The sequence below is a fragment of the Rubrivirga marina genome (assembly GCF_002283365.1).
Lineage (GTDB): Bacteria > Bacteroidota > Rhodothermia > Rhodothermales > Rubricoccaceae > Rubrivirga > Rubrivirga marina.
The window spans coordinates 373,694-430,364 of sequence record NZ_MQWD01000001.1; the positions used below are offsets into that span (position 1 = coordinate 373,694).

Genomic DNA, 56,671 nt, shown 5'->3' on the forward strand with positions numbered 1-56,671 from the left:
CCGGGGCCGGCCGCTCCCGCTCGACCGGCCGCACGTGATGGGCGTCCTCAACGTCACGCCCGACTCGTTCTCCGACGGCGGGCGCTACGCGAGCACCCGCGCCGCCGTCGACCGCGCCCACGCGATGGCCGAGGCCGGCGCGTCGCTCGTCGACGTCGGCGGCGAGTCGACGCGGCCCGGGGCCCGACCGGTCGGCCTCGATGAGGAGTTGGAGCGGGTCGTGCCCGTGGTCGAGGCGATCGCCCGCGAGGTGCCGCACGTGCTCATCTCGGTCGACACGGTCAAGGGGGCCGTCGCGCGCGAGGCGCTGCGCGCCGGCGCGCACGTCGTCAACGACGTGACCGGGCTGCGCGAGGGCGTGGGGACGGCCGCCGCCGCGGCCGAGTACGGCGCCCCGCTCGTCGTCATGCACTCGCTCGCCAGGACCGGCGGCACGGCGCCCGCCGACGCCTACGACGACGTGGTCGGGGACGTGATCGCGTCGCTCCGCCGGTCCGTCGCGCGGGCCGAAGAGGCCGGCGTGGCAGACGTGATCGTGGACCCCGGCTTCGGGTTCGGCAAGACGGTCGAGCAGAACCTCCGCCTGATCGCCGAGGTCGACCGGCTCGTGGCCGAGGGCTGGCCGGTGCTGATCGGCGTGTCGAGGAAGAGCACCGTCGGCGCCGTGCTCGGGACGCCGGGGCGGCCGGCGCCCGTGACGGAGCGGCTCTACGGGTCGCTCGGGCTGGCGGCGCTCGCCGTCGTCCGCGGGGCGCACGTCGTGCGGGCCCACGACGTCCGGGAGACGGTCGAGACCCTCCGGACGATCGGTGCGGCCTTGACGGCGTCGGGCGCGGAGCGGGGCGCGCCGTGAGCCTGGACCTGCCGCTCGCGTTGCTCCTCCAGGAGGGCCTCCAGGTCGGGTTCGTCCCGCTCCGGTGGCTCGACCTCGTCGACGTCGCCATCACGGCCGTCCTCGTATACCAGGGCTACCGCCTGATCCGCGGCACGATCGCCGTCCAGGTGGCCGTGGCACTCCTCGGTCTGTACGCCGTCAACGAGGTCGTCCGGGCCGTCGGCCTCACGACGCTCTCGACCATCTTCGGGGCGGTCGGCGACGTGTTCGTGCTGGCCGTCCTCATCCTGTTCGCGCCGGAGATCCGGCAGGCGCTGTTCCTGCTCGGGCGGAACCCGATCGTCCGGCGCCTCGTGACGCAGCCGCCGCGCCAGAAGATCACCGACGAGGTCATCGGGGCGATCCAGGAGATGAGCCGCGACCGCGTGGGGAGCCTCATCGCGTTCGCCCGGAGCACCGGCCTCCGCAACTACATCGAGTCCGGGACCCAGATCCACGCCGACGTCGAGCGGGACCTCCTCACGGCCATCTTCTTCCCCAACAGCCCGCTCCACGACGGGGCCGTGATCGTGCAGGGCCAGAAGGTCGAGGCGGCCCGGTGCATCCTCCCGGTGAGCGACGCGCGCTCGCTCGACCCGCACCTCGGCCTCCGCCACCGCGCGGCCGTCGGGCTGACGGAGCGGACCGACGCGTTCGTCATCGTGACGAGCGAGGAGACGGGCAAGATCTCGGTCGCCGAGAACGGCCGGCTCGACGTGGGGCTGTCGCTCGCCGAGGTCGAGAACCGCCTGCTCGACGCGTTCTCGCCCGACCGCCGCGAGGCGGCCCCCGGCGGCACGCCCGAGGAGGCCCCGCCCCCCCCTGCCGACGCCACGACCTAGCCCGTGCTCCTCACCGACCGCCAGGCCGCCGCCTTCCGCCGCCGACTCGTGGACGACCTCCGCGAGCGGGGCATCGCCGACGAGCGCGTGCTCGCCGCGATCGGCCGCGTGCCCCGGCACCGGTTCATGCCGGACACCGGCCTCCACCGCCAGGCCTACGACGACGTCGCGCTCCCCATCGGCGAGGGCCAGACGATCTCGCAGCCGTACACCGTCGCCCGGATGACGGAACTCCTGGACATCCGCGAGGGCGAGCGTGTGCTGGAGGTCGGGACCGGGAGCGGGTACCAGGCTGCCGTGCTGGCCGAGCTCGGCGCCCGCGTGTTCTCGATCGAGCGCCACGCCGCGCTCCTCCAGAAGACGCGACCGATCCTAAAGGCCCTCGGCTACGACCCCGTCGTCCGCACGCAGGTCGGCGACGGGACGTACGGGTGGCCCGGCTACGCCCCGTTCGACGCCATCATCGTGACGGCCGGCGGGCCCGAGGTCCCGGCCGAGCTCCGGGACCAGCTCCGCGACCCCGTCGACGGCCAGCCCGACGCGCGGCTCCTCATCCCGGTCGGCCCGCCGAAGCGGCAGGTGCTCCACCGGATCACCAAGACCGGCCCCGACGCGTTCGCCGACGAGCGGTTCGACGGCGTCGTGTTCGTCCCGCTCGTCCGCGGGGCCTGACCCCGCCCGCCTCGGCGCCGAGGTGGACCCGGCCGGAGGAACCTTCGGCCGTTTCCGGCGAACCCCGCCCCTCCCCTCTCCCCCATCCATGCCCCGTTCCGGCCTCCGCCACGCCCCGCTCCACTTTGCCCAGGGCCTCCTGATGGGCGCCGCCGACGTCGTCCCCGGCGTCAGCGGCGGGACGATGGCGCTCATCGTCGGGATCTACGAGCGGCTCATCGAGTCGGTCCGCGAGGGGCTGGCCGCGCCGGCGTTCCTCGTGGCCGGGCGGATCGGCGACGTCAAGCGGTCGCTGGCGGCCGTCGACTGGGGCCTCGTGGTGCCGCTGGGCGTCGGCGTCCTCACGGCGCTCGTGGCCGCCTCGGGCGTGATCCCGGACCTCTTGGAAGCGTACCCGGAGCGGTCGCGCGGCCTGTTCTTCGGACTCATCGTGGCGTCGATCTACATCCCGTGGCAGGCGCTCGACCGGCACTCGTGGCGGGAGGCCGTGACGGCCCTCGTGGCGGCGATCGCGGCGTTCATTCTGGTGGGCCTGCCGGCCCTCGCGCCGGCGACCGACCCGGGCTGGATCCGGATCTTCCTCTCGGCCTCGGTCGCGATCTGCGCCATGATCCTGCCCGGCGTGAGCGGGTCGTTCCTCCTCCTCGCGCTCGGGATGTACGAGGTGACGCTGGAGGCGCTCCACGACCGCGACCTCGGCTACGTCGCCATCTTCGCCCTCGGCGCGCTCGTCGGCCTCGGCCTGTTCTCGCGGCTCCTGACGTGGCTCCTCGCCGAGAAGTCGGACCTCACGATGGCCGCGCTCATCGGGCTGATGGCCGGCTCGCTGCGGGCGCTCTGGCCGTGGCAAACCGAGACCCGCGAGATGCTGGCGCCCACGGGCGACGTGCCCGCCGTCGTCGGGCTGATGGTGCTCGGGCTGGCGATCGTGGCGGTCCTCTTGTGGGTGGCTGCTCGGTTCGTCCAGCCGCCCGAGGTCGCCGAGGCGGCCGAGGAGCAGGCCCGGGACCTCGAAGCGCGCGAGGACGCGCGGCACCCGGACTGAGCCGACCCGGCCCGCGGCCTACCCGAGGTCGACCGTGTCGACGACACCGACGACGGTCGCGTCGCTGGCCGTCAGGTCGTGCGTGGCCTTGAAGGGGAGCGCGGCCTCGGACGACGTGACGTAGAGGACCGTGTCGCCGGGCCCGGCGTCGCACGTGTCGAGCGCCGTCGTCGGGCGGCCCACGTCGGTGCCGTCAGCGCGGAGGGGTTGGACGAGGACCATCCGCCGGGCGTGGAGCGACGCGTCCTTCTGCGTGGCCCAGATCGAGCCGATGACGCGGCCGAGCCTCACGCGAACGGACCCGCGGCCTCGTCGAGCACGCGCTCGTCCACGTCCAGCCGGTCGACGATGGCCATCACGACGGCGTCGACGGCCTTCCCTTTCGTCAGCTCGGTCTGCCGGCCGGACGAGCCCTGCGCCACGAGGACCGTCTCACCCTCGCCCGCGCCTACGGCGTCGGCCGCGACGACGAACGCCGACTGGGGCTCGCCGTCGAGGTCGACCTCGCGGACGATGAGGAACTTCATCCCGACGAGGCCGGGGTCCTTGCGGGTGGCCCAGACGGTGCCGATGACCTTGCCGAGGAGCATGAGAGCGGGGCGGGGGGCCGCAAGGTAGCGTCTCCTGGGGCCCGCCTCGGCGCGCCCGCGGCCGAATACAGAAGCGCCCCGAGGCGAACCCCGACGCCCGCTGCCTGTACTCCCTCCTGCGAGGCGCGTGGCCACACGCCGACGCCCCGCCCCTGGCTCCCCGCGCCCCTCCCCGGCTGCCCCGTCCCCCGCTCATGCTGACTTCGTCGACCTCGCGGTTCCGCCGCTTCTCCCTCGTCATCGCCGCCGCCGCGCTCCTCGCGGCCTGCGACTCGGGCAACGCCGTCGACCCGCCCAGCCCGGCCGACGTGGCCGGTGTCTACTCGGTCGCCGCCTTCCGCTTCCAGCCGGCAGCCCAGGCCCTCGCCCCGGCCGACGTCCTCTCCTCGCTCGACCCGTCCGTGACGTCGGTCGAGATCCTCGACAGCGGCGACGTCGTGTTCCGGTACCGGCTCGACGGCGGGCTCACGCGCGTGGTCCTCGGCGAGGTCGAGGTCCGGAGCGCGCAGGTCCGCCTCACGTTCACGGGCCAGACCGACGCCGGGCGGCTGGCCGCGCTGCTGCCGTCGTCGCTGACGCTGGACCGCGTGGAGGGCGTCTTGGTGGCCTCGACCACGTTCCGAGCCAACCTCGCGGCCTACGACGCCGAGCAGTACGCCGGCTTCACCGACGTGCCCGGCACGCTCACGATCCGCCTCGCCCCACAGACGAGCAGCTAGACCGCCTCGCCCCGCCCGCCTCGGCGCGCTCCTGGACCGGCGCGCCCGCCCCCCGCCTCGTCCGCCCTGATGCCTCGTTCTCTACTCCTCGTCCTCCTCTCGCTCGCGCTCCTGGCCCCGGCCGCCTCGGCCCAGGTCTCGGGCGTCGGGTACCGGCTGTCTCCGTCGGCCACCTACGTCGACTTCGAGGGCGACGCGGGGCTCGACGACGGGCTCCTCTACGGCGGCGGGATTGGCCTCTCGTTCGGCGAGTTCGTCGAGCTCGGCGGCGGGTACCAGTTCGGCGACGGGTTCCAAACCGACTTCACCGGCTTCTCCGGCCTCGACGACGCCCCCGAGCTGGCCGAGGCGCTCGCCGGGCTCGACCCGCGCGAGGTCAAGGTCGAGCGCTACGGCGGGACGCTCCGGCTCAACCTCGGGACGGCCGGCCTCGTCCCGTTCCTGACGGCCGGGACCGGCCTCATTCGGTTCTCGCCCGACGGCCTCGAGGCGACGCGCAACATCTACCTCCTCGGCGGTGCCGGCCTCCAACTCACCGGGGCCGACCGCTACGCGCTCGCCGTCTCGGTCGAGGACCTCGCCTACCGCTACGACCCGGCCTCCACGTTCTTCACCGCCGCCGACCTCTCGACGGTCGGGCTCGACTTCGCCGACTTCAACCAGACGACGGTCAACAACCTGACGGTCCGCGGGACGGTCCAGCTCTACCTCGGCGGCCGGCGGCCCGGCCAGGACACCGAGGTCGACCGGGAACTCCGGCGCCAGTTCTCGGGCGGCCTCTCGGGCCTCAGCCTCTTTATCGAGCCGACGTACGGCCGCGTCCGCTTCGACGAGGCGTTCGACTACCGCGACCAGGCGTTCGTGGGCGGCGAGGTCGGGGTCGACCTCGGCCCGCTCGTCGGGCTCCGCGGGTTCTACATGCGCGGCGTCGAGGACGACAGCCCGACGTCGTTCGAGAGCGTCCGCATGCTCGGCGGCGACCTTCGGCTGCGGCTGTCGGAGGGCGGCCAGTTCGTCCCGTTCGTGAGCGTGGGCGGCGGCTACCTCGACGTGCTCGACGGCTACGCGGCCGACCCGGGCGCCGAGGCGGGCAACGCGCTCGCCGAGGACCGCCCGTTCGCGACCGGCGGCGCGGGCGTCGAGCTCGCCCTGAGCCCGCGCTTCCGGATCATCGGCGAGGCCCGGGCGCTGCTGATGAGCACGCGCGACGAGCAGGACCTGAGCCAGCCCGAGAACGTGTTCGTCAGCCCGTACTACCGGGCCGGCGTCTCGTTCGGCCTCGGCGGCGACGCAGGCGACGGCGTCCAGGCCGTGCGCCGCGAGACGCTGGAGTCGGAGCGGGCGCGGCTGACGGCCGAACGCGAGGCGGTCCGCCGGGAGGCTCTCGACCGGATCGAGGCGCTCGAAGCCGAACTGGCCGCGGCCCGCGCCGAGGGCGACATGGACGCCGTCGAGGTGCTGGAGGCCGAGCGCGAGGTGGCCATCGACCGGGCCGTCAGTCCCGACGCGGACCTCGCAGCGATGCCGGAGCGGACCGCGATCGTCGATCGCGAAGGCAACGACGTCCAGCAGCGGATCCTCCGCGATGGAATCGGCGCACCGCCCTCGAGTGCTGTGACCGAGGAGGTCGTCGTGGACGAGACCGGGCAGCGGACGGTGACGCGGACCGTGCGGGAGGCGCCCGCAGCCGACCGGATGGTGACGATCCCGCTCCCCGAGCAGGGCGAGCTCTACGTCCGCTACGGCCCGCCGGGCGGCGTCCTCATCGGCGACGGAGGCATGGTGCAGGGCGACGCCCTGACGACCGGCGACGCCGCGGTCGCCACGTCGGGCCTCGACGAGGCCGAGGTCCGCACGATCATCCGGGAGTCCCTGCGCGAGTCGCTGGCGGCCCAGGGCGACGCGCCGCTCACGGAGGGCGACCTCGGCGACCTTGAGCGCTCGATCGAGAACCGGATCGCCGACCGCGTCGCCGGCCGGCTCACCGCGCCCTCCGGCGCCTCGGACTCGCGCATCGCCGCGCTCGAGCGGCGCCAGGACGACCTCCTCGACGAGATCCGCGCGCTCCGCGTCGAGCTCGCCACGCAGCCCCAGCAGCCCGTCGTCGTCCGCCAGCCCGCCGCCCCGGGCGATGACGCCGACCAAGACGTGGCCGTGATCACGCCGACGCCGAGGCCGGCAGTCCCACCGACACGCGCCGTCCTCGGCCCGTCGTTCCAGATCTCGCCGACGGCCGGGTTCGGCCTCGGCGCCGGCCCCGACGGCATCCTCGTCGGCGCCCGCGTCGACTACGCGACGGGCCGGTCGTTCCACTACGTCCCCGAGCTGCTCGTCACGATCGGCGGCCGGCGGTCGGTCTCGGCCAACGCCGACGTGGCCTTCGACGTGCCGTCCGGCGGCTTCGCCGACGTAGGCTCCCCGTACGTCCGGACGGGCCTCGGGCTCGTGTCGTACGGGGGCTCCGACGAGATCCCGGCCACGTTCGACGAGGAGGTCGACGACGGCGGGACGACGCTGACGTTCAACCTCGGCCTCGGGGCGGATCTCGAGGCCGGCGGCGGCCGGCTCTTCGTCGACTTCACGACGGGCAACCTCGGCCGGTTCAACCGGCTCACCGCCGGCTACCGCTTCCCCTTCGGCCAGCGGGCCTACTAGGTGCGGACCGCCCTCGCCCTCGCCCTCGCGGCGCTCACGGGCCTCGCCCCCGCCGCCCAGACCGCCGAGGTCGACACGGCCGGGGCGCGACGGACCGTGACGGTGCCAGCGCCCGACGGGCCGGGTGTGATCTACTTCCGCGCCGGGACGCCCGACCCGAACGCCCGCCGCCGCGTCCAGCCGAGCAGCCCCGTGCGCCAGCGCCTCGCGCCGCAGACGGGCGCGGGCCCGGCGGCCCGCACCCGACGTTCCGACAGCGACGCCGTGACGCGGCTCGACCTCGTGCTGCTGGAGCAGTCGCTGCTCCGGGCCCTCGACGAGCGGATCGCGGACCTGATCACGTCGCAGCCCCGGTCCTCGCTGCCGATCTCGCCACGGACGCCCGCCCCGATCCTCGTCCTCCCGCACGACCGCGACGCGCCGGGCGCCGAGCCCACGCCTCAGACGCCCGCCCCGCCGCTGGCTCCGCAGCCGGCCGCGCCGACCCCACCCGCCTCGGACCCGCTGGTCGCCGAGGTCGAGCGGGCCATCCTCGACACGGGCCTCTTCCGGTCCACGCGCGTCAACTTCGAGTTCGGTGAGGCCGGCCTGCTGCCAGTGTCGGAGGCGACGCTCGACGCCGTCGCCGACGTGCTCCGGCGCTATCCGGCCCTCCGCGTCCGCGTCGGTGGGCACACCGACTCCGTCAGCTCGGCGGCGTTCAACCTCCGCCTCTCGCAGCGCCGCGCCGACGCCGTCCGCTACTACCTCGTCGGGAGCGGCGTCGAGGCGGGCCGCGTCGAGGCCGTGGGGTTCGGCGAGGGCCAGCCGGTCGCGTCGAACGAGACCGAGACCGGCCGCGCGCTCAACCGGCGCGTCGAGTTCGTGGCGCTCAACCCCGAAGCTGCTCGCGAGGAGACCCGCACGCTCCGCGAGGCCACGCCGGCCGAGACGCCGGGCCTCCGCGACCTGATCCGGCAAGAGCTGGAACGCCTCCGCGAGGAGGACGGCGGCTGACGGCCCGGCCCGCCTCGGCGCCGTGGCGGACGGAGCCGAGCCTCGCTCAGACGTACCGCGTCGTGATCCGGTCGTCCTTGTTCGGTCCGCGAGCCGTCCACGTGACCACGACCGCGTCGGCCTCGATGGTGAGGCCGACGGAGTACCAATCCGCGCCGCACGCGTGAGGCGCCCGAGCCGCCCAGTGCGCGCCGTCGGCGTCGAGCACGGCCGCGGCGGGGACGCCCTGGCGGACGTGCTCGACGGCGAGGGCCTCGCCGTCGAGGCGCCACCGCGACGCGGCCCGCCAGCGCATCGGGCGCGACCCGTCGGGGCCCCACACGCCGGCCTCCGAGAGGACGAGGCCGTCCCCGTCGCGCTCGACGCGGACGGCGCCCGTGCCCGAGCCGTGCCAGCCGTCGCCGGCCCACACCTCGACGTCGGCGCTCCGCGCCGCCGCCAGCCGGGCCAGGACGTCGGCTGCGCTCATGAGCGGATGGGGACGACGGCGAGCGTGCACCGGCTGACGCACACGAGCCGCCCGTCGTCGTCGCGGATCTCGATGCCCCAGACCTGGCTTGTCCGCCCGACGTGGACCGGCGTGGCCGCCGCTGTGAGCCGGCCGGCCTGCATCGACCGGAGGTGGTTCGCGTTGATCTCCTGCCCGAACGCCGTGTGGCCCTCGGGCGCGGCGAGGTAGGCCCCGACGCTGGCGGCGGTCTCGGCGAGGGCCACGCTCGCGCCGCCGTGGAGGTACCCGAGCGGCTGGTGGTGCCGCGGCTCGACCGGCATCGTGGCGACGACGCGCTCGGCGGACGCCTCGACGACCTCTATGCCGAGCGTGGTGCCCAACGTCTCGCGGTCGGGGAAGTCGGAGAGGGACTTGGGCACGGGCGTAAGAGTCAGGGCGGCACGGGCCTCTAGGGTACCCCTCCGACCGCCCCGATGTTCGACGCCCTGCGCGACTGGTTCCTCGGTCTCGGCGCCGCGTACGGCGTCGACCCACTCGTCTTCGGGGCGATCTACGTCGGCGCGATCCCGCTGTTCTTCGGGTCGCTGGCGTGGCTGGGCAGGAACGTCCGGGCGAAGAGGAGCCCGGTCCTCCCGGTCCTCGCCGCCGGGCTCTGCTTCGTCTCGGCCTACCTCTACCTCCTCGTCGCGGGCGAGAACGTGCCGCTGTGGGTCTACGGTTTCGTGGCGCTCCTCGTCGCGTTCGGCGCCTGGAGCACGGTCCGCTCCATCCGCAAGACGATCGCGGAGGCGAAGGCCCAGGGCCCCGCCCACCTCGGGCCCGAGGCGGGCGGGGCCGGCTAGCGGATCGGGACGTCGAGCCGCAGGGCGACCGTCGCGTCCTGCCCCAGCACCGCGTCGTAGAGCGGGACGCGGACCGCGACTGACGGCCGGACGCCTCCCACCGCGACCGAGGCGCCCAGCACCGCCACAGCGTCAGCGTCGAAGAAGGTGTCGTAGCGGCCGTCCGTGAGGATCTGCCGGCCGAGCACGCCGCCGCTCAGCGTCGCCCGCCCGACGGCCGCGTCCAGGGCCGCGCCGTAGCCGAGGGCGAGGTCGGGGTCCGTCGTGACCACCTGGTCCGTCGTGGGCACGAGCAGCGCCGGCTCGGCCCGGAGCCGGAGGCGGAGCCGCTCGTTGAGGGCCGGCACGTAGGCGACGCCCAGGAGCGCGGCGAACGTGTCGGGGAGGTAGGCCTCGAACCGCTCGGGCGCGGCCCGGAGCCCGCCCTCCCAGCCGTTGACCTCGTTGAGGTCTCGGTTGGGCGCGAGCGGGACTCGGACGCCGAGGTCCAACGACAGGTCGGGCCGGACGCCGGCCTGGACGCCCACGTAGGGATTCCCGAGGGCCACGTCGCTCAAACCGTCCGCGTAGAACCCCGAGACGTCGACGCTCTCGGGGAAGTCGTAGGCGGCGTAGGCCACGGGGAGCTCCGCGACGGCCGTGAGGCGGCGGCCCACCGGGACACGCGCGCCAAGCACGAGCGCCGTCGACACGATGCCGAGCTCACCGTCTTCGATCAGCTGACCGTCGACGTCGGTCGTCGTGATGCCGAGGTCGTCGCCGACCGCGTAGAGGAGGTCCACGGAAACCGACGGACCGGCGGGCGGGGTGGGCCAGCCGCCGGGCTGGGCGGACGCGGCCGAGGCGGCGAGGACGAGGGCGAGGACGGAGAGACGCATCGAGGAGGGAGTGGGCGAAGGCCCGCACCGTGGGGCGGCGTTCGGGCGGCCCTCCAACGCCGACAGCCCTGCGGGTTCCCGGCGCGCGTACGCCGTCGCACCCCGGGTCCGGGGCGCGCTGTGGTCGCACGCCGGACGTCGGCATCAGGAGGCGCCCAGCGGCGATCCGGGGCCGTTCCAGGGGACACCGAAGTACCTGGCCACGTCGGCCGCGTGAGCGGCGAACGTGGGGTGCGTGCCGAGGTCGGCCGCCTCGGTGGCGCCGCGGACGTAGCGGAGGACCGGGACGCGCTCGCGCGTGTGGTCGGAGCCCGGGTACGTCGGGTCGTTGCCGTGGTCGGCCGTGAGCGTGAGGACGGCGCCCTCGGGGAGGGCGGCCTCCAACTCGGGCAGCGCCGCGTCGAAGGCCTCCAGCGCGCGGGCGTAGCCCACGGCGTCGGAGCGGTGGCCGTAGAGCTCGTCGAAATCGACGAGGTTGGTCCAGACGAACGTCGGCTCGCCGGACGCCGCGGCCTCGCGGATGGCGGCGAGCGTCTTCCGGACGCCGTCGTCGTTGCCGGCCGTCTTGACCTCCTCGTCCACGCCCTGCCCGCCGAACAGGGACGCCACCTTCCCCACGCAGACCGTCCGCACGCCCGCGTCCCGGAGCACGTCGAGGAGCGTCGGGCCGGTGGGCAGGAGCGAGAAGTCCCTCCGCTTCGCCGAGATCCGCTCGTAGGTGCCGGCCTCGCCCGCGAACGGCCGCGCGATGACGCGCCCGACGGCGTGCGCCCCCACCATCACCTCGTCCCGCGCGACTCGGCACAGCCGGTACTGTTCCTCCAGGGGAATCGTCCCGACGTGCGCCGCGATCTGAAAGACGCTGTCGGCGGAGGTGTAGACGATGGGCTGGCCCGTCCGCTCGTGCTCCCCTCCTAGCTCCGCGATGATGGCGGTGCCGGAGGCGGGCTTGTTGCCGAGGACGCCGTCGACGCCGGCCCGCTCGCAGAACGCGGCGATCACCTCAGGCGGGAAGCCGTCGGCGTACGTCGGGAACGGCTGCTCCAGGACGAGACCGGCGAGGGCCCAGTGCCCGGTCGTCGAGTCCTTGCCGGCGGCGCGCTCCGTCATCCGTCCCCACGACGCCGCGGGTGCCTCCGCCTCGGGGAGCCCGTCGACGAGGCGGCCGAGGCCCCAGCATGTGAGGTTCGGGAGATCGGGGCGCTGCTGGCGGACGACGTGGCCGAGCGTGTCGGCCCCGGCGTCGCCGTAGGCCGCGGCGTCCGGCGCGTCGCCGACGCCGGCGCCGTCGAGGATGATCGTGACGTAGAGGGACATCGGAGTTCGGAGTTCGGAGTTCGGAGTTCGGAGTTCGGAGTTCGAAAGGTGCCGGCCGGCAAGCGTGGACGCCAACCGGGCGGGCCGAAAGCTGGCGGAACTTTCCCCACGCCGACGCGCCCCTCTCTTACCCTGAGCCGCCCGCCCCGCTCCCTCCGCTCGTGACGCCCCCCGACCTCCCGCCCATCCTCGCCATCGAGACGTCGTGCGATGACACGGCCGCGGCCGTCTGGGCCGACGGGCGGCTGGCGTCGAGTGTCGTCGCCGGGCAGCGGGTGCACGAGGGGTTCGGCGGCGTCGTCCCCGAGCACGCGAGCCGGGCCCACGAGCGGCTGATCGTGCCGACGATCGAGGCCGCGCTGGCGGAGGCCGGCCTCGGCATGGCCGACCTCGGCGCCGTCGCCGTGACGGTCGGGCCCGGGCTGGCCGGGTCGCTGCTCGTCGGCCTCAGCGCTGCTAAGGGCATCGCGCTCGGCCGCGGGCTGCCGCTTCTCGGCGTGAACCACCTCGAAGGGCACGTCTATTCGGTGATGATCGAGGAGCCCCGGCCATCGCTCCCGTTTCTGTGTCTGACGGTCTCGGGTGGGCACACGCTCCTCACGCTCGTCCGCGAGGGCTTTGCCCACGAGGAGCTCGGGCGGACGCGCGACGACGCGGCCGGCGAAGCGTTCGACAAGGTGGCGAAGCTCCTCGGTCTCCCCTACCCCGGCGGCCCCCACATCGACCGGCTCGCGGCCGAGGGCGACGCCGCATTTCTCGACCTCCCGTCGCCGCGCCTCGGGCCGAAGGGTCGCCGCGGGGACGCCCTCTTCGACCTCTCGTTCTCCGGCATCAAGACGGCCGTCCGCTACTGGATCGCCGACCTCCCCGAGGCGGACCGGGTCGGGATCGTCGAGCGCCATCGCGCCGACGTGGCGGCCTCATTCCAGCGCGTCGTGGTCGAGTCGCTGGTCGAGGGCGTTCGCCAGGCCGTCGAGGAGACGGGGGTACGGGCCGTCGCCGTCGTCGGCGGCGTCTCGGCCAACTCCGGCCTCCGTCGGGCCGTCACCGAGGCGGGCGCGGCCGACGGCTTCGACGTGTTCGTCCCAGACCTCCAGCACTCGGTCGACAACGCGGCCATGATCGCTGTGACGGCCGCCTACAAGTGGGCGGCCGGCGAGACGTCCGACCTGTCGGTGGGCGCGACGCCGAGCCTGGCATTGTAGGCGTTGCGCGGAGCGGCTGATTCCCGGCTCCTCAGCACACGTCGGCGGCGCACCGAGCGATCTTGGCGCCGATGCTCGCCGTTCTCCTCGCCCTGCTCTCCGCCCTCGCCGGCGTCTCCCCGAGCGGGATGGCCGACGACTTCGCGGAGGGCGCCGAGGTCGTATCCGTCGCCCACCCCGCCGACGCGTGCTGCGGGGTCGTGGGCGAGAACCCGGAGCACCCGTGCACGCCCGGCGAGCCGTGCACACCGGCCGGCGGGTGCTGCGCGTGCGCCTCGTGCGGCCAGCGGGTACTGAGCACGCCGCCGACGCCGCGGCCCGACGTGGCGGCCTCCGCCACGCGACACGCGGTGCCTTCGGCGGGGCCCACGGGCACCGACGCGGTCGGGGCCGTCTGGCATCCGCCGCGGGGGTAACCGTCGACTCCGACGGCCGGGCGCGTCGCGCCCGGTCCTCCCGCCGTGTTTCTGCCAGACCTCCGCCCCGCGCCGTTCGCGCCCGAGGCGGCCCCCGCCCCATGATGTCCCCCCTCCGGCCCCTCCTCGGGCCCGTTCTCCTGCTGCTGGCCATCGCCAGCGCCCCCGTCGCCGCCCAGCACGCACTCACCGTCCGCGTGACCGACGAGCACTCCGGCGCCCCACTCCCGGGCGCCACCGTCGTCGTCGATGACGCCGCCCCACCGGTGGGCGCCTCCACCGACGCCGACGGGCTCGCGCGCCTGACCGGCCTCCCCGTCGGCGACCTCGCCCTCACCGTCTCGTTCGTCGGCTACCAGCCGGCCCGCCTCCTCGTCACGGTCCCGCACGAAGGGGGCCCTCTCGACGTGGCCCTCGAAGAGGACGAGGAGGCGCTCGGCGACGTCGTCGTGGCCGCGACGCGGACGAGCCGGACCATCGCCGACCTCCCCACGCGCGTCGAGACGATCGCGGGGGAGGAGATCGACGAGAAGATCTCGATGGAGCCCTCCAACATCACGATGCTCCTCAACGAGTCGCCGGGGATCGCCGTCCAGCAGACGTCGGCGGTCTCGGGCAACGCGTCGATCCGCATCCAGGGCCTCGACGGCCGCTACACCCAGTTGCTCAAGGACGGCTTCCCGCTCTACGGCGGCTTCTCGGGCGGCCTCTCGCTCCTCCAGGTCCCGCCGCTCGACCTCCGCCAGGTCGAGATCGTCAAGGGACCGGCCTCGACGCTCTACGGCGGCGGCGCCATCGCGGGGCTCGTCAACCTCGTCACGCGGACGCCGCGGCTCGGCGCGCCGGAGCGGTCGGTGCTGGTCAACGCGACGAGCGCCGGGGGCACCGACGTGGGGGCCTTCCTCTCGGGCCGCAGCGAGCGCCTCGGGTACACGCTCCTCGCGTCAGCCAACCGCCAGGGCGCCTACGACGGCGACGGCGACGCCTTCACCAACCTCCCGCGGACGCGGCGGCTCACCGTCGCCCCGCGCGGCTACGTCTATCCCTCCGACGCGACGACGCTGTGGCTCGGCGTGACGGGGACGGTCGAGGACCGCGAGGGTGGCGACCTCGCGGTGATCGAGGACGGCGCCGACGGCTACGCCGAGCGGAGCGAGAGCCTTCGGATCACGTCGCAGGCCCGTCTCGACCACGCGCTGTCCGACCGCGCGACGATCACGCTCAAGCAGAGCACGAGCCACTTCGACCGGAGCGTCGCGCGGCCGGGCTACCGCTTCGAGGGCACCCAGACGGCGACCTACGCCGAGGCCTCGGCCCTCCTCGGCCTCGACGCCCACGACCTCGTGGTCGGGATCGACCTCCGGACCGACGCCTTCGACCAGCAGAGCGCGGCCGACCCGGCGATCGACGACGCCCAGCTCACGGCGGGCGCCTTCGTGCAGGACACGTGGGACGTGACCGACCGGCTGGCCGTCGAGCTCGGCCTCCGCGGCGACCTCAGCGAGGACCACGGGGCGTTCGTGCTGCCCCGCGCCTCGGCGCTCGTCCGCCTGGCGGAGGGCGTGGCACTGCGCGCGACGGGCGGCCTCGGCTACAAGACGCCAACCGTGTTCCTGGAGCCGTCCGAAGGGCGGGCGTTCGAGGGCGTCCTCCCCCTCGGCGACGACATTGAGGCCGAGACGTCGGCCGGCGGGACCGTGGACCTCAATGTCCGGACGGTGCTCGGCGGGCGCGTCTCGCTGTCGTTCAACCAGGCCGTCTTCCTGACCCGCCTCGCCGACGCCCTCGTCCCCACCGACGCCGGGGCGGGCCTGATCCGCTACCGAAACGCCGATGGCCCCGTCCTCACGCGCGGGACGGAGACGAACGCGCGGTTCGGGCTCGGCGACCTCAAGCTGTTCCTGGGCTACGTCTACCTCGACGCGACGGAGACCGTCCCCGGTGGCGACACGCGGCGGGAGGTCCCGCTCACGCCGGCCCACAAGACGTACTCCGTCCTCGTGTGGGAGCGGCACGGGCGGGGCCGGGTCGGGCTCGAGGCCTACTACACCAGCGCCCAGCGGCTCCCCGACGGCGAGCGGACGGAGGGCTACTGGGTGACGGGGATCATGGGCGAGTGGCGCGTGGGCCCGGCCCGCGTGTTCCTCAACCTGGAGAACCTCCTCGACACCCAGCAGACGAACTACGGCCCGGTCGTCGTCGGCCCCCGCGCGACGCCGACGTTCGCCGACATCTGGGCGCCGACCGACGGGTTCATCGCCAACGGCGGCGTCAAGCTGTCGCTGTAAACAGATGGGGCCGGCTCCCGTCCGTGGGAGCCGGCCCCGGCGTCGGCCCCTCCGCCTCGGTGCCGAGGCAGGCGGGGTCAGTGGCCGCCGGCGAGGGCGAGCGCGTTCGGCTTGTCGTGGATCGCGAGCCGGTCGAGGAGGGACTGGCTCTGCTCGTTGAGCCCGACGACCTCGAACGCGACGCCGCGACGGGCGAACCGGAGCGCGGCCCGGTCGATGGCGTCGACGGCCGAGCCGTCCCAGACGTGGGCCGCCGAGAGGTCGAGGACCACGCGGTCGACATCCTCCGTGAAGTCGAACGTGTTGAGGAAGCCCTGGACGGTCACGAAGAAGAGCGAGCCAGAGACCACGTAGGTGTGCGTCCGGCCGTGCGGCCCGTGGCTCTCCTCGACCTCCATGAACGCGTGGTCGGCCACCTTGCGGGCGAAGAACAGGGCGCTCAGGACGACGCCCGCCAGCACGCCGATCGACAGGTCGTGCGTCATCACGACGGCCCCGACGGTGACCAGCATCACGAACGACTCGCTCTTCGGCGCCTTCGCGATCGCGGGGATCGAGCGCCAGTCGAACGTCCCGATCGACACCATCACCATGACGGCGACGAGCGCGCCCATCGGGATGAGCACGAGCCAGTCGGACAGGACGAGGATGAACACGAGCAGGAACAGGCCGGCCGAGAACGTCGAGAGCCGCCCGCGCCCGCCGCTCGACACGTTGATCACCGACTGGCCGATCATGGCGCAGCCGGCCATCCCGCCGAAGAAGCCCGTGATGACGTTGGCGATGCCCTGCCCGCGCGCCTCGCGGTTCTTGTTGGAGTCCGTGTCCGTCCGCTCGTCGACGATGGCCGCCGTCAGGAGCGACTCGATGAGGCCGACGAGCGCGAGCGCGAACGCGACCGGGAAGATGATCGAGAGCGTCTCCATGTTCAGCGGGACGCTCGGGATCGAGAAGAACGGGAGCTCCGTCGGGAGGGCGCCCATGTCGCCGACGGTGTTCAGCCCAAAGCCGCCGCCGAGCGTCAGGCTCACCGCCGTGAGCGCGACGATCGCGACGAGCGGCGACGGGACGGCCGTCGTGAGCCGCGGCAGGCCGTAGATGATGGCCAGCCCGGCGGCGACGAACGCGTACATCACCCAGCCCTGCCCCACGAACTGCGGGAGCTGCGCCATGAAGATGAGGATCGCGAGCGCGTTGACGAACCCGGTCATCACGGCCTTCGGGACGAACTTCATGGCCTGCCCCAGCCGGAACGCGCCGAACAGGAACTGGATGATGCCCGTCAGGACCGTCGCCGCGAACAGGTACTCCAGCCCGTGGTCGCGGACGAGCGTGATCATCAGGAGCGCCATGGCGCCGGTCGCCGCTGAGATCATGCCCGGCCGGCCGCCGACGAACGACGTCGTCACGGCGATCACGAACGAGGCGTAGAGCCCGACCTTCGGGTCGACGCCCGCGATGATCGAGAAGGCGATGGCCTCGGGGATCAGCGCGAGCGCGACGACGACGCCCGCCAGCAGGTCGGCGCGGACGTTGCCGAACCACTCGTGGCGGAGCGTGGCGGGGTCAAGGGAAGCGGGGAGACGAAGCGTCAAGGCGTCCGGGGGAGCGTCAAACAGAAAGGACCCGCGCCGGGCGCGAGTCCTGTGGCTCCGGCACCAACCGTGCCGGATGCGCGAAAATTACGGCCTCAGCCCTGTTCCTGACGGTCCGAGGCCCGTCTTCTTCGTCCCTCTGCGGCGGAAGCCCTTCCGTCTCCGGCGCCTTCGTCGGCCCTTCGCCGTGGCCGGGTCCGACCGCCCTCCCGATCGGACGGAACACCCGGCCGGCCGGGGCCGCCTCGGCGCCGAGGCGGGCCGGGTCAGGCCGCCTCGGCCTGCGCCTCGAGGGCCTGGGCCCGCTCGTGCCCGAGGTACCGGTCGATCAGCGCGTGCCCGAGATAGACCAGAGGCGTGATGGCGACCGCGATGAGCACCTTGTAGCCGTAGTTGAACAGCGTGATCGCGACGATCTCACCGAGGGCGAGCTGCCCGGCGAACGCGACCGCGAGCACCACGAACGTGTCGATAAACTGCGAGCCGAGCGTCGAGCCCGTGGCCCGGAGCCAGAGGTGGCGGCCTTCGGTCCACCGCCGGAGCCGGTGGACCAGGGCGATGTCGACGAGCTGGCCGATGAGGTAGGCGATGAGGCTCGCGATGATGACCCGCGTCGTGGTCCCGAAGACGGCGGCGAAGGCGGCGTCGGGGACCGGCGAGTTGGGCGCGGTCGGCGTGGCGAGCGCGAGTTGCAGGAGCCCGAACGCGAACACGACCATCGCCAGCCCGACGTACGTCACGAACCGGATGCCGGCCTTGCCGAAGTACTCGTTCATCACGTCGGTCACGATGAACGTGACCGGGAACGCGAGCACGCCGGCCGTCATCACGACGCTGTCGAACTCGACGCCGAGGATGGTCAGCGCGAACGGCAGGTCGAAGGCCGTGAAGAACTTGCCGGCCGTGGCCTCGGCGATGACGAGCGCCGTCAGGAAGACGGCGGCGCAAACGACGTAGACCTTCTGGGCGCGGGTGAGGACGGTCATGGGACGCGGGTCGGTCCGCCTCGGCCGATCGGCGGGCGGACCGAGGCGGGCGGGGCCAGTCTACGCCGCCGCCGCGAGCAGCGTCGGCGGGAACGACGAGCGGGCCAGCCGCCTCGAGACGAGCCCCAGGAGGAGGACCAGCCCCCCAGCGCGGCGGAACGCGGCCACCGGCCGCTACTCGCCCTGGCTCCGCCGTCGGAGCGCGACGAGCTTCGCCATGCTCTCGACCGCCAGACGGAGCGACGTCATCAGTTCCGAACCCTCGGAGTAGTCGGCCGGGGCGAGGTTCTGGACGCGACGGTCGGGGTTCACCTTCTCGGCCTCCTTCCAGTCGCCGTCCGAGTCCTCGACGACGCCGAGGGCTATCCCGCCGTGCTCGCCCATGAGCTCGAAGACCGGCATGTCGCTGGCCCCGTCGCCGACGTAGATGACCTGGTCGAGCGGGACGTGCCACTCCGCCTCGGGGATGTCGCGGTAGACCTCGGCCGGCTCGTTGCTCCCCCCGACGCCCACGCCCTTCGCGATCGCGAGGAGGTAGCGGGTCTTCTCCGAGTGCGTGATCATCTGGCGGCAGCACGCGGCCGCGCCGTCGTCGGCGAAGTGGAACTCGGCCCCGTACATCGCCTCGAACCGCTCGGCGATGGGCGCGTGCCGCTGGGCGTCGACGAACCCGCCCGAGAGGAGGTAGAACTCGACGTCGACGTCGTCGGCGATGGCGTGGGCCCAATCCGTCACGTGGTCGAACATCTCCGGAACGCCGGGGAACAGGTCGATCGACTCGCCGAGCTCCTGGCAGAAGGCGCGGTCGAGCGTGAGGTCGTCGCGTCCCTGGGCCTCCTCTACGATCCGGTAGAACCGGGCCAGCGTCTTGTCCCACCCGTCCTCCGCCAGCGGGCCCACCTTCTCGCGGTCGAACGCCTCGGGGTCGACGCCGAGCTTGGCAAGGAGGGCCTCGTAGGTGTCCGGCGCGAGCGTGTCGTCGAAGTCGAAGACCAGGGCGATCCGGTTGTGGAAGGCGGTCGTGGCCTCGGGCATGAGTCTGGGGGGATGGGAGTCCGCCGCCGGACGGCGGAGAGGGGGTGAACGACGCGCCAGGCGGGCGCGTCACGCCGTCGCCTCGGCGAGCGGCGCGAGGTCGAACTCCGGGAGCACGTGCTCGCCGAACGTCTCGACGAACGCCTCCTGGTTCTTCCCGACCTGGTGGACGTAGACCGCGTCGGCGCCGGCCTCGAACACCCCCCGGATCCGCTCGACGTGGACGCCGGGGTCGGACGACACGCACACCTTCTCCTTCACGTCCTCCGGCCGGACGTAGCGGGCCGCCTTCTCGAACTGGTCCGGCATGTTGAACTCGGTCGTGACCTTCGAGGCGAAGACGTTCGTCTTCCACTGGCCGAAGGCCATCTCGAGCGCCGCGTCGTCCGTCTCGGCCCACTGGTGCTTGGCCTGGACGTAGACCGGCTTGCCCCCGCCGCCGTTGTCGCGGAACGCCCGGATTACGCCCTCGAGCACCTTCGGCGGGTGGCTGACGGTGATCAGGCCGTCAACCCACGGCGCGAGCCACCGCGCCGTCGGCGCCGTCACGGCCGCACCGATGACGGTCGGCTCGACCTCGGGCAACGAGAACAGCCGGCAGTCCTCGACGGTCACGAGGCCGCGGTGCGTGACGGTCTCGCCGCGCCATAGCGCGCGCATCACCTCGACCGATTCCTTGAGCCGCTCGTTGCGGAGATCCTTCGCCGGCCACGGCCCGCCCGTGATGTGCTCGTTCAAGGCCTGGCCGGACCCCGTCGCAATCCAAAAGCGGCCGTCGAACATCTCGTTCAGCGTCGCCACGGCCTGCGCGATGATGGCCGGGTGGTACCGCTGCCCCGGTGCGTTGACGATCCCGTAGGTCAGATTCGTGGCGTGCATGGCCGCGCCGAGCCAGCTCCAGGCGAACCCACTCTCGCCCTGCGCGCTGCTCCACGTGTGGATGTGGTCCGAGCACATGGCCGCGTTGAACCCGGCGTCCTCGGCCTGCTGGACGAGGCGGAGAAGCTGGCTGGGCGGGAACTGCTCGTGGGAGGCGTGATAGCCGATGACGTAGGACATGGGGTCGGGTGGAGTGCGATCGAGCGGTTGACGATTGGGACGACTTCAGACGCGTGCGGCATCCTCTCGAGCGGCGGCGGCCCCCGCCGCCTCGGGGCCGAGGCGGGCGGGGTCAGGCCCGGTCGAGGCGGAACCAGCGGAACCCGTAGGGCGGGAGCGAGAGGGAGAGCGTGCCCCCGGTGATCCCCGGGAGCCCGTCGCCGGGGTCGAGGAGGTCGAGCGGGGTCCGGTCGGCGTAGGCGCTGAGGTCGAGCGCGGCCTCGGCCTCGGCGTCGGACAGGTTGTGGACCGCGGCGGCCGCCCGCCCGCCCCGTTTGCAGACGTGGGCGAAGACGGCCGCGTGGTCCGTGTCGACGACGTGCCAGTCGCCGCGCCCGAACACGTCGGCCTCCTTGCGGGCGCGGATGGCCCGTTCCATCCACATCAGGAGCGAGTCCGGCTCGCGCCGCTGGCGGTCCACGTTGACGGCCTGGTAGCGGAACGGGCCGCTGTCGATGACGGGCCGGACGGGCTCGTCGGACGACGTGAAGCCAGCGTTCGGTTTGTCGGACCACTGCATCGGCGTGCGGACGGCCGTCCGCTCGGGGAGGCTCAGGTCGTCGCCCATCCCGATCTCCTCGCCGTAGCGGATCACCGGGCTCCCGGGGAGGGAGAGCATCAGGCTGTAGGCCATCCGGACGCGCGCGGCGTCGCCGTCGAGCATGGGCGGGACGCGGCGGCGGGGACCTCGGTCGTAGACCCACATGCTCTCCCGGTCCGGCGCGAACGCCTCGGCGATCTCGTCGCGCTGGGCCTCCGTGAGCCGGCCGAGGGCCAGCTCGTCGTGGTTGCGGAGGAACGTGGCCCACTGCCCTTCGTCGGGCGGCTTCGGCGGAAGGAGGAGGCCGCGCTCGAGCGGCGCCTTCCGTTGGCGCGCGAGCGCCAGAAACAGGTGCTGGTTGAGGACGAAGTTGAACAGCATGTGCAGCTTCTCCCCGTCGCCGAAGTAGTGCGGCACCTCGCCGGGCGCGACGTTGGCCTCGGCCAGCAGCACGGCGTCGCCGCGGCGCCACGAGAGGAAGGTCCGGAAGTCGCGGAGGTACTCGTACGGGTCGGCCTTGCCCGAGACCTCGTCGATCCCCTTGTGCTCGATGAGGAACGGGGCCGCGTCGATGCGGAAGCCGCTCACGCCGAGCCGCAGCCAGAACCCCATGACCCGCTCGATCTCGGCGCGAACGTGCGGGTTGGCGATGTTGAGGTCCGGCTGGTGCTCGTAGAACCGGTGGAGGTAGTACCGCTTGGCCTTCCGGTCGTAGGTCCAGACGGTCTCCTGCTCACCGGGGAAGATCATGCCCTCGTCGGCGTCCTCGGGCTTCTCGTCACTCCAGACGTACCAGTCGTGGCGGTCGGAGTCGGGGTCGCGGGCCTCCTGAAACCACGGGTGCTGGTCCGAGGTGTGGTTCACCACGAGGTCGACGATCACGCGGAGCCCCCTGTCCTCGGCGGCGCGGATGAACTCGACGAAGTCGCCGAGCGTGCCGAGGCGGGGGTCGACGGCGTAGTGGTCGCAGACGTCGTACCCGTTGTCGCGGTTGGGCGTCGGGTAGAACGGCAGCAGCCAGATGCACGTCGCGCCGAGCCCGGCGATGTGGTCGAGCTTGGCCGTCAGTCCGGCGAAGTCGCCGACGCCGTCGCCGTTCGCGTCGTGGTACGTCTCGACGTCGAGGCAGTAGAGGACGGCGTCCTGGTACCAGCGATCGCGGACGCTCATGGGCAGAGGGAGCGGGAAGAGGGGCCCTCTGCCAACGAGGTCGTCTCCGGGGAGGTCCGCCGCGGGCGTGGGGGAACGCTCCACCTTCGCCGTGGCGCCCGCGCCCGCGCGGAGCGCGGCCTCTGATCACGCCCGGCTCCGCCCGCCTCGGTGGAGCGACCGAAGCGGGCGGACTTGGGATCAGCGACCGCCGGCGGCGTCGGCTTCGGGCGCGTCGGCGGAGGCGGCCTCGCGCGGGGCGGCGTTCTTGACGTAGCGGTCGAGCCACCGGTCCTCCTCCCACAGCATGTGGAGGAGCGACTCGCGCCCGCGGTAGCCGTGGCTCTCGGCCGGGAGGAGCACGAGCCGGGCCGTCCCGCCGAGCCCCTTGAGCGCGCCGTAGAGCCGCTCGCTCTGGAGCGTGAACGTGCCGGGGTTGTTGTCGGCGTCGCCGTGAACCAAAAGAATTGGCTCGTCGATCTTCTCGGCGTGCATGAACGGGCTCATGCCGAAATAGAGCATCGGGTCGTCCCAGAACGTCCGCTCCTCGCGTTGGAAGCCGAACGGCGTGAGCGTCCGGTTGTAGGCGCCCGAGCGCGCGATGCCGGCGCGGAACAGGTCCGAGTGAGCGAGGAGGTTGCCCACCATGAACGCCCCGTAGCTGTGGCCGCCGATGGCCACGCGGTCGGGGTCCACGACGCCCCGCTCGACACCCGCAGCAATCGCGGCCTCGGCGTTCATCACGAGCTGCTCTCGGAAGCTGTCGTTCGGCTCCGTCTCGCCCTCCCCGACGATCGGAAACGCGGCGTCGTCGAGCACGGCGTAGCCCTGCGTCACGAACGGGACGGCGCCCCAGTAGCTCACGTACGTGAACTGGTAGGGACTGTCGGACCGCTGGCCGGCCGCGTCGGCCGACTTGTACTCCGTCGGGTAGGCCCAGACGAGCGTCGGGAGCGGACCGTCGCGTTCGGCGTCGTAGCCGGGCGGGAGGTAGAGCGTCGCGCTGAGCGGCACGCCGTCGGCGCGCGTGTACTCGACGGTCTCCTTCTGGACGTCGGCCAGCTCGGGGTACGGGTGCGGGAAGGCCGTCACGGCGCGGACGTCGCCAGAGCCGAGGTCTCGCACGTGGTAGTTCGGCGGGTCGGTGACCGTCTCGCGCTGCGTCAGGAGGAGCCCGGCGTCCACGTCGAGGAAGTCGACGGGGCGCTCGTAGAACGGGGCCTCGGAGCGGAAGAGCTCGGTCGTCTCGCCGGTGTCGAGGTCGAAGCGGCGGACGAACGGGCGGTTGCCCTCGGGCGAGGCGCCCTGGCCCTCCAGGAAGAGGTCGCCGTCGTCCATCAGCAGGACGCGGTGGCCGGCGTCGTTGAGGGCGGTCATCGGCTGTCCGGGGTCGTTGTAGCGGTCCTCGAACGAGTACGAGAAGACGGTCTCCGGCTCGGCGTCCAGATCGCTCGGGTCGAGCCGGTACCAGTTCACCTGGCGCGTCTGCCAGTAATAGTCGATGGCGAGGGCCGTGTCGTCGTCGCCCCAGACGAGGCCGCTGTAGCGGAGCGGGAGCGCGGCCCACGCGACGGGCGCGCCCTCGAACGGAGCCTCCAGCAGGTAGAGCTGGTCCCGAACCTCGGCCTCGGCGCTCGCGTCGCCGCCGTCCTGCGCCTCGGTCCACACGAGCGTGGCCGGCGCGTCGGCCCGCCAGCCGACCGACCGCGGGCCCGTCGGGACCGAGCCGAACGCGATCGGGACCTGCTCGGCCACCGGCAGCTCGGCGACCGTGTGGACGACCGCGCCCGACTGGAGATCGCGGACCTCAACGTTGTTGGCGAAGCGGGACCACGGGACGAGGTAGGAGTACGGCCGCTGACGGGCCTCCGTGAGGAGATACCGCCCGTCCGGCGACACCTCGAGCGACGTGTAGACGCCCTCCGGCGCCACGGCGCGCGGCCCGGCGCCGTCGAGCGGGACCGCGACGAGCGCGCTCGTGAAGTAGTGGTCGAAGAGCCGCTCGTCGAACGGGCTCTCCAAGAGGTCCTGGTACGTCCGCGCCGGCGCCGCCTCGCCCGTCGACTCCTGGACGACCGGCCCCGTCGGCACCGTCGACTCGACCGGCGCCTCGCCCCGGTCGGCCGGGACGGCGCGGACGATGAGGCCGTCGCTCGACGGGAACCACTCGAACGAAGCGCCCGGCGCGGCGTCGTTGACGGCGTCCGAGAACGCGAGCCGGGCCTGCGCCGCGGCGGCGTCCATGACCCACAGCTCGACGCGGTCCTCCCGGTCGGCGAGGACGGCGAGGTGGGCCCCGTCGGGGCTCCACTGCGGGCTGCGCAGGCGGGCGCCGTCGGGGAAGCCGGCCACGGTCCGCTCGTCCTCGCCCGTCACGGCCTTCAGCGTGACGCCGGTGTAGCCGATCGCGCGGCTCGGCCCCGTCGTCCGCGGGTTGATGCGGACGCCGGCGAGGCCGAGCTCGGGCTCCGCCAGCTCGGCCACGGGCGGGACGCCGTCGCGGGCGAAGAGGGCCATCGTGGCACGATCGGGGCTGAGCCAGACGGCCGGCGTGCGCGGCGCGTCCACGAGGGCAGCGAGCTCGGGCGCCGGCGTCTGGTACGTCAGCGCGTCGTCTTGCGCGTGGACGGCGACGGCCGTCAGCAGGAGGGCGAGGGCGAGAGGGCGGCGGAGCATGGCGGGACGGCGAGTGCTCCGCCAGTATAGGCCCCGCCTCCCCCGACCTCGGCGCCGAGGCGGGCCGGGTCAGTCCACGCCGAGCGCCTTGTGGGTCTGGACCGAGACGCGCCAGCGCGGGTCCTCGAACACGAGGTCGAGCGCGAGCCGCGTGGCCTCCGCGAGGCGCGGCCCGTCTTCGGGCTGGAGCCACAGCGCCCGCCGCCCGCCGTGCGCCCTGACCCGCTCGGCGAACGCGCCGTAGGCGTCCGGCCGGTAGTCCGGCACGACCAGCTTGAGCTCGTCGCACGCCTCCAGCGCGAGCTCGGCCTCGGGGAGCTTCGGGCTGCACACGACCCAGTCGGGGCGATTGGCCGGGTCGCCGCCGAAGGCGTCCGCGAGGCGCTGCGTCCCGTTCGTCTCGACGGCGACGGTGAAGCCCTCGGCACGGAGGGCGCGGACGAGTGCGGCGTCCGCCTGGAGGAGCGGCTCGCCGCCGGTGAGGACGCAGAACCGGACGGCCCCGCCCGCCTCGGCGGCGGCCCGGGCGAGGTCGGCCGCGCTCAGCTTGACGGCACCCGGCGGCGCGAACTCGGTGTCGCACCACAGCGGGCAGTCGGCCCCGGAGCGCGCGGCGTCGCGCTGGCGGTCGCGCTCGAGGCCGCTCCACAGGTTGCACCCGGCGAGGCGGACGAAGACGGCGGCCCGCCCGGCCTGCGTGCCCTCGCCCTGGACCGTCCGCCACAGCGCCTTGACGGCGTACCGCTTCCCACCGGCGGGCGACGCTGCCAGCCGGCCAGCGAGGCCGGCCTCGCGCTCGGGAGTGGGGAGGGACACGCTCATGGGGCGAAGAAACGGAGGCGTGGGAGGGTCCGCACCGGGCCGTCGGGAACGGCCCGATTCTTCGAGCGCGCGGCGGACACGGAAACCACTGAGGCCCGGGCGACCTATGCGGGTCCCCACTCCCTCCCCCCTCTCCCATGGCCGACACCCCCACCGCCAACCAGCAGACCCAGACCTGGCCCGAGCTCGCCATCGGGCTCTACGACAAGCTGACCGGCCGCAATGCCGAGATCGAGTACGAGTTCGACGACTTTGAGGTCCAGGTCCCGAGCGGGACCGGCCCCGAGGCGACCCACGCCAAGTGGGCGATGAGCGGGACCGTCCGGATCCGCACGCGCGACCCCGAGCACGGCGGCGCCGCGAAGGGCTGATGCCGCCCCCCCCTTCTCCGGGCCCCCGCCGCCGGATCCTCGTCGACGCCGACCTGGACCTGACCATCGACGGCCACCCCGTCGCCATCCGCGGCGATGGGGAGCGCGTGACGATCGCCGTCGACTCGGCGGCGACGGCGACACGCCTGTTCCGCGCCAGCCGCCCCGGCGCCCAGTTCGTCCGCGCCGTGACCGAGACGCTCGACGTCCTCGGCGTCGACGTGGAAGTCACGGTTGGCGGGCGGAGCGTGCTCGCGGCCGGGCCATCGGCGCAGGCCGGGCGGATCGCGAAGGCCGTCGGGCTCGGCGCCGTCGAGGTCACGCCGCCGGCCGAGGCCAAATGGGCGGCCGTCGGGCTGGCGCTCCTCGGCGGGCTGGCCCTCGGCCTCCGCCGCTAGCGTGGCCGTCTCCATTCTCCAGACTGAGCGGCCGGCGCCCGAGGCGGACGCCGCGGCGCTCTCCCCCGCCCCCGAGGCCGAGCCACCCGAGACCCGCGCCGAGGCCGACCGCCCGACGGTCGCCATCGCGGGCGCGTCGGGGTTCGTCGGGACCGCCCTGCGGCACGCGCTCGCCGCCGAGTACGACCTCGTCGGCCTGACGCGGTCGCCGGCGCGGGCGGCGCGGACGGACCAAGGCGACGCCACGCACTGGCGCCACTGCGACCTGTTCTCTCTCCGCGACATCGAGGAGGGACTCGACGGCGCCGACCTCGCCGTCTACCTCGTCCACTCGATGCTCCCCTCGGCGCGACTGACGCAGGGGACATTCGCGGACCTCGACCTCATCCTGGCCGACAATTTTTCGCGCGCGGCGAAGAAGCAGGGCGTCAAGCAGATCGTCTATCTCAGTGGTCTCTTGCCGGAGGACACCACCGACCTCTCGAAGCACCTCCGCAGCCGCTGGGAGGTCGAACGGACGCTCGCCGCGCACGGCGTCCCCGTCACGACGCTCCGCACGGGCCTCGTGGTCGGGAAAGGAGGCTCGTCGCTCCGAATCCTCGTCAACCTTGTCCGTCGGCTCCCCGCGATGGTCCTCCCGAGTTGGACCGAGTCCGACACGCAGCCGGTCGCGCTCCGCGACGTCGTGCGGGCCGTCCGGCTCGTGCTCGGCGCGCCGGGCCGGTTCGAGGGCGCGTTCGACGTCGCGGGGCCCGATGTCATGACCTACCGCGAGATGCTGGAGCAGACGGCGGAGGTGCTCGGCGTCGAGCGGCCGGCCTCGGGCGTCCCCATCCTCACGCCGAAGCTTTCGACGCTCTGGGTCAGCCTCGTGACGGGCAGCCCACGGGCGCTCGTAGGACCGCTCGTGGCGAGCCTGCGGCACGACATGGTCGTCCGCGACAACCCCGTCCAGCGAGCCATCGGGCCGGACGCGCTCCCGTTCCAGGCCGCCCTGCGCGAGGCCGTCCGCCCCGACGGCCAGGCGGTCCCCGACACCCGCCACGGCCACCGTCGAGAGGACGACGCGTCCGTTCGGGAGGCCCGGCTCGTCCGCTCCGTCCAACGCTTCGACCTGCCGGAGGGGCGGACCGCCGAGTGGGCCGGCCGCGAGTACATGCGTTGGCTCGACGGCTTCGCTGGCCCTCTCCTCCGCGTCCGCACCGCGCACGACGGCCCCGCGTGGCGCGCGCGATTCTCCGTCCGGCCCTTCCCACGCCCCGTTCTCGAACTGACGCACGCGCCGGACCGGAGCACGACCGACCGGGCCCTCTTCTACGTCACGGGCGGAATGCTGGCCCAGACCGGCGGCCCCCACCGCGGGCGGCTGGAGTTCCGCGAGGTCCTCGGCGGCGCGTGCCTGCTCGCGGCGATCCACGACTTCGCGCCGCGGCTGCCGTGGGCGCTGTACCGGCTCACGCAGGCTGTGGCCCACCTGTTCGTAATGGCCCAGTTCGGCCGCCACCTCTCGAAGCTGGCCAACGTCGCGCCCGCCCGCCTCGACACCAAGGCCGAGGCAGCCAGGGCCTAGCGCGCGTCCGGGATCCAGCCGTTCGCGACGGCCTCTTCGTAGCCCTTCGCGCGGAGGACGCTCGCCGGGTTGTCGAGCCGGCCGTAGCCCCACGGGTGCCGCTCGCTCCGGTCGCCGTGGTAGTCCGTGTGGCTCATCTCGCGGACCGTCTCGAGCACGTCGAGCCCGCGGACCGTCCCCAGGTCGGCCGCCAGCTTCCACGTCTCGGCCTTCGTCAGGTGCATGAGCGGCGTGTGGATCTGGACCGGTGCGTCCAGCGCGAGGCTCAGCGTCTCGGCCTGCGACTCGATGAAGCCGAGGCGGCAGTCGGGGTACCCCGAGTAGTCGGTCTGGCACATCCCCCCGACGAGGTCGTGGATGCCGCGCGTGAACGCGTGGCTGGCGGCGGCGGTCAGGAAGAGGGCGTTCCGGCCCGGGACGAAGCTGGCCGGCAGGTCCGGGGCGAGGGCGTGGGCGGCGTTCGTGTCGGCCGCCTCGTCCGCGAGGAGCGCGGAGCCCGACAGCAAACCGCCCAGGTCGAGGACGGTGAACGGGACGCCGGCCGCCTCGGCGATCGCGTGGGCCTGCTCGAGTTCGACGGCGTGGCGCTGGCCGTACCGGAAGGCGAGGGCCTCGACCCGGTCGAACGCGCCGTGGCTAGAGGAGAGGGCCCAGAACAGCGACGTCGTCGAGTCCTGACCGCCGGAGAAGAGGACGAGGGCGGGCACGGGTGGGAACTGGAAGTGGGAGAGTGGGAAATGGCAGACGTACCCGAAAGGTTCGGCGGAGGGCCGCGCAGCCCCCCCCCGAGCTCACGTTCTGCCGTTGCCTCTCCCCCCGTCCCCGATTCCCGCTCGCGGAACGAGCCTGAGCCTTTCGCGAAGAACGCGCCGCCGCGCAAAACGGGCCGATTCGGGCCGTTGCTATCCTCCCCTACCCCACTGCCCTCCGCATGGCCGACACGCCGACCGCGGCCGACCGCCTCGACGACTTCCACCAGCGCGCGCTCGACCACACGAGGGCGTCGCTGGCGCACATGGCCCGCTACGGGATCGAGCCCGAGGGCCGCGTCGCCCTGTTCCTCCCGCCCGACGCGCGCCAGCAGGAGATCCACCGGATGCCGTACGAGCACGCCGCCCGCCAGGTCGTGACCTACACGACCGAGCCCGGCGAGTTCACCGCGCTCTGCCCGTTCTCCGGGCTGCCCGACTCCGGGACCGTCCGCATCGAGTACGTCCCGGGGTCGTGGCTCCTCGAGCTCAAGAGCCTGAAGTACTACCTCATGAGCTGGCGCCACGTCGGCGCGGCGCAGGAGGACATCACGGCGCTCGTCTTCGAGGACCTCATGCGCCACCTCGACGACCCGCACCGGCTCGTCGTGACCACCGACTACACGGTCCGCGGCGGGATCCACACCGTGTGCTCCGTCGACAGCCGCGACCAACCGGAGCGCAACTCGGCCGCGGTCGGCTCCGTCGGCCTCGGCGCCGAGGCGGGCCCGGCCGGCGACGGCGCCACGTCATAGCGCCTCCCCCGCCCCGCTGCCATCCTCTTCCCCTTGTCATCCTGAGGAGCGGAGCGACGAGGGATCTCGCCAGACTCGACCGCTCCGCGCACAACGAGCGCGACGCGGCCAGACACGAGACCCTTCGCTGCGCCCAGGATGCCATGCGGTGATCGCCCTCGACTTGTCCCCCCGATGAAAAAGATCCTCCTCCTCCTGGTCATCCTCGGCCTCGTCGGCGGTGCCGTCGGGGCGTGGCTGGCGTTCCTCCCCAACGTCGGCGGCGACGAGCGGCACAGCGTGAAGCTCCCCGAGGGCGACTTCTCCGTCATGCTTGACTCGCTCGAGGCGGCCGGCGCGATCGAGTCGCGGACGTCGATGGAGACGTTCGGCCAGCTTACCGGCTGGGCCGACCAGGTCAAGGAGGGCCACTACTACATCGAGCCGGGGATGAGCAACTGGGCCGTGCTCGACAAGATTCGGAAGGGCCTCCGCGACCCGATCCGCATCACGATCCCGCCGGGCACGCGCCCCGAGCGGCTCGGGCGGATCCTCGACAACCAGCTCGGGACCGACTCCACGGAGGTCGCCCGGCTCCTCCGCGACCCCGCCTTCGCCGACTCGCTCGGGACCGACGTGGCCCACCTCCACGGCCGGATGCTCGCCGAGACGTTCGACATGTACTGGACCGACGACCCCGAGACGGCGATCCGCCGCATCCACGACCGGTACGAGCGGTTCTGGACCGACGAGCGCGAGGCGCAGGCCGAGGCGCTCGGGCTGACGCCCGACGAGGTCGTCACGCTGGCGTCCATCGTCGAGTGGGAGGCGCGGAAGCCGGAGGAGCGGCGCCGGATCGCGGGCGTCTACGTCAACCGCCTCCTCGGGCGGACGTCCTCGGGCACGATGCGGCTCCAGGCCGACCCGACGGTCCAGTTCGCGCTCATGGAGGAGGGCGGCGAGCCCCGGATGCGGCGGCTCCTCTTTAGCGACTACCGCTTCCCGAGCGAGTACAACACGTACCTCATCGACGGCCTCCCGCCCGGCCCGATCACGAACCCGTCGGACGCGAGCGTCGAGGCCGTCCTCGACAACGAGGAGCACGAGTTCCTCTTCTTCGTCGCCGACGGCTCGGGCGGCCACGACTTCTCGCGGACGGTCTCCGAGCACAACGCGAAGGCCCGGCGGTGGAGCCAGTGGCTGAGCGAGCAGGTCCGCCAGCGGCGCGCGCGCGAGGCGGCCGGGGCCACGAGCGACTCGGCCGAGTAGGCCCGCCTCGGCGCCGAGGCGGGCCCTGAGATTGAGCTAACTCCTGAGGGCGCCTCTGCCGATACTCCGCCCCATGAGCCCGGTCCGAACCCTCGCCACCGCCCAGCTCCGGGCCGACCTCCGCCACGCGCGGTCGGGGAAGCGGGCCACCGGCCGGCTGGCGACGACCGTGATCGCCTACGGATTCTCGGGCCTCGTCCTGGCCCTCTCGCTCGGCGACGCGCCGGCCGCGTCGGCCATGTTCGTCGGGGGGAGCTTCGCGATCGTGCTGGCGGCATTCGGCGTGGTGGGGTCGTACGACGAGTTGATGAGCCGGCCGCGCGACAACGCGTGGCTGGCGACGCTGCCGGCCACGGAGCGGCAGCACTACGCGGCGCGGCTGGCCGGCGTCGGCGTCTACGTGGCGCTCATGGCCGTCGGCATCGCGACGCCCGTGACGGTGGGGACCGGGTTATCCCACGGGCCCATGCTCGGCCTCCTCGTCGGCCTCGGAATCGTGGGGGCGACGGCGTGGACGGCGCTCCTGATCCTCGCGGTCCTGTGGGGCCTCACGCTGTCACTCCCGGTGACGGCCTTGCGAATGGCGCTGTCGGTCGCGCGGACGGCGCTCATCGCGGCGCTCGTGCTCGGGTTCCAGCTCGTCGGCGCCTCGGACGAGGCCCTGGCGGCGCCGTGGTGGCCGGGCGCGTGGCTCGCCGACGCGCTCGACGGCCGCCCGACGTGGGGCCTGGCGGTCCTCGTCGGGTCGCTCGTGGCGTTCGCGGTCGTGTTCACCGCCGTCTTCCCGACGCGCTACTTCCGCGTCCTCCGTCGCCTCGCCGACGGCCTCCGGACCCAGGGGAAGCGCTCGCGGATCGGCCGCCAGATGACGGCGCCGGAGCGGTGGGCCGTGCGTCGGGGCGCGGTCCGCGCGGCGTACGGGTTCGCCACGGCCGCCTTCGCCGACGACCGGCTCGTGCGGGGTCGGCTGTGGCCGGCGGCCCTCCTCCCGGCCGGCTTCGTCGCGTTCGGATGGTTCAACGACGGGCTCCACAGCCTGGTCGGGGTCGGGCAGTACGGGATCGCCGCGGGCGCCCTCGCGGTGCTCCAGGATCCCGGCACGCAGTTCCACCTCTCGGTCCTCGTCGTCCTCCTGTTCTGCGTCCAGACGCTCGTCCAGACCCTCCAGATGTCGGATCACGCGGAGGCGTCGTGGGTGTTCGGGACGCTGCCGGACGCCCGCCCGCGTGTGGTGCAGGTGGGGGCGCAGAAGGCACTCGCGTGGCGCGTCCTGTTCCCGCTCCACGTCGGGATCGCCGTGCTCCTCACGCTCATGATGCCGGCGGCCGACGGCGTGGTCCACGCGGCGTTCTGGTTCGCCGTCGCGGTGTTCGGCGCGCGCGTCACGTCCCTGACCTACGGGACGCCGCCGTTCTCGCGCCCCGGCGACAAGTTCGACGCGGCCTCGCGGTTCATCCCCCTCTTCGTGTCAATCCCCGCGGCGATCGGCCTGCTCGTGTTTCAGATCTGGGCGTTCGCGACGGTCGGGCGGGCCGTGGGCGTAACGGTCGCGACGCTCGTGGCGTCAGCGCTGCTCGGCGAGGTCGTCATCCGCTGGCCCCGACGCCGGCCCGCGTGGCGGCCGGTGGCCCTCCACACGACCGCGGCCCCCGCCAGCGAGGCGAGGGCCGCGTAGTCCGTCCGCCTCGGTCGCGAGGCGGGGAAGGTCAGCTACTCGTTGCCGCCGCGGCGCGACGAGCGCCGGCCGGACGACCGGCTGCCGCCCGAGCGGCTCCGCGCGGGGCGGGCCTCCCGACGCGGGGCTGGGCGCGACTGCGTGCGGGGAGCCTGGCGCGGAGCGGAGCGGCTCTCACGACGCGGCGGAGGCGCGGGCTGAGAATCCCGACGAGGACGCGGCGCGGGCCGGGACTCTCGGCGAGGGGCGGGGGCGGAACGCGTCTCTCGTCGCGGCGGGGGCGCGGGGCGCGTGTCCCGCTGCGGCGCGGGGGCCGGGCGCGTGTCCCGGCGCGGCTCCGCCTGGCGGACGGGCTCCGGACGACGCACGGGTTCGGCGCGCGGCGGCGGATCGTCCCGGCGCGGCTCCGCGCGGCGGACGGGCTCCGGCGAGCGGACCGGCTCGGCCTGTCGCGGCGGCGACGGGCGCTCCGTGCGGGTCGGCGCGGGGCGCTCGGTCCGGGTGGGCGCCGGACGCGTGGTCCGGGTCGGAGCCGGCTGGCTCGTCGTCGAGCGGGGCGGCGAGACGGTGGTGCCGGTGCGGCCGGGCGACGTCATGCCGCCCGCGCGCGGCTGGCGGACCGGCTGGTCGCCGACGCGGTCGGGCCGACGCTCGGGCGCCGTCCGCGTGCCCGTCGATCGGGTGATCCCGCCTCGGTCGACCGACGGCCGGGGCAGACGGGCCGGGGCGAGCCCCTGCCGCGCCGGCTGGCGCGAGGGGTCGGGCGCGGACTCCGCGATGGGCGACGAGTTGGTCCCCGGGAGGCCCTGGATCCGGCTCCGGCGGCCGTCGTCGTCGCCCCGGTTGTTTCGGTAGTCGTCGTAGTACCGGCGATGGCGCGGCCGGCCGTAGTAGCCCGGGCCGTAGTAGCCGGCCCCGGCGTAGTAGCTGCCGTCGTAGAACCCGTCGCTGTAGCCGTGGCCGTAGCTCCCGTAGCCGCCCCATCCCCAGCCGAATCCGACCGAGACGTGGACGCCCGGGCCGTAGCCCCACGGGTCGACGTAGCCGTAGCCGTACCAGGGGTCGATGTAGCCGGCGTAGTACGGGTCGTAGTAGCCGTAGCCCGCGTAGTACGGACGGTACCACGCGCGGCGGTAGCGCCACGTCGGGTACCACCCGTAGTGGACGTACGGGCGGTACGTCCGGTACGGGCGGTAGTAGGTGTAGGGCGACGGGTAGTAGGCCGGGTCCGCGTAGCGGTAGTAGTCGGCGTAGTAGCCGCCGTAGTAGACGTCGTCGTCGTAGCCCTGGCCGTCGTCCGAGAGGTCGTCGGCGACGTCCTCGTAGTAGGTCGTGCCCTCGTCGTCGTAGTAGTAGCGGCCGACGGTGATGGCGTTCGGGTCGACCTCGCCGTCGGCGTAGGTCTGGCCGAGCGGGACGGCGCCGGAGGCGATGTCCTCGGCGGCGGGCACGTCGACCTCGGCTGTGTCGCCGTAGGGGTTGTCGGGCATGTCCATCGTCGCCGCGAGGCCGACGCGGGCGGGGCCGGCGGTGTCGGCCTGGGCCACGGGCGCGCGGGCGCCGCGCCAGCCGTCCTCGGGCTGGGACGACCGGGACGAGGCGCAGCCGGCGAGGGCCACGGCGAGGACCACCCCCAGCAGGGCGGAGGAGGAGGGAGCGAAGCGTCGGGTGGAGCGCATGGCGGCAGGTGGGACGTCGGTGCGGAAGCCGCGCGAAGAGGGAGCGGTCGGGCCGACCGACCCCGTGAGCCCGGGTATATTCGTCGGCCCGTGTCTAGGGAGCCGCGCCCTCCGCGGGCGAGGTAACGCCGCCCGGCGGCGGGCGATCCCCACACGGTCCGCACACACAAGGTAGCCCCGCCCGCCCCCGCGTCCGATCCCGGACCGTTTGCCCCATGGCCGAGAAGATCACGCCCCGCGACCGCGACTACAACCAGTGGTACCAGGACGTCGTCCGGGCCGCCAAGCTCGCCGAGACCTCGCCGGTCCGCGGCTCGATGGTCCTGCCGCCCAACGGCTACGAGCTGTGGGAGAACATGCAGCGCGGGCTCGACGGCATGTTCAAGGCGACGGGCCACCGGAACGCCTACTTCCCGCTCTTCATCCCGAAGAGCTTCCTCGCCCGCGAGGCCGCGCACGTCGAGGGCTTCGCCAAGGAGTGCGCCGTCGTGACGCACTACCGGCTGAAGGAGCAGGACGGCGACCTCATCGTCGACCCCGAGGCCGAGCTCGAGGAGCCGCTGATCGTCCGGCCGACGTCGGAGACGATCATCTGGGACACGTACGCCCGGTGGATCCAGAGCTGGCGCGACCTCCCGCTCAAGCTGAACCAGTGGGCCAACGTCGTCCGCTGGGAGATGCGGACGCGCCTGTTCCTCCGCACGGCCGAGTTCCTCTGGCAGGAGGGCCACACGGCGCACGCGACCGAGGCCGAGGCCGTCGAGGAGACCACGACGATGCTCGACGTCTACGCCCGGTTCGCCGAGGAGTGGATGGCGATGCCGGTCATCAAGGGCGTCAAGACCGCGAGCGAGCGGTTCCCGGGCGCCGTCGACACGTACTGCATCGAGGCGCTGATGCAGGACGGGAAGGCACTCCAGGCCGGCACGAGCCACTTCCTGGGGCAGAACTTCGCCAAGGCCTTCGAGTGCACGTTCCAGAACCAGGACAACGAGCAGGAGTACGTCTGGGCCACGTCGTGGGGCGTGAGCACGCGGCTCATCGGCGCGCTCATCATGACGCACGGCGACGATCAGGGCGTCATCCTCCCGCCGAAGCTGGCCCCCATCCAGGTCGCCATCGTCCCGATCACGCGGACGAACGACGACAACGAGGCCGTCCTCGACGCCGCCGAGGAGATGCGCGACAGCCTCACCCGCGCCGGCTACCGCGTCGTCCTCGACGACCGCGACCAGTACCGGCCGGGCTGGAAGTTCGCGCAATACGAGGTCGAGGGCGTGCCCGTGCGGCTGGCCGTCGGCCCGCGCGACGTCAAGAACGGGACGGCCGAGATGGCCCGGCGCGACACGGGCGAGAAGAAGTCGGTCTCGGCGCGCGAGATCGTCCCGGCCATCCGCGAGGCGCTCCACGACATCCAGAAGGCGCTCTACGACCGGGCCTACGCCTTCCGCCGCGACCACACCCAGGTCGCGGACTCCTACGACGCGTTCAAGGCGCAGGTCGAGGAGGGCGGGTTCGTGCTGATGCACTGGGACGGGACGGCCGAGACCGAGGCGAAGGTCAAGGACGAGACGAAGGCGACGATCCGCTGCGTCCCGTTCCCCGGCCAGTTCCCCGGCATCGACACGGCGGCGGCCGGGACCGACCCCGTGAGCGGCCAGCCCTCGGAGCAGCTCGTGGTCTACGCCCGCGCCTACTAGCCCGTGGCGGTCGGCCCCCCGACGGCCCGCGAGCGGGCCCGCGACGCCGCCCCCTCCGCCTCGGCGCCGAGGCGGGCGGAGCTGGACAGCGCGGCCCACGGCTACCGCCTGGCCAACGCGGTCTCGTACGTCCTCAACCCGCTCGCGCTGCCGCCCATCGCGTTCACGCTCATCGACGCCCACTTCGGGGCGACGCTGCCGGAGCTGGCCTGGACGCTCGGCGTCTCGGCCGTCTTCTTCTGCTTCATCCCGCTGTTCTACGTCATCGGAATGGTGCGGACGGGCCGGGCCGACAGCCTGGAGGTCCGCACCCGCGAGCGCCGGCTGATGCCGCTCCTCGTGGGCATCGCGTCGTACGCGATCGGCGCGCTCCTCTTGTGGCGGACGGTCGAGGGGCCGGCGCTCCCGCTCATCGTGTCGTTCGCGGCGCTCTTCCCGATCAACACGGCCGTGCTGCTGCTGATCAACACGCGGTGGAAGATCTCGATCCACATGACGAGCCTCGCGGGCTTCGTGGGCGTTCTCCTGTTTACGGCGCTCACCGTCTGGCGCGAGCTCCCGGCCGACGTCGAGGCCGCGCTCACGCTGGCGACCGTCGGCCCGCTCGTGCTCTTGGTGCCGCTCTTGATGTGGGCGCGCGTCCGCGTCGGGGCGCACACGCCAGGGCAGGTGTTGGCGGGCGCCGCGTTCGGGCTGCTCGTCCCCCAGATCGAACTGTGGTGGATCGTGTACGAGTGGCTGGACCTGGTGGGGTAGGCTCGCTGCGCTCGCGGGGGGAGGGACGGGGCACGGGCAGAGGACGCCGCCTGCCACAATCTGTCATCCTGAACGAGCGGAGCGAGTCGAAGGATCTCTGGCGAGCACAGCCTGCGATCAACGCTCTCGCCACCAGCTTGAGACCGAGTCGCACCAGAGATCCTTGGCTGCGCCGTCGCTTCGCGGTCGACTCCGGCCTGCGCCCTCCGCCTCGACGCCGAGGTGGGCAGGGCTGGCGGTGGTGCCGGAACGTGAACACGCGGTGCCCCCGACGGCCCCGGGGAACGGAAGGGCGCGGCCGACGCGTTCGGGGGAAACACTGACCTGACGACATGGAAGCCACTGTAGGCTCCGGCACGCACGGCGTGCCCGGCGTCCCCGACGCCTTCGACCACCCCCGCGGCCTGTTCTGCAACCGGACCCTCAACCTCCGGAAGATCCAGGCCGTCGGGTACGACATGGACTACACGCTCGTCCACTACCACGTGGCCCTGTGGGAGGAGCGGGCGTACGCGTACATCAAGAACGGGCTCACGAAGCAGGGCTGGCCCGTCGACGACCTCGTGTTCGACCCCGACCTCGTGGTCCAGGGCCTCGTCGTCGACACCGAGCGGGGCAACGTGGTCAAGGCCAATCGGTTCGGCTACGTCAAGCGGGCCTTCCACGGGACGCGCCCGCTCCCCTACGACGAGCAGCGCGAGGTCTACCGCCGGACGCTCGTGGACCTCCACGACCGCCGCTGGCGGTTCATGAACACCCTGTTCTCGATCTCGGAGGCCGGCATCTACCTCCAGCTCGTCGACAAGCTCGACGCTGGCGAGCTCCCCGACGCCATCGGGTACGACGAGCTCCACCAGATCATCCGGCGGTCGCTCGACGCGGCCCACCTCGAGGGGCTCCTCAAGGCCGAGATCCTCGCCGACCCCGATCGGTTCGTCGAGCGCGACCCGGACATCCCGCTCACGCTCCTCGACCAGAAGGAGTCGGGCAAGAAGGTGATCCTCATCACCAACTCCGAGTGGGAGTACGCCGCGCCGATCCTCCGCTACGCCTTCGACCCGTACCTCCCGGGCGACATGACGTGGCGCGACCTGTTCGACCTCGCCATCGTCGGCGCGCGGAAGCCGGACTTTTTCGACCAGCAGTCGCCGGCCTTCGAGGTCGTCGGCGAGGACGACGAGGGGCGGGCCGTGCTCCGCAGCAACGCCGGGATGCTCGACGAGGGCCGCGTCTACGTCGGCGGCAACGCGGCGCTCGTCGAGGCCAGCCTGGGCCTCCGCGGCAGCGAGATCCTCTACGTCGGCGACCACGTCTTCGCCGACGTCAAGGCGTCGAAGAGCGTCCTCCGCTGGCGGACGGCCCTCGTGCTCCGTCCGCTCGAGGACGAGATCGAGGCGATGGACGCATGGCGCGAGGACCAGGAGCGGCTGACGGCCCTCATGCGCGAGAAGGAACGGCTCGAGGCCTACTTCTCGGCCCTCCGCCTGGAGCGCCAGCGGAACACGGAGGGGTACGGCCCCCAGTCCGGCCGCGACCCCGACTGGATCAGCGGGCGGATCACGGAGGTCCGCGAGCGGCTGCTCGTGCTCGACGCCGAGATCGCGCCCCTCGCGGCGGCCTCGGCCCGGCTCGTCAACCCGCGCTGGGGCCCGCTGATGTGGGCCGGCAACGACAAGAGCCACCTCGCCCGCCAGATCGAGGCCTCGGCCGACGTCTACACGGCCCGCGTCTCCAACTTCCTCCACTACACGCCGTTCGTCTACCTCCGGAGCCCGCGCGGGACGCTCCCGCACGACCACGCGACGCCCCAGGACCCCGGCCTCGAAGCGGCCTCCCGCGAGATGGGCCTCGACGACTTCTCGTGAGAGCGACGGCCCGTCGGGCTTGCCCTCCTCGCGAGGGGCGTATGAGGAATGGGGGCAGGCGAATCCGGCCCCAAGCGCTCGGGTAGACGGTCTCTCTGCCCTCCGTGCCCGTGCCCTCCTCTCCCCTCTCGAAGCCCCAGCGACGCGTCCTCGACGACGCGCTCCGGCTCGTCCGCAACCAGCGGAAGCAGGCCGACGCCGAGGGCGCGCCGTTCGCGCCCGAGCAGGCCTGGACCACGCCGTTCGGGCTGGGCTACTTCGTCGGCGTGGTCGACGGGCTGTGCCAGGCGCACGGCGTCCCGTTTGACGGGATGGCGCTGGCGATCCTCGGGCTCGTCCTCGACGACACGTTCCAGCGGCCGCAGAGCGACCGGCTCCGCCAGCGGGCCATCGACCTGATGCAGGCCGGCGACGCCGACTTCGAGCGCGGCCGGCCGTGGGGCGGCAACGAGGCGCTGGGGGTGCAGCGCGGGCTCACGAAACCCGTCGGGCTCGTCCACCTCGCGCGGGGCGACGAGGGGCGGATGGGCGGGCCGGTCGGCGGCCCCGCGCAGGCCTAGCCCCGCCCGCCTCGGCGCCGAGGTAGGCAGGGCCGGCTCCCTGGCCTACCTTGTCTCCATGCCTGATCAGACCCCTCGCCGGGTATTCCTGGTCGATGACCACCGCTGGCTTCTCGACACCCTCGCCCACGCCCTCTCGCTCGAGGACGGGATCGAGGTGTGCGGGACGGCGGCATCCGGAGAGGAAGCGATCGAGGCGCTACCCGATGCCGTCGACGTGCTCCTCGTCGACATGCGGCTCCCGGGGATGAGCGGGCCCGACGTCGTGCGCGCGCTGGCCGACCGGCGCCCCGACGTCGCCTGCGTGGTCGTCTCGGCCAAGCCGGCCGTCGAGGCGAGCGCGGAGGCCCTCGACGCCGGCGCCGCCGCCTACGTCGAGAAAGGCGACTTCAGAGCGCTCGTCCACGTCATCCGTACCTGCTGCGCCCCCGTATGAGCGACGTCCGCGCCCGGTTCAACGTGACGGAGAGTGGGCGCGGCCGGCGCCCGGTGGTGTTCGCGCACGGCTTCGGGTGCGACCAGACGATGTGGCGGGAGGTGGCCCCCGCCTTCGAGGCCGGCCACCGCGTCGTCCTGTTCGACTTCATCGGGGCCGGCGACTCCGACACGTCGGCCTACGACGCCGAGCGGTACGCGTCGCTCCAGGGCTACGCCGACGACGTGCTCGACCTCTGCCGCGGGCTCGACCTCGACGACGCCGTGTTCGTGGGACACTCGGTGAGCGCCATGATCGGCGTCCTCGCTTCGCTCCAGGACCCGGACCAGTTCCGTTCCCTCGTCCTCATCGGCCCGTCGCCCTGCTACATCAACGACCCGCCCTACGAGGGCGGGTTTGAGCGGGCCGATATCGAGGGTCTCCTTTCCATGATGGAGAAGAACTACGGGGGGTGGGCCCAGGCCATGGCCCCGGTGATCATGAAGAACCCCGATCGGCCCGCCCTCGCCGCGGAGCTCGAGGAACGGTTCTGTGCGACGGACCCGGACATCGCGCGCGACTTCGCGGCCGTTACGTTCCTCTCGGACAACCGGGACGACCTCGACCGCGTCACGGTCCCGTCGCTCATCCTCCAGTGCAGCAACGACGCCATCGCACCGGACAGCGTCGGGCAGTACCTCCGGGACCACCTCCCCCACAGCACGTTCCGCAAGCTCCGCGCGAGCGGCCACTGCCCGCACCTGAGCCACCCCGAGGAGACGACGGCGGCCATCCAGGACTACCTCGCGACGGGCCCTGGCACCTCGTGGAGGGCCTGATCGACACGATCCCGTGCGGGCTCCTGACGGCCGACGACGGCGGCCGCATCCTCGACGTCAACCGGACGCTGGCCGACGCCCTGGGATACGCGCCGGACGCCCTCCGCGACCGGACGGTCCGCTCCGTGCTCGCAGGCGGGGCGCGGATCTACTACCAGACCCACGTCTTCCCCCTGCTCCGCCTGCGCGGCGAGGTCCACGAGGTCTACCTCTCGATGCGGACGGCCGACGGGGCCGACCTCCCGGTCCTGTTCAACGCCGTGCGGCGGGAGCGCGCCGAGGGGCCGGTCTCGGAGATCGTGGTGGTCCCGATCGAGCGGCGGAGCCGGTTTGAGGACGAGATCCTGGAGGCCCGGCGAGCGGCCGAGACGGCCAGCCAGTCACGTGCTCGCTACCTCTCGATGCTGTCGCACGACGTCCGGTCGCCGCTCTCGGCCATGACCTTCTCGGCCGACCTCCTGGCGCGCGGCGCCTTCGGGCCGGTGACCGAGGCCCAGACGGGCGAGCTCGAGCGGATCGCGACGGCCGGCCGCTACGTGCTCCGGCTGGTGTCGGACGTGCTCGAGTTCTCCCGCCTCGAGAGTGGCCGCGTCGACGTCCGCCCCGCTCCCGTCGACGTGGCCGAGGTCGCCGACGCGGCCCTGGCGCTCGTCGCTGGCCAAGCCGACGCGGCCGGGGTCCACCTGGAGCGCTCGCCCGCCCTGCCCCTCACGTCCTGGGCCGACCGCGACCGGCTGCTGCAGGTCCTCGTCAACCTCGTCGGCAACGCCGTCAAGTTCACGGGGGCCGGCGGGCGCGTGTCGGTGACGTGGAGCGAGGCCCTGGAGCGCGTCGCGGTCCACGTCCGAGACACGGGGCCGGGGATCGCGCCCGACCGGCTGACGGCCGTGTTCGCCCCGTTCGTCCAGGACGCGGAGGCGTCGGGTGACGGGAGCGTAGGGCTCGGCCTCTCGATCAGCCGTGAGCTGACGCGCGCCATGGGCGGCGACCTCACCGTCGAGAGCACGCCCGGCGAGGGCGCCACGTTCACCGTGACGCTCCCCCACCCGCCCGCGCAGGCCTAGCCCCGCCCGCCTCAGCCCTTCGGCTTCGCTCAGGAGAGTCGCCGAGGCGGGGCGAGTCGCCCCGCTAGAGGCGGCGGAACTGGATCGTCAGCGTGCCGCGGTTGTTGCGCTGGTCGCGGTAGACGTCCGGGTCGAACGCCTCCAGGTTCACGCCCGTCTGCGTGAACGAGTTGGAGAGCACGTTGGCCTCGTCGTCGTAGGTGAGGACGAACTGGGGCGGGAGGAAGATGTCGGCGAGGTCGTCGATGTCCTCCTGCGTCACGGCCTCGAACGAGGCCCGGCCGCGCGTGGCGCCGACCTCCAACTCGATCCGGCTCGACGGCCGGCCGCTCTCGTAACGGACCACCATCTGGGCCTCGCCGTCGCCGCCGAAGATCTCGATCGTCGTGCCGGAGCTAAGGCTAGCGCCGAGGTCGGCCGTGGGGAGGCTCTGCGTGGTCGGGTCGAAGGTCAGTTCTTCGAGCGTGTAGATCCCGTCGACGAGGTCGAGGTCACGGCCGGGGTTGTTCGAGTCGCAGCCGGTGAAGACGGCGACCGCGAGGACGATGGCGAAGAGGGCGCAGCGCGGGCAAGTCGGCATGGCGGGGGCGTCCGGGGAGAAGGGAGCGACATCTACGCATGGGCCGCCCGTTTCGTGCCCGGGGTCACGCACTCCGTCTCACTCTCGGCCCGCCGCCCGGGGCGGGAGGGCCACCTCGGCCAGCGCCAGGGCTCCGACGAGCCCGTAGCCGCCCTCGACGTTCGACGGCAGGTTGATCGGCTCGGCGAACGGATTGTCGCCGCCGCCGCTGAAGGACACGATCTGGTAGATGTCGTAGACGTCGCCGGAGAGCGCCGCCAGTTGGACGACCAGCGCGCCGTCGGTGTCCTCCTGCGCGTAGTTGCTGCTCGGCGTGATCACGAACGACTTCGACCGCCCGTCGAACGTCTCGTCGGGGAACGTGGCGATCGAGATGCCGCTGTTGGCCACTTCTCGCGCGGCGGCCAGCACCACCGGGTCGCTCGTGTCGAACGACGTGAGCGCACGCGAGTCTCGGCGAATCACGTACGTCGAGTCGGTGCAGACGCCGTTCACGCACGTCGTGCTCCGCGTGGACACGGTCGACCGGAGAAGCGAGAGCCCGTAGAGGTCCCCTGGACCGCCCGGGTCTCCGATCGTGACGCGGAGGCGGCGGTCGGCATTCGGCGCCGTCGGCTCCTCGACGACCGCGAGCGTCGGGCGGCGCGGGACGGTGACGGTGCCCTCGGCGGGCGGCAGGCCCTCGGCCTCGGCCCGGATCGTGTACGTCGCGCCGGCCTCGATGGGGACCGTCCCGGCGTACGGCCCGCACGGGAAGGTCGGGGCGAACCCGGTCTCCGGATCGGGCGGGAGGCCGTACGCCTCGCACGAGTCCGGCCGGAGCGCGAGCCGCTCGACGAACTGCCCGTCGCGGAACAGCGTGACGACGGCGTCGCCCGAGGCCTGCTGGCTGCTCCCGTACTGGTAGTTCCGGAGGTCCCGGCCCTCGTACGGGTCCCAGCTCTCGCCGACGCGGACGAGCGCGACCGAGTCGGCCACGAGGACCGAGCGGACGACGAGGCCCGCCTCGTACGGCGGCGTCTCGATGTCGAGCGCCGGCGTGAAGTCGCACCCGGCGACGGCGAACAGGGCGAACAAGAGCGCGACTCCGCCGGCCTCGGCACCGAGGCGGGGAGAGCCGGCACAGGACGTGGCGCGCATCATCAGAACGAGAACTGGTACGAGAGCGACGGGAGGACGGGGAACAGCGCGACGCCGACCAGCTTCTGCCGCCGCTGGCCGGTCTGGTAGTCGTACTCGGTGTCGAACGTGGTGAGGAACGGGTTCTTCTGGTTCGTCGCGTTGTAGACGCTGAGCGAGAGCGCGTGCGGTCGCGGGCCGCGCCGGAAGTACCACGTCGCGGCGAGGTCGAGGCGGACGTAGGCCGGCAGCCGGTGCCCGTTGCGCGGGCCGTAGACCGTCGTCTCCGTCGTCGACTGCCCGTTGACCCAGGCGTCGACGGAGCTGAAGCCGAACCGCGTGCCCTCGTAGGCCGCGACCGGGAGCGTGACGGCGTCGCCGGTGCCGTAGACGAAGGCGGCCGAGACGTCGAAAAAGCGCGAGAGCTGGTAGAGCGCGACAGCCGAGACGTCGTGCCGGCGGTCGTAGCGGAAGGGGAACCGCTCGCCGTCGTTGAGCGCGTCGAACTGGCGGTCGGTCTTGGCGAGCGTGTAGCCGAGCCACGTCGTGAGCCGCTCGGTCCGGTGCTGGACGAACAGCTCGAGGCCGCGGCTCGTCCCGTCGCCCGTGACCACGAGCTCCTGCCAGTCGTCGAACGGGGTCGTGAAGGCGGCGCCCTCGCGGTAGGCCACGAGCCCGCGCATGTCGCGCCAGTAGCCCTCCAGCGTCCACGTCGTCCGGCCCGACGGCGACGAGCCCGCGAGCCCGACGGCCACCTGCGAGCCGCGCTGCGGGCCGATCGAGTCGGCCGGGACCCAGAGATCGGCGGGCAGGCCGAGGCCGGCGCCCGTCGTCAGGAGGTGGAGCGGCTGCTGCGTGATGGCCGCGCTCGCCTTGACGGCCAGCCGGGGGAGGAGCTGGTAGGCGGCCGAGGCGCGCGGCTCGAGCGACGGGTACGTGTAGCCGCCCGTCGTGTAGATCGCGCCGTGGAGCCCGAGCCCGAGCTGGAGCTTGTCATTGACGCGCCACTCGTCCTCGGCATAGGCCACGACGTCGGCCCCGAGCGTCCGGCTCGACCCGAGGAGCGTGTCGATGGCGATCCCCTCGCGGGCGATCTCGCCTGACAGCGAGAGCGCGCCCGGCGTGAACCGGTGGACCGTCGCGCCGCCGCCGAAGCGGACGGTGTGGCCGCTTCCGAGTGCGAGGTCGACGTCGCCCCGGACCCCGAGGTCGCGGATGCCGGACTCGTAGCGGACACGCGAGAGGATCTCGTCGTCGGTCCCCACGCCCACCTCAACGTTCGCGCCGACCTCGAAGCGGTAGTCGCTGGCCGTCAGCGTGAGCGCGGCGAAGGCCCGCGGCGAGAGGACGCGCGTGTAGCGGAGCGCGCCCGTGAGGTTGCCCCAGTCGAGCCCGCCGCCGTAGACGTCCTCCTCCGTCTCGCAGTCGTCCTCCGGCGCGCACGACCGGACCGTGTCGACGGCCTCGAACCCGAACACGTCGGCGCCGCCGTAGAGGCTGAGGTACACCCGGTCGCGCTCCGTCGGCTGCCAGTTCAGCTTCGCGTTGAGGTCGTAGAAGTACGCCCGCGGGTCGATCTGCTCATCGCTCCCCTCCTGCGCCGCGTCGATGAACGGCTTGGCCACGACGTCGATGTAAGTCCGCCGGCCCGAGATCAGGAACGACGACTCGTCCGTGATCGGCCCCTCTAACAGGAGCCGCGACGACAGGAGCCCCACCTGCCCCTGCCCGCCGACCTCTTCGTTGTTGCCATCCCGCAAGCGGACGTCGAGGACCGAGCCGAGCCGGCCGCCGAACCGCGCGGGGTACGCCCCCTTGGTCAGCTCCACCCGGCTCACGGCGTCGCCGTTGAACGTCGAGAGGAAGCCGAACAGGTGCGACGAGTTGTAGACCGGGACGCCGTCGAGGAGCACGAGCGTCTGGTCGGGCGAGCCGCCGCGGACGTAGATGCCGGCCGTCCCCTCGGCCCCGCCGCGGACGCCCGGGAGAAGCTGGACGGCCTTGAGCACGTCGGCCTCGCCGAGGAGCGCCGGGAGCCCCTGGACATCCCGACCGGTGAGGGCGACCTCGCCCATCTGCGCCGAGTCCTCCGGCCGCTCGCCGACGCCGTCCTCGTCGGCCTCAACCACGACCTCCCCCAGCGACTCGGGCCGGAGCGCCACGTCGAGCCGGACGTCGTCGCGCGCGTCGACCACACGCTCCTCGGCGACGTAGCCGACGTACGAGACGCGGAGGCGGACGGAGTCAGCCGGGACCGGGAGGCTGTAGAAGCCGTAGGCGTTCGCGGCCGTGCCGCGGCCGAGGTCGGGCGCGTAGACCGTCGCCCCGATCAAGACCTCGCCCGTCTCGGCGTCGGTGACCACGCCGCTCACGACGCCGCGCACAGGCTCCGCAACCGGGTCGGCGGACGGCTCGGCCGAGGCGGGTGGCGCGACGAGGGCGCAGAGGAAGAGGACGAGCGATCGGAGGGCCATCGGCGCAGCGGTCGGGAGCGGCCCGGCTCACCACGAGCCGGCGCGAAAACCTAGCCGACGACCGCGCGAACATGTGTGCACTTCCTGTGCCCTACCGAATCTGCTTCGTCGCCTCATCCGCCCCGACCCGGGAACCGGACCTCCGTCGTGGCGACAGCCCCGACGCGCCCGTAGCCGCCCTCGACGTTGAGCGGGAGGTCGGCCGGCTCGGCGAACGGGTTTTCGTCGAGCTCGAAGTTGGTGATCTGGTAGGCGTCGTAGAGCTCGGCCGTCATGGCCGTCACCTGGACCACGACCGCGCCCGTGTCGAACTCGTGGCTCCCGGTCGGCGTCGCCTCGATGACGAACTCGCGCGTCCGCCCGTCGAAGGCGTCGTCGGGGAACGTGACGAAGTGGATGGAGCTGCCGGCCTCGCGGGCGCCGGTCACGAGGATCGGGTCCGTGGTCGAGAAGTCGCTCCGGTACTCGCGCGGTTGGTCGAGCCGGATGAGCGTGTCGGCCCGCCCGCCGACGCGGCATTCGGACGCCGTGTACCGATCGTACTCGCGCGTGATGGTCAGGCCGTAACGGTCCCCGAGGCCGGGCGGATCGGTGAGGCGGACGGCGATCCGATGCCGCCCGTTGGCCAGCGTCGTCACGGCGGCCTCGACGGCAGGCGCCTCGGGGACCGTGACCCGTGCCGTCGCGAGGGGGAGGTCCGGCAGCTCTGTCCGAAGCTCGACCTGGTCGCCGGGCTCGACGCGGACCGAGCTTCGGTAGACGCCGCACTCGAACCCCCCGCTCCGCGTCAGCTGGACCTCCCCCGTCTGGGTGTTGCAGCCGCCCGTCGTCGTCCGGTAGCACGTCCGCGGGATCGCCCGGAGTTCCTCGACCTCGACGCCGTCGCGGACGAGGACGACGCGGCCGTCGACGCGCGACGGTCGCTCGACGAGGCCGACGCCGGCCGAGTCCACGGCGTACGGGTCGCGGCTCACGCTCAGGCGGACCTGCGCCGGCTGACCGGCCGCCAGCACCGACCGCGCCACGACGCCGGCCTCGTACGGCGGCGTGTCGATGTCGAGCGACGACGACAGGTCGCACCCGGCGACAGCGAGCAGGACGAGGAGCAGGAGCGCGCAGCCGACTCCGCCTGCCTCGGTCCCGAGGCGGGTCAGGCTGGGCGGCTGCGGGAGAGGGGCGCGCATCGTCAGAACGCGAAGCGGTAGGAGAGCGACGGGAGGACGGGGAACAGCGAGATCCCCACGAGCTGCTGGCGGGCCTCGCCGGTCTCGGCGTCGGTCCGCTCGTCGAGGAGCGTGACGAACGGGTTCTTCCGGTTGAGCGCGTTGTAGACGTCGAGCGAGACGCTGTGGGGGCGGCTCCCGCGGTGGAGGTAGAACGTGAGGCCGAGGTCGAGGCGGGCGTAGGCCGGGAGCCGATGCCCGTTGCGCGGGCCGTAGGCCACCTCCGAGGCCGCCTGCGGGACCGACTGGGTCCAGTACGGGATCGAACCCGAGCTGAGGAACGTGGCGTCGTAGCTCGCCGCCGGCAGCGTCACGGCGTCGCCGGTCCCGTAGACCGCCGAGACCGACGCGTCGAACCGGCGCGAGAGGCGGGCGAGGACGACGGCTGAGACGTCATGCCGGCGGTCGTAGCGGTAGGGGAACCACGCGCCGTCGGCGATGGCGTCGAAGCGGCGGTCGGTCCGGGCGAGCGTGTAGGCGAACCACGCCGTCACGCGGTCCGTCCGGTGCTCAACGAACGCCTCCAGACCGCGGCTTCGGCCCTCGCCGGTCACCACGAGTTCCTGCCAGTCGTCGGTGGGCGTCGAGAAGGCCGCGCCGTCACGGTAGGCCACGAGGCCGTCCATCGCCCGGACGTAGCCCTCGACCGACCACGCCGTTCGTCCACTCGGCGACGAGCCCGCCAGTCCCGCGGCGACCTGCCACCCACGCTCGGGGCCGACGGAGTCGGCCGGGACCCAGAGGTCCGCGGGCAGGCCGATGCCGGCGCCGGTCGTGAGAAGGTGGACGGGCTGCTGCGTCACGGCCGCGCTCGCCTTGAGCGCCAGCCTCGGCCACAGCTTCACCGAGGCGGACAGCCTGGGCTCGACGGACGGGTAGACGTTCTGACCGGCGACGTACGTCGCGAGGTGGAGCCCGAGCCCGAGCGTGAGCGGGCCTGCGCGCCACGTGTCGTCGACGTAGAGCACGGCTTCGAGGCCGTCGGTGGGCCCGCCGCCGAGTGTGGTGTCGGCGGGGACGCCCTCGGCGGCGTCCTCGCCCAAGACCGAGAGGGCGCCGGGCGTGAACCGGTGGTGCGTGACGGCCGCGCCGAGGCGGAGCGCGTGACCATGACCGGCGGCGAGGTCGAGGTCGAGCCGCGCGCCGAGATCGCGGATCCCGCTCCGGTAGCGCGCCGCCGCCGTCACCGGGCTCGGCCCGTTCCGCCCCTCGTCGGACGTGACCTCGACGTCGAAGCCGTAGTCGCTGGCCGTCAGCGTGAGCGCGCCGAAGAGGCGGGGCGAGAGGACGCGCGTGTAGCGGAGTGAGCCCACGAGCGAGCCCCAGTCGAGCCCGCCGCCCGTCGCGTTCTCGACGCCCGTCGCCGCGCAGTCGCCGGCCGCGCAGTCGATCTCCGGGTCGATGGCGGAAAACGAGAACGTGTCGCCGCCGCGGTAGACGCTGAGATAGAGCCGGTCGCGGTCCGAGGGCCGCCAGTTCAGCTTGGCGTTGACGTCGTAGAACGAGAGGCTCGGGTCGATCTGCGCCTCGTCACGCGCCGCCGCCCGCTCGTTCGCCCGGTCGATGAACGGCCCGGCCAGCAGGTCGATGTGCGTCCGCCGCCCCGACACGAGGAGCGACGCCCGGCCGGGGACGATGGGGCCCTCCGCGAGGAGCTTCGTCGAGAGCAGCCCGACCTGCCCCTGCACGCGGTGCCGTTCCAGGTCGCCATCCCGAAGCCGCACGTCGAGGACCGACGCCAGCCGCCCGCCGAACCGTGCGGGGTAAGCGCCCTTGGTCAGCTCGACGCGGCTCACGGCGTCGGCGTTGAACGTCGAGAGGAAGCCGAACAAGTGCGATGCGTTGTAGAGCGGCGTGCCGTCGAGGAGCACGAGCGTCTGGTCGGGCGAGCCGCCGCGGACGTGGAGCCCGGCCGTCCCCTCCTGCCCCGCGCGGACACCCGGGAGGAGTTGGACGGCCTTGAGCACGTCGGCCTCGCCGAAGAGCGCCGGAAGCGCCTGGATATCGGTGCCCGACAGCGCGGCCTCGCCCATCTGAGGCGTCGACTCCGGCCGACGCGACCCGGCCGCGTCCGCCTCGACGACGACCTCACCGAGGTCGACCGGGTGGAGGGCCACGTCGAGCCGCCCGCCGACCGCCGAGTCCGCCCGGACCTCCCGCGCCTGGTAGCCGACGTACGAGACGACGAGGCCGACCGTGTCGGCGGGGAGCGGCAGGCTGTAGTGGCCGTACGCGTTCGTAACGGCGCCGCGGTCGAGGGCCGGGGCGTAGACGGCCGCGCCGATCAGCACGCCGCCCGTCTCGGCGTCCGTGACGGTCCCGCTCACGACCGACTGTGCGGACGCGCCCACCGCGAAGGCGAGGACAGCGAGACCAGCGACGAGACGCACCATGGACGAGGAACGGGACACCAGCTCCACCGGCACGGCGGAGGGTCGGCGCCGAGGCCAGGCGACGCCGGGGCTCCAACATACGCCTTCACGGACCCTCTACAATGACGAGACCGTTGCCCTCATCATCCGCACACCACCGCCGCCGAGACCTCGTTCGAGGGCTATGTCCGCACCGACCGCCACCGCCCCCGCCGACCTCGGCGCGCTCGTCGACCTCCTCCGCGGCCGCCGGCTGGCGGTCCTCGCCGGCGCCGGCATCTCCACCGAGTCCGGCATCCCCGACTACCGCGGGCCGGAGACGAGGCACGTCGAGCGCCGGCCGGTCCAGTACGACGACTTCGTCCGCGACGCGACGGCCCGCCAGCGGTACTGGGCGCGCGCCAGCCGCGGCTGGGCCCGGATGACGGGCGCCCGACCGAACGAGGGCCACCGCGCGCTCGCGCGGCTCGAACGGGCCGGCCTCGTCGAGGGCGTCGTCACGCAGAACGTCGACGGGCTCCACCAGGCGGCCGGCTCGGGGCGCGTGATCGAGCTCCACGGCGCCCTCGACCGCGTCGTCTGCCTCGGCTGCGACGTGCGGCTCTCCCGAGCGGAGGTCCAGCGTCTCATCGAGTCAACGAACCCCGGGTGGCTCCGCCTCGGCGCCGAGGCGGGCCGAATGGCGCCCGACGGCGACGTCGAGTTGGAGGCCGGGATCGCCCGGTTCGTGACGCCGGTCTGTCCGTCGTGCGGAGGTCCGCTCAAGCCCGACGTCGTGTTCTTCGGCGAGAGCGTCCCGAAGCCGCGCGTGGCCGAGGCCGCTGGGATCGTCTCGCGGGCCGACGCGCTCCTCGTGGTCGGCTCCAGCCTCGCCGTCTACAGCGGCTACCGGTTCGTGCGGCAGGCCGAAAAAGAGGGGACGCCGGTCGCCATCGTCACGCTCGGCGAGACGCGGGGCCACCCGCACGCGGCCGTCGCCCTCGACGCCCGCCTCGGCGACGCGCTGCCCGCCCTCGCGGACGCACTCGGCGCCTGAGGCCGCCGGCCTACTCGCCGACGTACTTCCACTTCTCGTATGCCTGCCCCGGCGTCCCGTACAACGGGACCACGTAGTACCGGGTCGGGCCGACATCGCGTGTAAGTGTGACGAACGGGCCGAACGCGCTGTAGATGCCCGTATTGAGCGTCTCACCGTCCCACACGCGCGGGGCCTCTCGGCCAAACGGAGGAGGACCGAAGGTGCCCCGCCCCTGTATGTCTGGCGCATCCGTCGTTATGATCGAATCCCGAACGGTCCATGTGTAGAAGCGCTCGGCGCCCGTCGAGTCCTCGTCGGCGACCCACTCGAGGTCGGAGTAGCTCCCGTCCCTTGGGCGCTCATGTTCGACCAACTCCGCGCGTCGTTCCCGGACTCGAAGTCGCTGCGTGTGGGCCGAGCACGGTTCCACCTCGACAACTTCGACCTCCACGCGGCCCGTGGAACGCGTAGCGAGACTGCTTCTCGGCTTCCGGTAGGTCGTCAGGTCATACGTCCACGTCGTCCCGAGGGCAGCGGAGAACGCCGCGCCCTCGGACGTGTCTGCCGGGCACACGTCCACGGTGGGAGGCGGCTCGGTCTCCACGGAGTCGCACCCGGACCACGCGAGAACGACGACGAGAGTGAGAGTGGCTCGAAGTCGTGCCATGGGTGCGATCAAGCGGATCGAGGTGGTGGGAGTCCGTGTGCGCCGGCCTAAAAGTCCACCCGGAAGCGGACGTTGAGGGTGCGCGGCGTGAGGCGTGTGGGGACGGCCGTGTAGATCCGGCGGTCGCCCGAGAACTGCTCGACCCACGAGTACGCCACGGCGTTCGTCTGGTCGAACACGTTGAGCACCTCGATCGTCGCGAGGAGCTCGAGCGGGCTGCCGGCGAGGTTCGCGAGTTGGAGCCGCTTCGTCGCGCCGAGGTCGAACCGGAAGTAGCTCGGCAGGCGGATGACGTTGCGCTGGCCCTCGTCGAAGACCGAGATCGCGTCGATGGACCGGTCCTGGTCACGGGCCGGCGGCGTCGTGGGGATGCCCGAGCCGTAGAGCGTCCGGATGTGGAGCGTCCACGTGTCGTCGCCGGGGACGTAGTCTTGGACGAAGAGGGACAGGTTGTGGCGGCGGTCGGTCGGGCGCGGGATCCAGTCGCCGCCGCCGCGGGCCTCGAAGCGAGCGAGCGTCTGCTCGTCGGTGGCCTCGGGCGTGTAGAACCGCTCCTTCGTGAAGAGGAGGCCGTACGTGATCCAGCTCTCACGGCCCGGCACGAGCTCGCCGCGGAGCTGGAAATCGGCGCCGGCCGCGTAGCCCTCGGAGTCGTTCTCAGCCGAGTAGACGACGCGGACGTTGTTGACGTCGTACGAGATGAGGTCGTCGTACTTCTTGACGTAGGCCTCGGCCCGGAGCGCGAGGCGGCGGCTCGTAAAGAAGTGGTCGAGCCCGACGACGGCCTGCGTCGCGCGCGGGCTCGCGATGTCGCCGTCGAGCGTGTTGAACGCCGACGTGCCGGGATCGGGGTCGCCGCGGAGCTCGCGGTAGGTCGGCGCCTGGTGGTAGATGCCGGCCGCGGCCGTGAGCGACGTCTGCGGCGAGAGCCGGTAGACGGCCGAGAGGCGCGGCGAGAGCGTGAGCTCCTCGTTGTAGGCGAAGTAGTCGGCGCGGACGCCGGGAGTGAGCGTCAGCCGCCCGATCCGGACGGCGTCCTCGACCCAGCCCGAGACCTGCCACGAGGCGAACGTCGTGTCGGCCGCGACCGAGTCCGCCGTGACCGTCCGCTGCACGCCGCCGTCCGTCTGGCCGGTGAACGTCGTCTTCTCGTTGATGAGGTCGTCGAAGCGGAGCGCGCGGGCTTGCCAGCCCGCCTCGGCGCCGTGGGCCCCGAGGCGGCCGAAGTAGCGGCCCTGCGCGGTCCAGATCGTTTGCTGGATCGAGTTGTTGGCGAGGTCCTGCTGGAGCGTCTGCCCTTCGAGGAGCCGGTCGAGGTCGGCCTGCGAGCCCTCGGGCCGCTGCTGGCGGCGGTAGAGCGACGTCCGCGAGGTCACGTCGTACGTCTCGAACTCGTCGGTGGTGAAGACGGAGACCCGGTGCTCGGCGCGGGCGCTCTCGCCGAGTTGGCTCGTCAGGAGGAGCCCGCCGAAGCCGATGTCGTAGCCGTCCTCCTCGATCCCCTCGAAGTCGCTGGCGACGGTCTGGACGAGGTTCGGGTAGATGCCGAACGTCGTCTCCTGCTGGCGCGGCGCGAGGCGGAACCGGTGGCGCGCGTAGAGCCCGAGCGCGCGGAGCGAGTGGGCCGACGAGAGCCGCCAGTCGAGGACGCCCTGTGCGTCGCTGAAGTTGGGGTCGTAGGCACCCTCAAGCTCCTGGCCGGCGAAGAACCGCTGCGGGCGGGCGCTCCGGAGGGCGAACGCGACGCCCGCCCGGTCGCCGAGCGCACCGGCTGCCTGGAGCCCAGCGTCGAGCGTCGAAGCGTAGGCCGTCCCGCTCGGGCGGCCCTCCGGCGCGGCGTACGTCGCGTCGAGGACCGACGCCAGCTTGCCGCCGTAGCGGACCGGGAAGCCGCCGGCGAAGAGGGTCATCCGGCTCGTGAGGTCGCCGTTGATCAGCCCGAGCCCCTCCTGCTCGCCCTGGCTGATCCGGAGCGGCCTGTAGATCTCGAAGCCGTCGATAAAGAACTGGTTCTCGTCGTAGCTCCCGCCGCGGACCGAGTACGAGTTCGACAGCTCGTTCGACGACGTCACGCCGAGCTCCGTCTTGACGCCGCGCATGGCGTCGGCCATCGGCATCGGCATGTCGCGGACCACGCGGGGGTCGATCCGGCTGACCCCGACCGCCTCGGGCTCGGCCTCGCCCTCGACGGCCACGTCGCCGAGCTCGCCCACGGCCTCCTCCAGCACGGCGTCGAGGCGGGTGGTGGCGCCGCGGGACACGACGACGGTGTCGCGGAACGGCCGGTACCCCACGAACGACACGCGGACCGGCCACGTCCCCTCGGGGATGCGGAACGAATAGCTCCCGTCCGTGGCCGTGTTCGTCCCGAACGAGTTCCCCTCGATGAGGACGGTCGCGCCGGGGATGCCGTCGCCGGTGGCGGCGTCGGTCACGCGGCCGGCCAACTCGCCCCAGACCTGGGCGTCGACGGGGGCCGCGAGGGCGAAGACGAGGGCGGCCGCGACGGGCCAGAGGAGTGCGCGCATCAAACCGTGGGACTCGGTCGGGGAAGACGAAGGTCGAGTGCCGAAAACGGAATAGGCGCGCGCGGGTGGAGGGCGGCCAAGATATCGTGGGGCCGCGCCGAGATCAGCCCAGAGCGCGTGCCCTTCCGGTTAGTTTCGAGGCGTGGCCCGCTCGTTCCCCCTCCGCCTCGCCCGCGCCGTCGCCGGCAGCGTCCGCGACGCCGTCGCCCGGCGGACGGCACCGCCCGTCGTGCTGGCGGTCCGCGAGGAGCGACTGACGCGACTGGCCCCGAGCGTGCTCGCCGACCTCCACGAGCGCGTGGTCACGGCCGAGCGGGAGCGCGTGCCGGGCGTCCTCGTCGTGGTCGACGACCCGGGCGGCGGCGTGGCCGTCGTCGTGGCCGACGCGCGGTCATCGGCCCGGGAGGTGCAGGTGTTCGGGATCGAGGACCGCGAGTCCGCGACCGTGGCGCTCACGCGGCACGGCTTCCGGCCGGAGAGCACGCGCGTCACGCTCCGCGACGGTGCGCCCGAGGCCGACGGGGAGCCCGTCGCCGTCGCCCACGTCACGGCAGCGAACGTCGAGGCACTCGGGGCGCTCGTGGCCCCACTGGCCGGCCGTCTCGCCGTAGGCGGCGTCCTCGTGACGGAGGCCGCCGATCCGGCCCGCCTCGCGGCCGTCGAGGCCGCCTTCGTCGGCACCGACGTCCGGTACGTCCGGCAGGCGCAGCTCCACGTCGTCCGCGAAGGCTGACCCGGCCCGCCTCGGTGCCGAAGCCGGAGGGGGTGACCCGACCGTCCAGACCGGCGGCTACTTTCCTGCGCTCCTTCTGAACATGATGTCCCGGTTCCTCCTCGCCTCCCTTTTCGTGCTCGCCGCCTCCCCGTCCTCGGCGCAGACCGGTCAGCGCTCGACCGTCGTGTTCGCGGACGCGATCGGCCCGACCGGCGCCTACGCGCTCGGAGTCGAGCGGGCCGTGTGGACCTCGGCGGCGTCGGAGCGCCAACTCCGGCTCCGCCTCGGCGCGTCGTACTGGACGGAGACGTTCCTCCTCGACGGCCCGACCGACCGCGTGATCACGGTCCCGGCCGGGGCCTCGGCGCTGTTCGCGCTGGGCCGGCCGTTGGGCGTGCCGGCGGCGTTCGAGTTCGGGGTCGGCGCGGTGTTCGTGCGCCGGAGCGGGTCGCGGTACGGGTCCGTCGGCGAACGCTTCACGCTTCCCGCCTACGCCGAGGCCGCCCTCCGCGCCGGGCTCGGAGATCGCGTTGGCCTTCGCGTCGGGGCCTCCGTCGGAGGTGAGGCGTCCGAGCTCGCCGGGGGCGGCGTGCGCCCGGTGGTCGGCGTCGGGGTCGGCCTCTAGCCGGTCCCGCCTCGACGCCGAGGCGGGGCTACTCGCCGGCCGAGGTCAGGATCACGAAGTCGTTCGCGCCGACCTCGGCGTCCTCGGGTCCGGTCTCGCGGCGCATCGTCACGACGAGCGTCCGCGCCTCCGGTGCGAGGCGGGCGAGGTGCTCCGGGATGCCGAGCCGGTCGTCGCTGTGGAAGCTCCCGTTGACGTGGACCACGAGCGCGCCGGGGCGGGCGTCCAGCGTCTCCGCAATCCGCCACGCCATCGTGGCGTCGCGGAGGTTCTGCGCGGCGAGCATTCCCTCGACCGTCGGGCCGGCGCCGTGCGACATCCCGCCCATCAGGTCGGTGAACTTGGCCGCCAGCGCCTCCGACGGCGGCGCCACCTCCAGAGGCAGCCACGCCTGCGCGGTCGCCACGCTGTCGAGGACGGCCAGCCCGCCGCGCCGCGAGACGAGGCTGACGTAGCGGCCCGGCGCGTTCGACGCGACGACCGGGACGCCCTCGGCCTTCGCGAACTCCACGAGCGGCCGGTAGTCGGTGTCGTAGTTGCCCCACGGCCGGCTCGCGGCGAGCCAGTCGCGCTCGCGGATGAGCCCGGCGAGGTACTCGTCGAGGACCGGCTGGACGTCGGTCTCGACCATCTCGAGCGCCAGCACGAGCGGCCGGTCGGCCGCCTGCGCCGCGACGTGCGCCGCGGCGAGGAGCTCGAGTTCGAGGGCGTGCGCCGTCGAGTCGTCATGGAGCTCGCCGAGGAACACGACGTCGGCGTCGGCGAGGGCGTCGCAGAGGACGCCGAGCTCGACGCGCTGGCCGGCGCCGTCGAGGACGACGTACGGGCCGGGCGTCGGCGCGCCGGCCGACGCCGCGAACAGGAGGGCGGCGGTGCAGAGCTCGAGCATCGGGCGCGAGGAGGCTGGAAACGGCCGCCGCCAGCGGTCACGGCAGGGACACCCTGCGGGGGGGCCTACAGCCGGCGGCGGGACGGGGGTTAGTCGTCGGAGCCGGCGTCGCTCTTGCTGCGGCTCCGGCGGCGGCTGCGCTTCCGCTTGGGCTTGGCCTCGCCGTTCGAGCCGTCGACCCCGTCCGCCTCGGCGTCGAGGTCGGCGGAGTCGGCGTCAGCGGAGGGCGCGTCGGCGGAGACGTCGTCGCGAGCGTCGGCGTGGGGCGCGTCGTCGCGCTCGTCCCGCTCGTCGTCGTCGCGGCGGCGGCCCCGCTTCCGGTCGCGACCGCCCGACTCGCGCTCTTCGCGGGCCTCCCGCTGCTTGATGTCGTACTCGCTCTCCGTGCGGTCCATGGCCGGGCCGACCGGCGCCTCGTTGAGCGACTGCTGGTAGGCCTCGTCGAGGAGCATCGCCAGGACCTCCGGCTCGCCCTCCTCGACGAGCTGGCGGGCGACGGCGACGAACCGCGCCTGCCGCTCGCGCTCGAGGTTCGAGCGGTCGCGCATCCGGTCCTCCAGGAGGTTCGTCAGCCGCTGGCCGACGCGGGACGCCATCTCGGCCTCGGTCGGCAGCTCACGCTCCTCGAGCGGGATGTCGTACTTGCGCGCGATCTGGCGGAGCGTCGGCATGTCGGTCGCCGTCGTGATGGCGATCGAGACGCCGGCCTTGCCGGCGCGGGCCGTCCGGCCGGAGCGGTGGACGTAGTACTCCCGGTCCTGCGGGATGTCGTACTGGAAGACGTGGCTGAGGTCCGGCACGTCGATCCCGCGCGCGGCGACGTCGGTGGCGACGAGGAAGCGGAGCTCGCCGTCGCGGAGCCGCTTCATCGTCTTCTCCCGCGCCTTCTGCGTGAGGTCGGACGAGATGCCGGCCGCGTTGTAGCCGTAGTTGTTGAGGAACGTGGCGAGGTACTCGACCTCGCGGCGCGTGTTGGCGAAGATGATCGCCGCCGAGGGGTTCTCCCACTCGATGAGCGCCGCCAGCGTCCGGTCCTTGTCCATCGGCGCGACCTGGTAGGCCCGGTGCGCCATCTGCTCGACGTGGATCTGGCCGCCGGCCGTGGCCAGGAACACGGGGTCCGTG

General features: G+C 73.0%; 51 protein-coding genes (1 of these 51 only partly in view). 27 read left to right on the top strand and 24 right to left on the bottom strand.

All coding sequences use genetic code 11. From position 1 onward, the window contains the following. The 4 genes from folP to BSZ37_RS01495 all read left to right on the top strand — a co-directional run. A partial coding sequence (gene folP / locus BSZ37_RS01480) for a dihydropteroate synthase (protein ID WP_095512274.1) occupies window positions 1-853 on the top strand: 853 nt, incomplete at its 5' end. Then, a complete protein-coding gene (cdaA, locus tag BSZ37_RS01485) occupies window positions 850-1,716 on the top strand; it encodes a diadenylate cyclase CdaA (protein ID WP_218830359.1) in 867 nt (288 codons plus the stop codon). The genes folP and cdaA, both read left to right, overlap by 4 nt. A gap of 3 nt (window positions 1,717-1,719) precedes the next feature. Next, window positions 1,720-2,388, top strand: a complete 669-nt coding sequence (locus tag BSZ37_RS01490) for a protein-L-isoaspartate(D-aspartate) O-methyltransferase (protein ID WP_095508842.1) — start codon at window positions 1,720-1,722, stop codon at window positions 2,386-2,388. Between the two features lie 88 nt (window positions 2,389-2,476). Further along, window positions 2,477-3,433: a DUF368 domain-containing protein gene (locus BSZ37_RS01495; RefSeq protein ID WP_218830360.1), complete on the top strand. Its 957-nt coding sequence runs from the start codon at window positions 2,477-2,479 to the stop codon at window positions 3,431-3,433. Between the two features lie 18 nt (window positions 3,434-3,451). Here BSZ37_RS01495 and BSZ37_RS01500 read toward each other — a convergent pair whose 3' ends face one another. Further along, window positions 3,452-3,724 (bottom strand): EutN/CcmL family microcompartment protein, encoded by a 273-nt coding sequence (locus tag BSZ37_RS01500; protein ID WP_095508843.1) that lies wholly within the window; start codon window positions 3,722-3,724, stop codon window positions 3,452-3,454. Then, a complete protein-coding gene (locus BSZ37_RS01505; protein ID WP_095508844.1) occupies window positions 3,721-4,023 on the bottom strand; it encodes a EutN/CcmL family microcompartment protein in 303 nt (100 codons plus the stop codon). The genes BSZ37_RS01500 and BSZ37_RS01505 overlap by 4 nt, the downstream gene beginning before the upstream one ends. Window positions 4,024-4,217: 194 nt before the next feature. Between BSZ37_RS01505 and BSZ37_RS01510 the strand changes: the two genes are divergently transcribed. The 3 genes from BSZ37_RS01510 to BSZ37_RS22305 all read left to right on the top strand — a co-directional run bounded on the left by BSZ37_RS01510 (window position 4,218) and on the right by BSZ37_RS22305 (window position 8,393). Further along, window positions 4,218-4,742 carry a hypothetical protein gene (locus tag BSZ37_RS01510; RefSeq protein WP_095508845.1) on the top strand — a complete coding sequence of 175 codons (525 nt, stop codon included), beginning with the start codon at window positions 4,218-4,220 and terminating at the stop codon, window positions 4,740-4,742. A gap of 69 nt (window positions 4,743-4,811) precedes the next feature. After that, a complete protein-coding gene (locus tag BSZ37_RS01515) occupies window positions 4,812-7,397 on the top strand; it encodes a hypothetical protein (protein ID WP_095508846.1) in 2,586 nt (861 codons plus the stop codon). Then, a complete protein-coding gene (locus BSZ37_RS22305) occupies window positions 7,398-8,393 on the top strand; it encodes an OmpA family protein (RefSeq protein WP_095508847.1) in 996 nt (331 codons plus the stop codon). A gap of 46 nt (window positions 8,394-8,439) precedes the next feature. On the opposite strand, the gene BSZ37_RS01525 is transcribed toward BSZ37_RS22305, so the two are convergent. Both BSZ37_RS01525 and BSZ37_RS01530 read right to left on the bottom strand, forming a co-directional pair. Beyond that, window positions 8,440-8,862 carry a DUF6314 family protein gene (locus BSZ37_RS01525; protein WP_095508848.1) on the bottom strand — a complete coding sequence of 141 codons (423 nt, stop codon included), beginning with the start codon at window positions 8,860-8,862 and terminating at the stop codon, window positions 8,440-8,442. Continuing rightward, complete coding sequence (locus tag BSZ37_RS01530) at window positions 8,859-9,263, bottom strand: hotdog fold thioesterase (RefSeq protein WP_095508849.1); 405 nt, start codon at window positions 9,261-9,263, stop codon at window positions 8,859-8,861. Before BSZ37_RS01530 ends, BSZ37_RS01525 begins: the two co-directional genes overlap by 4 nt. A gap of 54 nt (window positions 9,264-9,317) precedes the next feature. Between BSZ37_RS01530 and BSZ37_RS01535 the strand changes: the two genes are divergently transcribed. Further along, window positions 9,318-9,686 carry a hypothetical protein gene (locus BSZ37_RS01535; protein WP_095508850.1) on the top strand — a complete coding sequence of 123 codons (369 nt, stop codon included), beginning with the start codon at window positions 9,318-9,320 and terminating at the stop codon, window positions 9,684-9,686. Here the strand turns inward: BSZ37_RS01535 and BSZ37_RS01540 are convergent. Together BSZ37_RS01540 and BSZ37_RS01545 are read right to left on the bottom strand one after the other, a co-directional pair. Next, window positions 9,683-10,564, bottom strand: a complete 882-nt coding sequence (locus BSZ37_RS01540) for a hypothetical protein (protein ID WP_095508851.1) — start codon at window positions 10,562-10,564, stop codon at window positions 9,683-9,685. The two genes, BSZ37_RS01535 and BSZ37_RS01540, sit on opposite strands and share 4 nt — an antisense overlap. A gap of 144 nt (window positions 10,565-10,708) precedes the next feature. Further along, complete coding sequence (locus BSZ37_RS01545) at window positions 10,709-11,881, bottom strand: phosphopentomutase (protein WP_095508852.1); 1,173 nt, start codon at window positions 11,879-11,881, stop codon at window positions 10,709-10,711. A 161-nt stretch (window positions 11,882-12,042) separates the two neighbouring features. Here BSZ37_RS01545 and tsaD point away from each other — a divergent pair, with 161 nt between their 5' ends. The 3 genes from tsaD (at window position 12,043) to BSZ37_RS01560 (ending at window position 15,790) form a co-directional block, all read left to right on the top strand. Next, entirely contained in the window at window positions 12,043-13,086 is a 1,044-nt protein-coding gene (tsaD, locus tag BSZ37_RS01550) for a tRNA (adenosine(37)-N6)-threonylcarbamoyltransferase complex transferase subunit TsaD (protein WP_179299419.1), read from the top strand. A gap of 71 nt (window positions 13,087-13,157) precedes the next feature. Next, entirely contained in the window at window positions 13,158-13,502 is a 345-nt protein-coding gene (locus BSZ37_RS01555) for a hypothetical protein (RefSeq protein ID WP_095508853.1), read from the top strand. Between the two features lie 101 nt (window positions 13,503-13,603). Then, the gene (locus BSZ37_RS01560) at window positions 13,604-15,790 is read left to right on the top strand and encodes a TonB-dependent receptor (protein ID WP_095508854.1); all 2,187 of its coding nucleotides are present in this window, start codon (window positions 13,604-13,606) and stop codon (window positions 15,788-15,790) included. A 77-nt stretch (window positions 15,791-15,867) separates the two neighbouring features. Here the strand turns inward: BSZ37_RS01560 and BSZ37_RS01565 are convergent, their stop codons facing one another. From BSZ37_RS01565 to BSZ37_RS01595, 7 genes are all read right to left on the bottom strand, one after another. Continuing rightward, window positions 15,868-17,385, bottom strand: coding sequence for a SulP family inorganic anion transporter (locus tag BSZ37_RS01565; RefSeq protein ID WP_095508855.1), 1,518 nt, complete (start codon window positions 17,383-17,385; stop codon window positions 15,868-15,870). Window positions 17,386-17,651: 266 nt separating this feature from the next. Further along, window positions 17,652-18,371: a queuosine precursor transporter gene (locus BSZ37_RS01570; RefSeq protein WP_095508856.1), complete on the bottom strand. Its 720-nt coding sequence runs from the start codon at window positions 18,369-18,371 to the stop codon at window positions 17,652-17,654. A gap of 174 nt (window positions 18,372-18,545) precedes the next feature. Further along, complete coding sequence (locus tag BSZ37_RS01575) at window positions 18,546-19,406, bottom strand: HAD family hydrolase (RefSeq protein ID WP_095508857.1); 861 nt, start codon at window positions 19,404-19,406, stop codon at window positions 18,546-18,548. A 69-nt stretch (window positions 19,407-19,475) separates the two neighbouring features. Then, window positions 19,476-20,465 carry a TIGR03885 family FMN-dependent LLM class oxidoreductase gene (locus tag BSZ37_RS01580; RefSeq protein WP_095508858.1) on the bottom strand — a complete coding sequence of 330 codons (990 nt, stop codon included), beginning with the start codon at window positions 20,463-20,465 and terminating at the stop codon, window positions 19,476-19,478. Window positions 20,466-20,577: 112 nt separating this feature from the next. Beyond that, window positions 20,578-22,215: an alpha-amylase family protein gene (locus BSZ37_RS01585; RefSeq protein WP_095508859.1), complete on the bottom strand. Its 1,638-nt coding sequence runs from the start codon at window positions 22,213-22,215 to the stop codon at window positions 20,578-20,580. Between the two features lie 180 nt (window positions 22,216-22,395). Beyond that, window positions 22,396-24,870 (bottom strand): S9 family peptidase, encoded by a 2,475-nt coding sequence (locus BSZ37_RS01590; RefSeq protein ID WP_095508860.1) that lies wholly within the window; start codon window positions 24,868-24,870, stop codon window positions 22,396-22,398. Between the two features lie 69 nt (window positions 24,871-24,939). After that, window positions 24,940-25,692: a 7-carboxy-7-deazaguanine synthase QueE gene (locus BSZ37_RS01595; protein ID WP_218830361.1), complete on the bottom strand. Its 753-nt coding sequence runs from the start codon at window positions 25,690-25,692 to the stop codon at window positions 24,940-24,942. Between the two features lie 137 nt (window positions 25,693-25,829). Here BSZ37_RS01595 and BSZ37_RS01600 point away from each other — a divergent pair, with 137 nt between their 5' ends. Genes BSZ37_RS01600 through BSZ37_RS01610 form a run of 3 tightly spaced genes read left to right on the top strand, consistent with a single transcriptional unit; the run spans window position 25,830 to window position 28,031 of the window. Continuing rightward, a complete protein-coding gene (locus BSZ37_RS01600; protein WP_095508861.1) occupies window positions 25,830-26,063 on the top strand; it encodes a hypothetical protein in 234 nt (77 codons plus the stop codon). After that, window positions 26,063-26,461 (top strand): hypothetical protein, encoded by a 399-nt coding sequence (locus tag BSZ37_RS01605; RefSeq protein ID WP_095508862.1) that lies wholly within the window; start codon window positions 26,063-26,065, stop codon window positions 26,459-26,461. The genes BSZ37_RS01600 and BSZ37_RS01605 overlap by 1 nt, the downstream gene beginning before the upstream one ends. 1 nt (window position 26,462) lies before the next feature. Further along, window positions 26,463-28,031: an NAD-dependent epimerase/dehydratase family protein gene (locus BSZ37_RS01610; RefSeq protein WP_218830362.1), complete on the top strand. Its 1,569-nt coding sequence runs from the start codon at window positions 26,463-26,465 to the stop codon at window positions 28,029-28,031. Here the strand turns inward: BSZ37_RS01610 and queC are convergent. Further along, window positions 28,028-28,738, bottom strand: a complete 711-nt coding sequence (queC, locus tag BSZ37_RS01615; RefSeq protein WP_095508863.1) for a 7-cyano-7-deazaguanine synthase QueC — start codon at window positions 28,736-28,738, stop codon at window positions 28,028-28,030. The genes BSZ37_RS01610 and queC overlap by 4 nt on opposite strands. 224 nt (window positions 28,739-28,962) lie before the next feature. Between queC and queF the strand changes: the two genes are divergently transcribed. From queF to BSZ37_RS01630, 3 genes are all read left to right on the top strand, one after another. Next, entirely contained in the window at window positions 28,963-29,535 is a 573-nt protein-coding gene (gene queF, locus BSZ37_RS01620; RefSeq protein WP_095508864.1) for a preQ(1) synthase, read from the top strand. Between the two features lie 174 nt (window positions 29,536-29,709). Next, window positions 29,710-30,783, top strand: a complete 1,074-nt coding sequence (gene mltG / locus BSZ37_RS01625; protein ID WP_095508865.1) for an endolytic transglycosylase MltG — start codon at window positions 29,710-29,712, stop codon at window positions 30,781-30,783. Between the two features lie 73 nt (window positions 30,784-30,856). Continuing rightward, entirely contained in the window at window positions 30,857-32,458 is a 1,602-nt protein-coding gene (locus BSZ37_RS01630) for a hypothetical protein (protein ID WP_095508866.1), read from the top strand. A gap of 35 nt (window positions 32,459-32,493) precedes the next feature. Here BSZ37_RS01630 and BSZ37_RS01635 read toward each other — a convergent pair whose 3' ends face one another. Next, complete coding sequence (locus BSZ37_RS01635; protein WP_143537525.1) at window positions 32,494-34,137, bottom strand: hypothetical protein; 1,644 nt, start codon at window positions 34,135-34,137, stop codon at window positions 32,494-32,496. A 215-nt stretch (window positions 34,138-34,352) separates the two neighbouring features. On the opposite strand from BSZ37_RS01635, the gene proS reads away from it, so the two are divergent. The 7 genes from proS (at window position 34,353) to BSZ37_RS01670 (ending at window position 41,336) form a co-directional block, all read left to right on the top strand. Continuing rightward, window positions 34,353-35,837, top strand: coding sequence for a proline--tRNA ligase (gene proS, locus BSZ37_RS01640; protein ID WP_095508868.1), 1,485 nt, complete (start codon window positions 34,353-34,355; stop codon window positions 35,835-35,837). A 3-nt stretch (window positions 35,838-35,840) separates the two neighbouring features. After that, window positions 35,841-36,593 (top strand): hypothetical protein, encoded by a 753-nt coding sequence (locus tag BSZ37_RS01645; RefSeq protein ID WP_095508869.1) that lies wholly within the window; start codon window positions 35,841-35,843, stop codon window positions 36,591-36,593. Window positions 36,594-36,925: 332 nt separating this feature from the next. Continuing rightward, entirely contained in the window at window positions 36,926-38,458 is a 1,533-nt protein-coding gene (locus BSZ37_RS01650) for an HAD-IG family 5'-nucleotidase (RefSeq protein WP_095508870.1), read from the top strand. Between the two features lie 110 nt (window positions 38,459-38,568). Then, window positions 38,569-39,018: a hypothetical protein gene (locus BSZ37_RS01655; protein ID WP_095508871.1), complete on the top strand. Its 450-nt coding sequence runs from the start codon at window positions 38,569-38,571 to the stop codon at window positions 39,016-39,018. A gap of 58 nt (window positions 39,019-39,076) precedes the next feature. Beyond that, window positions 39,077-39,454: a response regulator transcription factor gene (locus tag BSZ37_RS01660; protein ID WP_095508872.1), complete on the top strand. Its 378-nt coding sequence runs from the start codon at window positions 39,077-39,079 to the stop codon at window positions 39,452-39,454. Next, entirely contained in the window at window positions 39,451-40,272 is an 822-nt protein-coding gene (locus BSZ37_RS01665; protein ID WP_095508873.1) for an alpha/beta fold hydrolase, read from the top strand. The genes BSZ37_RS01660 and BSZ37_RS01665 overlap by 4 nt, the downstream gene beginning before the upstream one ends. Continuing rightward, entirely contained in the window at window positions 40,260-41,336 is a 1,077-nt protein-coding gene (locus BSZ37_RS01670) for a sensor histidine kinase (protein ID WP_179299420.1), read from the top strand. The genes BSZ37_RS01665 and BSZ37_RS01670 overlap by 13 nt, the downstream gene beginning before the upstream one ends. A 64-nt stretch (window positions 41,337-41,400) precedes the next feature. Here the strand turns inward: BSZ37_RS01670 and BSZ37_RS01675 are convergent, their stop codons facing one another. The 5 genes from BSZ37_RS01675 to BSZ37_RS01695 all read right to left on the bottom strand — a co-directional run bounded on the left by BSZ37_RS01675 (window position 41,401) and on the right by BSZ37_RS01695 (window position 49,122). Beyond that, window positions 41,401-41,916, bottom strand: coding sequence for a hypothetical protein (locus tag BSZ37_RS01675; RefSeq protein ID WP_095508875.1), 516 nt, complete (start codon window positions 41,914-41,916; stop codon window positions 41,401-41,403). A 78-nt stretch (window positions 41,917-41,994) separates the two neighbouring features. Continuing rightward, window positions 41,995-43,056, bottom strand: coding sequence for a DUF4249 domain-containing protein (locus BSZ37_RS01680; RefSeq protein ID WP_179299421.1), 1,062 nt, complete (start codon window positions 43,054-43,056; stop codon window positions 41,995-41,997). 2 nt (window positions 43,057-43,058) lie between these two features. After that, window positions 43,059-45,509, bottom strand: coding sequence for a TonB-dependent receptor (locus tag BSZ37_RS01685; RefSeq protein WP_095508877.1), 2,451 nt, complete (start codon window positions 45,507-45,509; stop codon window positions 43,059-43,061). Window positions 45,510-45,622: 113 nt separating this feature from the next. After that, a complete protein-coding gene (locus tag BSZ37_RS01690; protein WP_095508878.1) occupies window positions 45,623-46,693 on the bottom strand; it encodes a DUF4249 domain-containing protein in 1,071 nt (356 codons plus the stop codon). Between the two features lie 2 nt (window positions 46,694-46,695). Beyond that, the gene (locus BSZ37_RS01695) at window positions 46,696-49,122 is read right to left on the bottom strand and encodes a TonB-dependent receptor (protein WP_179299422.1); all 2,427 of its coding nucleotides are present in this window, start codon (window positions 49,120-49,122) and stop codon (window positions 46,696-46,698) included. A 166-nt stretch (window positions 49,123-49,288) separates the two neighbouring features. Between BSZ37_RS01695 and BSZ37_RS01700 the strand changes: the two genes are divergently transcribed. Then, window positions 49,289-50,140, top strand: a complete 852-nt coding sequence (locus BSZ37_RS01700; RefSeq protein WP_095508880.1) for an NAD-dependent protein deacetylase — start codon at window positions 49,289-49,291, stop codon at window positions 50,138-50,140. A gap of 10 nt (window positions 50,141-50,150) precedes the next feature. On the opposite strand, the gene BSZ37_RS01705 is transcribed toward BSZ37_RS01700, so the two are convergent. Beyond that, complete coding sequence (locus BSZ37_RS01705) at window positions 50,151-50,726, bottom strand: hypothetical protein (RefSeq protein ID WP_143537527.1); 576 nt, start codon at window positions 50,724-50,726, stop codon at window positions 50,151-50,153. 110 nt (window positions 50,727-50,836) lie between these two features. Beyond that, a complete protein-coding gene (locus BSZ37_RS01710) occupies window positions 50,837-53,317 on the bottom strand; it encodes a TonB-dependent receptor (RefSeq protein ID WP_095508882.1) in 2,481 nt (826 codons plus the stop codon). Between the two features lie 142 nt (window positions 53,318-53,459). On the opposite strand from BSZ37_RS01710, the gene BSZ37_RS01715 reads away from it, so the two are divergent. Both BSZ37_RS01715 and BSZ37_RS01720 read left to right on the top strand, forming a co-directional pair. Continuing rightward, window positions 53,460-54,050, top strand: coding sequence for a hypothetical protein (locus BSZ37_RS01715; RefSeq protein WP_095508883.1), 591 nt, complete (start codon window positions 53,460-53,462; stop codon window positions 54,048-54,050). Window positions 54,051-54,135: 85 nt separating this feature from the next. Beyond that, window positions 54,136-54,657 (top strand): hypothetical protein, encoded by a 522-nt coding sequence (locus BSZ37_RS01720; protein WP_143537528.1) that lies wholly within the window; start codon window positions 54,136-54,138, stop codon window positions 54,655-54,657. Between the two features lie 28 nt (window positions 54,658-54,685). Here BSZ37_RS01720 and BSZ37_RS01725 read toward each other — a convergent pair whose 3' ends face one another. Both BSZ37_RS01725 and BSZ37_RS01730 read right to left on the bottom strand, forming a co-directional pair. Continuing rightward, entirely contained in the window at window positions 54,686-55,546 is an 861-nt protein-coding gene (locus BSZ37_RS01725) for a ChaN family lipoprotein (RefSeq protein ID WP_095508885.1), read from the bottom strand. A gap of 89 nt (window positions 55,547-55,635) precedes the next feature. Beyond that, window positions 55,636-56,671, bottom strand: the 3' portion of a protein-coding gene (locus BSZ37_RS01730; protein WP_143537529.1) for a DEAD/DEAH box helicase. 701 nt of this gene lie beyond the right edge of the window; the window shows 1,036 of its 1,737 coding nt (coding positions 702-1,737); its start codon lies off the right edge, out of view; it ends in the stop codon at window positions 55,636-55,638.

Bases quoted from the DNA above. Each gene is read 5' to 3' on its own strand.
- BSZ37_RS01525 (WP_095508848.1), bottom strand. From the start codon at position 8,862: ATGAGCGCAGCCGACGTCCTGGCCCGGCTGGCGGCGGCGCGGAGCGCC.
- BSZ37_RS01585 (WP_095508859.1), bottom strand. From the start codon at position 22,215: ATGAGCGTCCGCGATCGCTGGTACCAGGACGCCGTCCTCTACTGCCTC.
- BSZ37_RS01510 (WP_095508845.1), top strand. From the start codon at position 4,218: ATGCTGACTTCGTCGACCTCGCGGTTCCGCCGCTTCTCCCTCGTCATC.
- BSZ37_RS01570 (WP_095508856.1), bottom strand. From the start codon at position 18,371: ATGACCGTCCTCACCCGCGCCCAGAAGGTCTACGTCGTTTGCGCCGCC.
- BSZ37_RS01680 (WP_179299421.1), bottom strand. From the start codon at position 43,056: ATGCGCGCCACGTCCTGTGCCGGCTCTCCCCGCCTCGGTGCCGAGGCC.
- BSZ37_RS01720 (WP_143537528.1), top strand. From the start codon at position 54,136: ATGTCCCGGTTCCTCCTCGCCTCCCTTTTCGTGCTCGCCGCCTCCCCG.
- BSZ37_RS01535 (WP_095508850.1), top strand. From the start codon at position 9,318: ATGTTCGACGCCCTGCGCGACTGGTTCCTCGGTCTCGGCGCCGCGTAC.
- BSZ37_RS01710 (WP_095508882.1), bottom strand. From the start codon at position 53,317: ATGCGCGCACTCCTCTGGCCCGTCGCGGCCGCCCTCGTCTTCGCCCTC.
- BSZ37_RS01590 (WP_095508860.1), bottom strand. From the start codon at position 24,870: ATGCTCCGCCGCCCTCTCGCCCTCGCCCTCCTGCTGACGGCCGTCGCC.
- queF (WP_095508864.1), top strand. From the start codon at position 28,963: ATGGCCGACACGCCGACCGCGGCCGACCGCCTCGACGACTTCCACCAG.
- BSZ37_RS01685 (WP_095508877.1), bottom strand. From the start codon at position 45,509: ATGGCCCTCCGATCGCTCGTCCTCTTCCTCTGCGCCCTCGTCGCGCCA.
- BSZ37_RS01540 (WP_095508851.1), bottom strand. From the start codon at position 10,564: ATGCGTCTCTCCGTCCTCGCCCTCGTCCTCGCCGCCTCGGCCGCGTCC.
- BSZ37_RS01515 (WP_095508846.1), top strand. From the start codon at position 4,812: ATGCCTCGTTCTCTACTCCTCGTCCTCCTCTCGCTCGCGCTCCTGGCC.
- BSZ37_RS01690 (WP_095508878.1), bottom strand. From the start codon at position 46,693: ATGCGCGCCCCTCTCCCGCAGCCGCCCAGCCTGACCCGCCTCGGGACC.
- BSZ37_RS01675 (WP_095508875.1), bottom strand. From the start codon at position 41,916: ATGCCGACTTGCCCGCGCTGCGCCCTCTTCGCCATCGTCCTCGCGGTC.
- BSZ37_RS01545 (WP_095508852.1), bottom strand. From the start codon at position 11,881: ATGTCCCTCTACGTCACGATCATCCTCGACGGCGCCGGCGTCGGCGAC.
- BSZ37_RS01665 (WP_095508873.1), top strand. From the start codon at position 39,451: ATGAGCGACGTCCGCGCCCGGTTCAACGTGACGGAGAGTGGGCGCGGC.
- BSZ37_RS01560 (WP_095508854.1), top strand. From the start codon at position 13,604: ATGATGTCCCCCCTCCGGCCCCTCCTCGGGCCCGTTCTCCTGCTGCTG.
- BSZ37_RS01650 (WP_095508870.1), top strand. From the start codon at position 36,926: ATGGAAGCCACTGTAGGCTCCGGCACGCACGGCGTGCCCGGCGTCCCC.
- BSZ37_RS01575 (WP_095508857.1), bottom strand. From the start codon at position 19,406: ATGCCCGAGGCCACGACCGCCTTCCACAACCGGATCGCCCTGGTCTTC.
- BSZ37_RS01725 (WP_095508885.1), bottom strand. From the start codon at position 55,546: ATGCTCGAGCTCTGCACCGCCGCCCTCCTGTTCGCGGCGTCGGCCGGC.
- BSZ37_RS01600 (WP_095508861.1), top strand. From the start codon at position 25,830: ATGGCCGACACCCCCACCGCCAACCAGCAGACCCAGACCTGGCCCGAG.
- proS (WP_095508868.1), top strand. From the start codon at position 34,353: ATGGCCGAGAAGATCACGCCCCGCGACCGCGACTACAACCAGTGGTAC.
- BSZ37_RS01580 (WP_095508858.1), bottom strand. From the start codon at position 20,465: ATGTCCTACGTCATCGGCTATCACGCCTCCCACGAGCAGTTCCCGCCC.
- BSZ37_RS01495 (WP_218830360.1), top strand. From the start codon at position 2,477: ATGCCCCGTTCCGGCCTCCGCCACGCCCCGCTCCACTTTGCCCAGGGC.
- BSZ37_RS01660 (WP_095508872.1), top strand. From the start codon at position 39,077: ATGCCTGATCAGACCCCTCGCCGGGTATTCCTGGTCGATGACCACCGC.
- mltG (WP_095508865.1), top strand. From the start codon at position 29,710: ATGAAAAAGATCCTCCTCCTCCTGGTCATCCTCGGCCTCGTCGGCGGT.
- BSZ37_RS01595 (WP_218830361.1), bottom strand. From the start codon at position 25,692: ATGAGCGTGTCCCTCCCCACTCCCGAGCGCGAGGCCGGCCTCGCTGGC.
- BSZ37_RS01605 (WP_095508862.1), top strand. From the start codon at position 26,063: ATGCCGCCCCCCCCTTCTCCGGGCCCCCGCCGCCGGATCCTCGTCGAC.
- BSZ37_RS01555 (WP_095508853.1), top strand. From the start codon at position 13,158: ATGCTCGCCGTTCTCCTCGCCCTGCTCTCCGCCCTCGCCGGCGTCTCC.
- BSZ37_RS01635 (WP_143537525.1), bottom strand. From the start codon at position 34,137: ATGCGCTCCACCCGACGCTTCGCTCCCTCCTCCTCCGCCCTGCTGGGG.
- BSZ37_RS01700 (WP_095508880.1), top strand. From the start codon at position 49,289: ATGTCCGCACCGACCGCCACCGCCCCCGCCGACCTCGGCGCGCTCGTC.
- BSZ37_RS01630 (WP_095508866.1), top strand. From the start codon at position 30,857: ATGAGCCCGGTCCGAACCCTCGCCACCGCCCAGCTCCGGGCCGACCTC.
- BSZ37_RS01505 (WP_095508844.1), bottom strand. From the start codon at position 4,023: ATGCTCCTCGGCAAGGTCATCGGCACCGTCTGGGCCACCCGCAAGGAC.